Genomic DNA, 57,671 nt, shown 5'->3' with positions numbered 1-57,671 from the left:
TTTAAGTTACCAGAAATATTAATCTGCTCTAACCAAGACCATTGGGTAGATCTCATGTTATATTTAGCCGCTTGTTTATCTCTAAATAAGATTTTATTATCCGGATGATTTTGCCATGCCAACTGCACTAACCTTTCTTCAATGGTAATGTCCTGAGCATCTTCTGGCAAAACGATTCTATCATAATCAATAGTCTGTGCATTTAGCCCGAATAGGCTAATTAAAATAAGAGTTAGAGTAAAGGTCAGTGATTTCATTTATAAAAGTTTTTTTAAGCCTAACTAAAGGTTTGTAATTTATTTGATTATTAATATAATTTATATATGCTCGCCCTTATCGTCTAATTCTTTCAGTCTTAATACCATTGCTATACCAGAAAATATCAACAAGTTAATAGGTTTCTGTTCCACTGCATCCTGAAAAAATTGAGCGACTGTAATTGCGAAAAATGAAGCCATAAAAGCAGCTGTTATTGCCTTATTGCGTTCAAATTTCATATCGTAAAAAGCATTTGTTGCTAGTATCATAAAGACAAAAAACAAGGCTAACTGTACAAGCAGACCGGGTATACCTTTATCCAGAGCCGTTCTTAAATAACCATTATCTGGGTCATATGTTGTACTTAACCTTCCCGCAGTTTCATTAGCAGTACCCAGACCACCACCTATAGGGTGTGACAATACATAAGATTGGAGTTTCTTCCTTTTATACTCACGGAAATTCAGTGACGGATCATCTGAATTAAAAGTAGATCTTATTCTATTAAGTGTAGATCCATAAAAAGGGCCGAATATAAGTGCTCCGAATATGAGTATTACCGCAGCTGAAATAAGTAATGTGCGAGTTTTATCTATAGTGAGCAAAAAGTAAAAGGCTAAGCCCAAAGGCACCATAGCTGTGGCTGTTCTTGTACCTGAGTAACTCATGGTTAACAACATAGCTATTGCCATAACTACCAATATAATTCTATTGGTAGTTTTAAATGGACCAAATGCCATTACAATAGAGAATATACCGGTAAAGGCCATGGTTAATCCACATGCATTTACATCTGAAAAGAAAGACCATTTTCTTACATGTCCCCAGATATAGAATAGCTGAAATCTCCTAGGATCACTGGTTAACCATTGCCACTCTGCATCAGTAAGTCCTACATACTCCTGTCGCAAACCATATAACGCACCAAAAAAAGATAATGCCAATATGAGTACAATAAAATTCTTAATAAACTGCTTAGACTTAAAGCCTTTATAGAAGCAATAATATCCCATTACCAAAGAGAAGGTGGACCTAATTGAAGGTATAAAGCTTTCCAATGGAGAATTTACAATTAAGATAAGGTCTAAACCTAAAAAAAGTAATAGAGTCACTCCATAAGCATTGGCAAAAGGGTTGCTATCTTCTTCATGAATTTCAGAATATTTATTTTTAACAAGGATAGCAATGAAAATTATCCCGATCAAAATTTCGAAAGGCACACCCATTGGCAAGTTTAGCCGTAGGGTATCCCCTATCAAAAATAGCAAAAATCCGTAGGCACCAAATATCATTAGTGCTAATCTATAGCTTGTAAAAGCAATTACTACCACGGATAGCCCCACCACTGCACCTAATACTACCCCAAAAAGTTTCCATCCAAATAGAGGGATAAGGGATGTTATCATGGCACAGAATATTAACAGTGCGAAAAATAGCACTGGCACTCCGAATAACTTCCTCTCAGAAACTTCAAGAATTTTACTCATCAATTAAATAGTGTTGTATAAAAAATATACAGGTATGTTATCAAAGCGAAGCTGATGACAATAATTTTTAACCCTGCCTTTTTGGATGAATTATCCTGCATTACTACTGCTTTAAATCTTTAATATCCAGCTTATTGAGTACTCCTCCACTCAACTTGTCCTTAATTCCATTTAAAAATTCTAAAGATTCTCTATCAATTTGCTTAATAACTGAATCAGCAGAAAATACGGTAACTACCTTATCTGAATACTCAATAAGCTCTCGGGTATCAGAAAACTCATTAAGTGATGGACCTTCTAAAAAGATGTAATCATAATTAAGCTTCAATTGTTTAATCATGTTCTGGAAATCTCTCCCTGCAAAAATTTCGGAAGGAGAAGCCTGCTCACCTGTGTTACCTATGATATGAATCTGCCTATGAGCTGTTGGAGAAACAATACCACTCACAAACTCTTCATCTGTATCTGCTTTATTTTCAGACTTTTGGTATTTGGCATCTTTACCTTCTTCCCTATTAAAGTCAGGAGAGTTTAATAAAAACTGTCCGGCCTTAATGCGCTTCCTATCAGCCTGATCTGGCAATAATATTCGGGTAAGAGCATTATTTCTAAAGTTGGTATCTATAATAAGTATTTTCTTCTTAATAAGACTTAGAGAAAAGGCAAGAGAAAGGATAATAAAGGTCTTTCCTTCTCCCTGCTTATTGCTGGAAATAAGATAAACTGAATCATCTTTTCTTTCCATTTCATACCTCAACTTTCTCAGAAAATGCTTGAAAGTTTCTCTTTCTGGCTTTTCTACTTTATTGTTTTTAAACAGAAGAGGCAATTCAGGATCTTTTATTGGTATAAAAGGAATGGTTCCTATCAAGTTCATATTTACCAATTTCTTAAACTGAACAGGTGTTTTGAGTCTGGCATCCATAAACTCCATGATAACAATCACAAATGCACAGATAAAGAAACTAGCTACTCCGGCCATAAGTACTATAATCCATCTTTTGCTCGATTCTGGGTTTCCATTTGGCTGACCCGCAATAATAAGTTTAACAGAAGTTTCTGAAACCATAGCTTTACTTAACTCAGTGTTATATCTGCTCTGAGCTTCATTATACTCATCTTTAGCATTTTCAAGTTCACTTCTGAGCCTTTCCATACGAGCTTCATTACTTGCAAAGCCAGACATATTAGATCCTAATTGTCTTAACTTACTATTAATTTGAGCTACTTTATTTCTTTCTACTTGTAGAGCCAGCTGATACTCATCCCTTTGTTGCTCTAACTGCTCCTTAGTATAGCCAGAACCAGCCCCCTCTAATGCCTCTTGATCTGCCAGCTGCGTCATTTGAACCTGAAGTTGAAATTTCAGATCTTTTATTGAATTAGCCAATTCTGTATCAGTAGAACCTGACTGCCTATACTGCTCGTTAAGCTGATCTATCTTATTTCTTATTTCTACTATTTTACCATTAATCTCAGCTCTATTATCACCGCTATTTAGCTGGCTTAATCTTCTGTTTACATCTGCTATAGATAGTCTTAATCTAGATATTTCACTCTCAGCATTTTCCTTCATAAGCTCGTATTCAGAAACCTGAGTGATACGAGCATCACTCTGCCCTTCATAACTAAGCACACCAGTAGCGGTCTTAAAATCATTATAGGCCTTAGTAGCTTGTTGCAATGCTTGTTCCTTAGCTGCAAACTGTTTCCTGAAGAAATCAACTGACTGACCAGAGAAATTTTTATTCAAAGAGTTTTCATACCTGATGTACTCTTTACTCAAATTGTTAACTACAAACGCCGACATTATCGGGTTAGAAGATAAGTATTGAACCTTTACGTAATCAGTATCTCTTACCCTGAAAACAGATAAGTTCTCTATAAGCTGCCAGCTTAAGTAACCATAGCCAGCCAAAACTTCAATAAGCATCTGATCTTCAGCACTGTAGCTAGAGAGAAGCTCCATTTTTTCGTACTTCTCTTCTATTATTTTAATAAATTTCTCCTTGCTCTGAGGGGTGAGAAGAGCTGCAGCTTCATCATCAGGATCTAAAGTCTTAAACGGAACGTCTGACTCTTTCCAATCATGCAAAGCAAGTTTATAAGTACATAATGTTAGAATCAACTCAGAAGTCATGGTTTCAACAAGGTTACTAAACTTCACTCCTGCATCTCTTAAATTCATCCTTTCATCAGTAACCTGTATTTGTCCTTCTTGGGTAAACCCGGTAGCTAACTGAGCTGTAGACTGATACTTTAAAGGCATGTTAATTGTGAGAACAACTGCTAAGACGATTATCACTGCCGGTATTATAACCAGCCACCAGATTTTCCTGAATAATAATCTGAAAATTATAAGTATATCCATGATTGACTATTAGTCGCTTTTTTATTTAAGATGAATTATATAAAGTGTGTTTTTATTCTTATTTGTTTGACTTTGAATCTCAGAGCCATCTTTTTCAATAACTACATTATTGATATCATATCCTTTAGATATTAAAAAGTTCATAACCGCTGACTGACGCTTATTGTTAAGTAATTTTAAAGAATTATTTCTTATCACCTGCTTCGCGTCGAAAGTTAATATAAATTTTTGCTGTTCACCATAGGTTGCTATAAACTCTTCTATTTTGGCCTGATCTTCATTTTTAAGCTGAGCTTCGTTTTCGCCAAAGTCAATACTATGAACTTCATTATCAGCCTTTAACTGATTGAGAAGTCCCTGGGTTTCCTTCAACAAATTTTTCATATCAGTATATCCTTCATTGTCTTTAGAAACGATTTTAGACTCATAAATATCAGCATACCCTCCTGCTCTATTACTTGTAAAAAAAACAGTTGAATCTTCAGTAATTGAGAAATAGGCGTCAAATTTTTCGCTATTTATACTACTCCCCAAGTTTTGAGGAATAGTCCATACAGTCCAGCTATTATAGAGACGCTCAGACATAAAAATATCAGCATCGCCATAACCTTGATGGCCATTACTCGCAAAATAAATGCGTTTCTTATCATGAGAAAGGAATGGCGATATTTCATATCCGCTGGTATTAACAGTAGCTCCCAGATTAACCGGTTTAGTCCACTCGCCATCTTTTTTTAGAGACACATATAAATCTTCTTTACCATGTGTATCTGGTCCTACAAAAGAAATTAGTATCACTTCATAATCCGGAGAGACATAAAAGCCTACAAAGCCCTCTTTAGTCAGTCCCGGAATTTCTATAAACTCAGGTTTTATCCATTTGTTATTTACCAATTTGGTAAAAGATATTCCTGATTTTCTATTGTAGGAATTTAATAAGTAAAGAACAATCCCTTGATCTTTGATACCAATAACGGCATTATTATCCTTATTATTTAAATTTCCTAAATTATTTGTTGCTTCTGTCCACTCTCCACTTTCAGACTTCTGGCTCATCCAGATATCAGTACCTGCATATTTTCCTCCCACATTATCATCATCAAAAGCACGACTGAAATATAGCGTTTTCCCATCAAATGATAGCATAGGACTCATTTCTTCTGCCTCAGAATTAACATTTTCACCAAGCTTTTTAGGTTCTGAAAAATGGACAGCCTGAGCTATTAAGGAATGGCAGAAACCAAATAACATATATACGATTAAGTAAACTCTCATTCAATACACAACTTTACCAAAATTTAGAATTCTTAGAGTATTTGTTAAATAAAAATATTCCAATAGCAAATTCGTGATTCCCTTTATTAAAGTCGTTTAGGTCATGAGTAAAGTAATCGTAAGAATAATGAAAACTATATTTTTTTTCAAAGGATAATCCAAATAATAACGATGCTCTTACATCATTCTCATAGGAAAAACCTAAATATACCATTTCTTTAAATCTAAGCCTCGCAGTTCCTTGCCAGGTAAGCCCATAAAGATCACTATAAGTAAAATCAGCTGAGGGTAATAAATCAAAGTTAGGATTAAGTGGCCATGCATAGCCGATATTAGCCTTATAGCTTTTCTCTTCTTCAATATCTCCTACTTGGTCACTACCAGCATCTTCATTAACTAAATTAACCGTAGAGACACCAATATAGAAATTATCTGAATACATGGTAATTCCGAAGTCTATCAGCATATTTTGAAACTTCCCCGCTCCCACTGCCAGCAAACTTTGATACAACTGATCGTTTACCTGATCTCTTACTTCCATACCAGAGTAATCTATTTCATGAGAGCTGTATGCTATGCGAGTACCTAACGCAAGGTTCAGGTTATCAGATACGGGCAAGTGATAAGCATAATTTATATTTAAGCGTAAGTATTTGAAAGCTCCTATAGTCTGAGATAGGGCCATTCCGCCTAGGCCATGATGCCTTCTAGCGCTCTGACTTGGCGTAAAAGACTCATCACTCACTCTTAAAGCATTATTCTTAAGCACATATCCTGATTTCTCGCCTACAGAGCCATTGGCTGTAACATAATATGCATTGTTTTTATTTGCAAAGTCATTCCATGACTGCCTAAAACCTGCTTTTACATCTAAAAACGGATCGATACCCGTAAAAGCCGGATTTTGAGATGGCATATTTAGGTAATATTGAGAAAATATTCCTGTTTGCTGGGCTTTTGCCATTTTAACTGATACCATTAATATTATTAATAGTAAGGTAGATGCTCTTAACTTTCTCATCTTAAAATAGTAACAGTGCCCTGAAATTTTCTCACCCCTTTATTAAGGTCAATGGTATAAAAATACATACCTGAAGGCAGGTCTTTTCCTTGGTAGGTTCCATCCCAGGCACAGTCTGCTCCTTGACAGTGATATACCTCCCTACCGTTTCTTTCGAAAATTTTAATTTGCACAGAGCTATATTGATCTAAGTTTTCGAGGTACCAGGTATCATTAACACTATCTCCATTTCCCGGAGTAAAGGCATTTACAATACCTAGATCTTTCAAAACCGTAATACTCACTTGTCGCGAAGCTACATTACTGTCATTAAAACCATCATTCACAGTAATGGATATTGTCTTCTCTGTTATGTTAGATTCTCCAAAAAAGGAATTAGAATAACGTATATTTCTCAATAGCTCTTCGTAATTAGAGCGTGTCTCTTCACCCGTAATGGTTAATATACCACTGCTCTTATCGAAGTTTATCACCAGATTTTCATTCTTAATATCATAGCCCAGCTCATCATAAAGCGGTTCAAAACCTGTGGTTATACTTACTTTGGCAGAAACAAGATAAGCATTGTCAAAATCATTAATGATTACACCTTCTGTAATTCTTACAGCGCCGTCACCCTGTTGATAAATAATGGGGCTTTGCTCCATGTTAGTCAGTACAGGAGGAGAATTAGAACCCTCTGGCTCTTTAATTGTAAAAGCAGCATTGGCTTCTCCTAAGTAATTATCTTCTACCACCTGCGCTGCCAAAGTATATGTACCTATTTCTCTGGGTTCCCTATCTTGCCCATCATAAGTAATAAGTACGTTTAGACCTTCCGGAACAGTGGTAACATTAGCACCCTGAGGCTCTCCATTATAATCAACTATTAACCTACCAAATTTAATTTCAGCCGTAGCCTTATCTATTACCAGGTTAGCCTTACCGCTTCCGGTATAATTGCTATTACTTACTTTTGCCTCCACCTGATATGTACCTGACTCTAAAGGGGCAGCAGATTCTCCATTATACGTTACTGCTACTCCAATGCCTGCAGGGTTGGTAGTAATCGTTAATGGCTTTGGTGTACCATCATAAGTGGTTTTATAATCAGAAATATTTACCGTGGCTCTTGCTCTATTAATAGTAAAAACTCCTGTTTCTTCTCCTTTATAATTATTAGAAGTGATGCTGGCTACTACATTATAAGTTCCCGCATTTGTAGGAGCTCTTGCGGCCCCATTATAAGTTACCTGATAAGAGAGCCCTGCTGGAGATGTGCGAACGCCTACTTGCTGTGCCGATCCATTATAAGTTTTGGTTAAATTACTTAAAGAAACAGCCGCATCGGCTTTAAGAATATTCAATTTTCCTGTAAATGAGCCCTCATAATTAATGTTGTTAATAGTTACGTCTACATCATAACTCCCCGCATCAGTAGGAGCTTGTGTTGCTCCGTTATAAGTAGCTCTATAATTTAAACCCGCAGGTATGGTACTTACTGATATTTGCCGGGGCTGACCATTATAAGTTTGGTTAAGTCCATTAACTCGCGCAGTGGCTTCGGCTTTGGCCACCACTAAATTAGCCGACTCAGAACCTTGGTAATTACCATGAGTAATTCGTGCGTCTACTACATAGGTGCCTGCATTTACAGGTACAGTGCTTAAACCATTGTATTTTACTTCTACAGGTAAACCTTCAGGTATGGTAGTATAGCTTACGGGTTGTGGCCTCCCATCATACACAGGCTGCAAATTGGTAAGTTGAATAGTAGCTACGCCTTTTGATATTATAAAGGTACCCGAAGCTGACCCTGAGTAATTAGGATCATCTATCTGAGCCTGTACAGCATATTGACCTACATTTACAGGTTGATCAGTACTACCATTATAGGTTAAGTTTACATCCAGACCTTCCGGGCTTGTTATATAACCAGCGCCCTGCGGATCCCCATTGTAGGTAGCATTAAGAGAGGTTAATGCAACTGTTGCCTCAGCCTTATTTACGGTAAGCGTAAATTCCTGATTATTCCCACCCCAAACATTTCTTGCTCTAAGTACAATATCAAACTCACCAGATTCTTCTGGGATCCCGGTTAAGGCTCCAGTGCCATTTTCATTGTCAATAAGTTCAACTCCGCGCGGTAACTCTCCAGACTCTAGCTCAATAAAAATACGGAACCAGTCATTACCTCCTGTAGTTATTTCATATAAATAAGACTCTCCATAAGTAGCAGTTTCTACCGGAGTACTATTAATATATGGATTTTGAGCTTTCGCTAAAAATGGCACCCATAAGCACCATGATAGTAGAAAAACTTTATTTTTAAATAGTAAAATTTGCTTCATTATAAACCAACCATAAATAAAACAGGCAATATCAAAAGCTATAACATTACAAATGATTAAAAGTTATAGAGATTAAAATAACTTACTGATAATTTGGCAAACTCAAAAAGACACTATCTTATTTTTTTAACTCCAATATTGATGAAGTTTCTCTTAATGTGTAAATAACTGCAATTATAGAATATTATTAATGATTTATTGAATTAGTAACACTAGCCATTTTATTCTTAATACTTAGTTTGCATAAAAAATTTTGATAAATGATAACAACTCGCTTTTTTGCGTGTTCATAATGACTAAAAATATTTAATGGAAATTGCTATAGAAATTTGCTTCTGGCTAGGAATATTTATCATATTTTACTCCTACCTAGGCTACGGTATATTATTATTCGTATTGGTTAAATTAAAGAGGGCCTTCTCTTCAGCTCATAAAGAAGTAGACGCGGATTTTCTACCCAACATCACTCATGTTATAGCGGCCTATAATGAAGAAGATTTTATAAGAGAAAAGATAGCTAACTCGCTCAACCTTGATTACCCGAAAGATAAGCTAAAAGTAATTATAGTTACTGACGGCTCTTCAGATCGCACCATGGATATTATTAAAGAATATCCTGAGGTAGAACACCACCATGAAGATAAAAGAAGTGGTAAAATAGCGGCCGTAAACCGAATGATACCTTATCTAAAAACGGATATTACGGTATTTTCTGATGCCAATACACTTTTAAATCAGGATGCCTTGAGAAACCTGGGCCGACATTTCGCTAACTCAAAAGTAGGCCTGGTAGCAGGTGAAAAAAGAGTACTGTCTAAAGACAAGGATGGAGCTGCCGCCTCTGGCGAAGGCTTCTACTGGAAGTATGAATCAAAGTTAAAGAAATGGGATTCTGAATTACACTCAGTAGTTGGAGCTGCAGGTGAACTGTTCGCTATACGGACAGAATTATTCCACCCGGTGGACACAAATATCGTAATTGAGGATTTTTACATTTCCCTTTCTCTGGCTATGGAAGGTTACAAAGTAGTATATGAGCCTGATGCTTATGCTATGGAATCAGGCTCAGCTTCGGTGAAGGAAGAATTAAAAAGAAAAATAAGAATTGCTGCAGGAGGTATACAAGCTGTAGTAAAGTTAAAGGGGCTGCTTAATATTTTTAAATATGGCGTCTTAAGCTTTCAGTACATCTCTCACCGCGTTCTTCGCTGGACTTTAGCTCCACTATGTCTCATTCTAGTATTATTGGCTAATATATATCTGGCTTACCTTCAAATCCCGCTATATCAACTGATATTGGTGTGTCAAATAGCTTTTTATGCCTTTTCTATTATAGGCTGGCTTCTGCAAAACAATAATTTAAAGCTGAAAATATTCTTTATTCCTTATTATTTCAGCATGATGAACTACGCGGTCTTCAGAGGATTTTTCAGGTACATGAAAGGCTCTCAGTCTGCTGTATGGGAAAAAGCTAAAAGAGCAGCATAATAGTATTAACCAATCTCAGTCTTCAGCTTCTATGGAAGAGGCCACCTTTTCCATAGAAGCACTTTTGGAGGTCACATCTCTTTTAATAACCATCAAAAGAAAAATGGCTAAAACCACACCTATACACAAAATGAACGCCTGTTTATTCTTTTTCATAGTGTTAGTTATTTGAGAATGGAACTAAAGCTGTTATCGCCTATTAATCTTTTACATTTACAATTTTTATACCATTGTTATCATAAAGGTTCCGTTTTGAATTTATATCGGCTAAAACACTAAATAACATCCAGCCTTTTCTCAAGAGAAGCACATTTTAATTGATATACGTCTAATTTATGTAGGCAAAATAAGCAGTGACCCACCGAACTGATAGCAAATTTATAGCTCCTATAGTAGGTAAGAACACTTAAGGAAAGGGAAAATGTCCAACATATGGAAAGAGCTGCAACTCACATCAAAACATAAAGTTTTTGCAGAAGATGAAATTCCATTTCGAAGCTCAAAAGTGGTGATATTAAGATTCTAAAGAGTATTCTGCTCAATTGAATCTAATTAATGAGTAGGTTAAAACACTTCATTTATAAAAAGAGGTGCAGAAGCCTAAATACAACTGCACCACTCTTTATATTCATTTAATCAAATCCATTGAATTTCATTGACAATTAGTCCGAAATAATAGAAAGCTGCTATTTCTCTATGTAATACATCTGTGTAGGACCTTGATTGCTAACAGAGACAAAGCCCTCTTTTCCCCCAACCGTGATTTTCGACATCTGCTTCACATCATAAGGCATGAAAATACCGCTCTCTTCATAACTAAGAGGTGTAAAGCCTCCTTTGCCATCTCCCAATAAGCATAAACCAATACCAGCATCAGCTCTAGGGGTTTCCACCTCTGAAGAGAAAAGATTACCTGCCACAACTATATCCAGCTGACCATCATTATTCCAGTCCTTCACCAAAATATCATTTATTGGAGCCAATTGAGCCTCATTAGGCAAATAATGAACCTTATAGCCATCTTCGGTATTTTCCAAATAGATACTACCAAAGTTTTCTACACTATAATGCAATGAGTTTTCTAATTCTTCATCACCATAAATATCCACAACGTTTGCTTGGGAAAATGACTTGTAATCTTTGTATTTAGCTTTAATAGCTGGTATTTGCTGAGAAGAACAGCCTCTACCTCTTACAGGGTACTCGTCTCCACTATTCTGATAACTCAAAACAATATCACTTTCATTATTATCGTCAAAATCGTTAGCATAAACCTTAAATGGCTTGCCTTCTGCCGCTTGATATTTATAGTTTCTACCCAGATTACCAACTATATAATCCGTATCACCATCATTATCAAAATCTCCGCTGTCAATACTAAACCACCAGCCAGTCATATTTTGATCGAAGAATTCAGCAGTTTGATCTTCAAACTTATTTCCCTTGTTGATATACACCTTTATAGGCATCCACTCCCCTACCACTACTAAATCAGCTTTATTATCATTATTGAAGTCAGTCCAAATAGCATCTGTAACCATACCGACCTCTGCAATGCCTGGAATGACATCTTCAGTTACCACACTGAAATTAGCATCATCTTTCTTAGAGTCGTTCCTCAGTAAATAACTGGTTCCAGGGTAAGGATAATTAGCAGGAGATAATCGTCCTCCAATAAAAAGATCAAGATCTCCATCACCGTCATAATCATAAGGTCTTATACAAGATCCACTTCCAGTAATTTGAGGTAAGGTAGCTTTAGTAAATTCACCATCAATATTTACATATACTCTATCCTGATAATTTTTATCATCTCTAAATTCATAGCCTCCACTAACAATATAAAGGTCCAGATCTCCATCATTGTCAATATCTACAAATGTAGCGCCCAGGTCTTCATACATCTTATCTTCTTCCGGTTGGAAATCTATTTTCTCAAAAGAGCCATCAGGCTGCTGCAAGTAAATAGCACCGTTACTTCCTGTAGCAGTACCCACAAAATAGTCATCTAACCCATCTTTGTTAACGTCAGCAACACAAAGCGCTGGTCCAAAGTTAGACATCTTATGAGGCAGTAAAACTTGCACATCAAAATCGTTAAATGTATTCTCTTTATGCTTTGGTAAGAGGGCTTCATCCGTTTTTGTAAAAAGAGGTTTATCCAGAGCAGGTTTTTCATACACGTGATTAGCTTCATTGTAATTGAAAGTTAAACTTTGATCCACAGCTACCTGCTTTTTAAGTTCATATTTACCATTGGGCCACACCACTAACAAAGAATCTATTTTAGTATTTTCGCCTAGACCAAAATATAGTATTGGCTCTACTGATGACTGATAGCCCCTACTCAAAGTAAGTTCAGATACTTGCATCTGGGCCCCTGACCATACTGTTGCCTTAGTTCCTATACCCATTTTGTTCTGATCCGGCCCCTCGAAATTCACTTTAATATAGTGTTTACCTACATCATTAGATCTATTCTCATAAATATCTGCTACGTGATCAATGTTATTGATAATCAACTCTAAATCACCATCGTTATCCAGATCGGCATAAGTAGCTCCATTAGAAAATCCTTTTTCCTCCAGCCCCCAAGCTTCTATTTTCTTCTCAAAAGTAAGATCTCCATTGTTCTTAAAAATGTAATTAGCAATAGGCTCTGAAGGCATTTTGTGAACGTTGTCCAGTTCATTGCTCTTTGACTTCTCTGTGGTGGCCTTAAAGTATACCTGACGTTCTGCATCTAGTTTATTAAAGAAGTCATTGTTATTAATATCTCTTCGAGTACCGTTAGAGATAAAAATATCCTTCCAACCATCATTATCAAAATCAGCAAATAAAGGAGACCAACTCCAATCAGTGGAAGAGACCCCAGCTATCTTAGCAATATTGCTAAACTGAGGATTTCCCGCATCGTCTAAGCCCCGGTTTAGCTGCAAGGTATTGTACATGTACTGATGATGAAGTCCCAAGTCTACCAGTTCATAAAAGCCAGCTGTGTTCATCCCTGCCATGTTTTCTTTATTACGTCTGTGATCTTCAGGAGTCATGTCCACTTGTAGAATATCCATATACCCGTCATTATTAAAATCAGCTATATCGGTACCCATTCCATAGTAAGAGGTTTGTCTCAAAGACTGGGCAGTAACATCCTTAAAAGTTCCATCTCCATTATTGATATAGCAGAAATCAGGACTAGCAAAATCACTGGAGATATAAATGTCTTTATAACCATCGTTATTGAGATCAGTGACAGTGGCACTAAGGGATAAACTAAAAGACAGCAACCCTGCTTCCTCCGTAACATTGACAAATGTACCATCACCATTATTTCTATAAAGGTGATCAGAAGAATGCATCTGCGGGTGTTTAATCATCTGACTATAGAAAAAAGAAGGTGTTTTGAAATCCGTAATAGGATAATTTGCTACATATAAATCGAGATCTCCATCATTATCATAGTCAAAGAAAGTACTTTGGGTACTGTGTCCGGGGTCATCAATACCGTATTTCTTGGCAAGCTCTTTAAAAACAGGAATGCCATTTTCATTTACACCCTGATTTACGAAGAGCTGATTCCTACATACTTTATTTCTACCACTTATACTGATGTAGATATCCTTCAATCCATCGTTATTAATATCGCAAATAGTAGCACCGTGCATCCAGCTGCCATCCCCGGCAGTACCAGACGCTACTGTAACGTCGTCAAATTTTAAGTCCCCCTTATTCAAATACAGCTTGTTTTCCACCATGTTTCCTGTAAAATAAATATCAGGAAGACCGTCATTATTAAAATCGGCTACGGACACTCCACCTCCCATATATATATAAGGGTAGTTGAAATAATTGAAGGTATCAGTCTCTGTTAGTTGGTTGTTGAAATTTATTTGAGAATGGTCAATTGATACTTTTTTAAATAAAGTGCCCTTTAGGGAATAATTTTGATGCTCCTTTTCTGATGCTTGTTCATTACAGGAACAAATAACAATTAAAGATAAAATTGCTAAAGCAAGATGATTAGTAGAGCGCATTTTGTTAGGTTATAATAGGTTTGAAAACAAAATGACCGACTTAAAGCATAAGGTAGGAAGTTTATAATGTGCTTTAAGCCGGTCACTTTCAATATATTGTCTTAATTGTAGCCAGGGTTTTGGTCTGCGTTAGTCACTTTATCATTTGAATTAATTTCCCTTTGAGGAAGAGGAAATATTTCATTTTTCCCGGCTTCGAATCCAAATTGAGATAATACATCAGCAGCTAATCCCCAGCGCACCAAATCAGGAAATCTGGCTTGTTCTCCAGCTAATTCCACCATTCTTTCATGGACAATGGCATCAAACCTTTCTTGCTTAGTACTAACAGGATAAATAGGATTCATTTCCGTTGATCCATATTGAGGCATGCCCACACGGTCACGAACTTGATTTAAATAGCCAATAGCATCAACACCATCACCAGATAATTCATTTTCAATCTCTGCCAACATTAGAAGAACATCCGCATATCTAATCACTCTGAAATTAATACCTGAGGCCTGATCTTCATTGGCATCTTTATAATAGTTCTGATATTTTCTCCACCCTGCTCTTCTGCCGCTTGGAATATATATCTGATCATCAGGCACTGTTTCTGGTACAGCTCCTGTCATTATAGTCTGCCCCGTTGACTCCAGTACATCTCCCTCCGTATAAAAATTAGCCTCAAAACGTGGGTCATTAGTTTCATACTCATCTAATAACATGTCTGAAGGATAAACATTGAACCAATCTTTCCATCCATACTCTTGACCTCTAAAAGTTACTTCATTGAACCCAGCACCAGTTACATCAGAATTCCATTTATCAGCATCTGGCAAATCATCATTATACTGAATTTCAAAAATTGATTCGTCATTATGCTCAGTCTCTTCAAAAAAATTATCTTCATAATCATCGACCAACTTATAATTACCTACCACCTTTAATAGAGCTTCTCTAGCCTTTTCATAATTTTTTCTATACAAGTAGACTTTTCCTAGTAAAGCACTAGCGGCACCTGAAGTAGCTCTGCCTGGTTGCATCTCTGACTTACCTAAAAGATTCTCTTCGGCATATTCTAAATCTGGGATGATAATTTTAGTATAAATTTCCTCTTTAGAAGTGATAGGTCTACCTTCCCCTGAGGTAGGCACCTCCGTAACCAAAGGAACATCACCGAACCTAGTAACCAAGAGGAAGTAATAAAATGCTCTTAAAAATCGCGCTTCCCCAAGAAACTTAACACGAAGTTCATCAGAAACAAGATCCGAAATTTCAATAATTTTATCCTCATTAGTTATGACATAATTGGCCTTATTTATTCCTCGAAAACAACTTTCGTAAAATGCTCCAATTCCGCCATGAGAGGCATCGAATTTAAACTCCAGATACTGTCTCTTATCAGCCTCCAATTGAGAATTACCCTCATTTTCATGAGCCATATTATCCATGGCAAAGAACATATGGCGAGAATAAAGGCCATTAGTTTGCAAGTTCGCATAAATGGCGTTTACAGCCGCTTGAACTTGTGGCAAATTCTGCCAGTAACTTGATGCAGTTTGTTTGTTAGGGTTTTCTAGTGAGAGCTTATCTTCACAGCCCATACCTACCCCTATAAGAATAAATATTGTAAGTATTAATTTATATTTTTTCATGATGGATTCGATTAAAATGTGATTTCTATTCCCCCTATAATTGATTTGGCTACAGGGTAGTTACCAAAATCAATTCCTGTTGTAAAATTAGCTGTAGGTTGTCCGTTACCATTTGTAGCCACCGATCCGATAGCTCCGGGAGGTGTATTGGGGGCAGACGCTGAATAAGCTCCAATTTCAGGATCTAGTCCGCTATAATCTGTTATCGTAACCAAATTTTGAGCACTTACATAAATGCGGAATTTTGAAATCTTCCCATTGAAAATATTAGTTGGCAAATTATACCCTAAAGTAATATTTCTTAATCGGGCAAAAGAGCCATCTTCAACAAAACGACTGCTCACCTGAGTATTGGTACCTGCGCCTCTCACTCTAGGTATAGTGTTGGATGTGCCTTCTCCTTGCCAGCTATCTAGAACTTCCACTCCTGAATTAAACAGACGAGTCATCCCTTGTAAATCATAGATATTAGTATTATAAATATCATTTCCACTAACACCATTGATAAAAACACTTAAATCAAAATTCTTGTAAGAACCAGATAGATTAAGACCATAAGTTAACGTTGGGAATGGGTTTCCTATAAATGTTCTATCCTCATCGTTGATAACACCATCATTATTAACATCAACTATTCTAAAATCACCTGGTTGAACCCCAGACTGATCTGCATGAGCCTCTATTTCTGCTTGATTTTGGAATATCCCGTCAAACTTCCAGCCATAGAACCCAAAAGCAGGATGCCCCACTTGAGCTCTCGTAATCGCTTGCCCTTCAAAATCAGCTCCTTGAATAAAATCATTGCTACCAAGATCTAATACCTCATTTTTACTTGTTCCTAGATTAAGTGATGCCGACCATTGAAAATCTCCTGAATAGTCGTTATAACCAAGCACAACCTCTGCTCCTTTGGTTTCCATAGAACCAATGTTTTCGATAAATGTACCTTGGTGAAAACCAGAAGAGGTAGGTAATAATCTAGGCAGAAGCAACTCATCACTTTTATTAATATAATATTCAAATGTAAAAGTTAATTTATCATCCAGAATTCCTGCATCTAAACCAATGTTAGTCATGGTAGTTTGCTCCCATTTCAAATCAGGATTTGGCAGGCCTCCATAGGTTGCGCCCAGCACAGCATTACCTTCAATAGGATAATAGAAAACATCTTCAATTACATCTAAATAACGGTAGTTCCCGATATTATCATTACCAGTTCTTCCCCAGCTTCCTCTCAACTTCAAATTGCTAATTAAACTGACATCAGACATGAAGGCTTCATCGCTAATCCTCCATCCTAATGATAATGAAGGGAAAGAACCCCATCGTTCATTTTCTCCAAAGCGAGAAGATGCATCTCTTCTAAATGAGGCAGAAAATAAGTACTTACCATCATAGTTGTAATTTATCCGACCAAGCAAACCAAATCTTTTGTATTCTTCCGTGAAGGATTGCAAGGTTTGGTTGACGTTATTTATCTGATTAATTTCATTGGTTAAGAAATTCTCACTTCGTCCGTTATGATTTTTGGTAGTGGTGGTAATCCACTCGGTAAGTAAGAGCACTTCAAAATTATGCTTCTCTGCTAAAGTCTTTGAGTAATTTAAGCTGTTAGTGAAATTTGTTGTTAATAATTGGCCATCACTAACTGAAATAATTGCTCTGTTGGACGTATGAGTTCCTCCATCAGAATCATCGTCATAAGCTGGTGTGAAACTATTGTAATGAAAGGTTGAATATTCTCCCCCTAATTGTGTTTTAAATTTCAACCCTTCTATAATTTCGTATTGTGCGAAAACATTACCTAACACTGTGCTTCTTTCATTAGTAGTTTGGAATAACTTTAAAATTCTCACTGGATTCTCGGCATCTTGTCCGTCAATACTGGTATTTGGGCCTTGAAAGCCTCCTGGATTATCCACGTTGGTCACAGGAAGATAAGGAGCGCTCTTAATAGCGTGCTCAAGAATAGAACGACCTCCGTTGTTTGTTTCAGGGCTTTGCTCACTAATGGCTAATGATAGTGTCTGTCCAAATTCAAATTTACCAAGAGTGTAATTACTATTACCTCTTAAATTAAATCTCTCATAATCAGTTTCAATAAGCACACCCTCCTGATTGATATAGCCAGCAGATATTCTATAATTACTATTCTCTCCACCACCGGAAACACCAATATTATAATTTTGCATCAAACCGGCTCTGAATATCTCATCTTGCCAATCAGTGTTGTTATTCAATAGCTCAGCATATTGAGGTGCAGTAAACCTAGACGGAGGTGTATTATCATCATAAGTCATTATATTCGTAGCATAATCGATATATTGATCCGTACTCAAAAGGTCAAAACGATTTGAAGTCCATTGACTACCAACGTAGCTACCGAAAGTTACTTTAACAGCTCCTGATTTACCCTGTTTTGTAGTTACAATGACTACGCCGTTTGAACCTTTAGATCCATATACCGCGGTAGTAGATGCATCTTTCAACACCTGAATAGATTCTATATCAGAAGGGTTAATATCACCAATACCTGAAACTATAATTCCATCTACTACAAATAATGGAGTATTGTTGTTAACGGTACTAAGTCCTCTAATTCTTATAGTAGGATTTGTTCCAGGAGATCCATTATTAACTACAGTCACACCAGGTGCACGTCCCTGCAACGCCTGATCTGCGGTAGCTACCGGTACAGAGGTTATTTCCTCTGCGTCTACGGAAGCAATAGCTCCAGTTACATCAGCTCTCTTCTGGGTACCATACCCCACAACCACCACCTCACTAAGCTGCTGTGTATCATCAGCGAGTGTCACGTTAAGTGTTGTTTGAGATCCCACGGTTACCTCCTTAGCTTGGTAGCCGATAAAAGAAATTATAAGAACATCTGAAGGAGAAGCCGAAAGTGTGTAATCACCATTAATGTCGGTGACCGTACCTTTGCTAGTACCCTTCACTAATACTGAAGCCCCAGGTAATGGAGAACCTGCATCGTCGGTGATTCTCCCCTTTATCTGTGTCTGTGAGTAAGAAAATGTGGTTATAAAGATAAGGAGCATGATCAGTCCAGGCACGATCCTACCCCGTAATCGGAGTGTATATGATTGCATCATGTAGTAGGGTTTAGTTTAATTAATCGTTTTATAGTAGTTTTTGTATTCTAATTAATTTCAAGCATGAAAAAGAATATCACCACAATCGATTGCTAAACAAACAATCGATTGAAATGTACAATTAAGTGTATTTTCAACGCTGAATTTATAAACAATAAAAATATTACGCAATCGATTGTCAGGAAATTTATAAATAAAATATAAAAATATATCAATACATGGAGTTAAACCGATTTAATGAATGGCAATATCTATATCTAATCTTACGCGCTGACCATTCTCTCTTTCAGCTCCATAAGAAACCAGTTGCTTCACATTAAAATACCTCATTTTCAATGTGAAATTATCCCCTACCTGATAGCCGGCCATAAATTCAATACCTTGAAAATTAGTTAGCCGACCCGCCGGAGAGTCATAATTAGAATAATCCCATCTCACCCAGTCATTCTGTGCCATGTAATCTACAGCTGAAAATCGCCCAAGGTAGGTATAGTATAGGCCAAGCGAGTAATCACCCGCTTTAGATAAGGCTCCGTATAATAACCCCAATACTACACCTTCTTTATCTTTTTTAACTTTTGAAGTTATCGATTCAACATGATGATAATTCTGCATATTATTATAGTAATCTATTCCTATAGTAATAGCCGGGGTCTTACTTATTTTATAATTAGCTCCTAAATGTAGTATGGAATATTTCATAAGTTCACTAGGGTTGCCATCTGGCACCAGAGGTAAATTATGAAAGTAATAATAGGCTGGGAAAATTTTTAATCGATTAGATAAGCAATTACTCACCAGCTGAATTGCTTCCATGTACCCATCATCAGCAAATGATCTTCCTGATGAGCCTATTATAAAATGTCCGCCTTTCAGATCAAAAGAAGGCAGCCATGATGTCTTTTTGAAATGAGCCTGTAAAAATACACCTTCAGGATAGACATTATCACTCCAAAACAATTCATTTTGCTTTTCAAAAGGATAAGTATTCTTACCAATCCACCCAGAAAACCATTTATACTTTGCTCTAAAATATAATTTTTCAAAGCCAAGAGGTAATATTTCGAACTCCCCTCCGCCACTACCGAGAGTAATATGTGGATCTTGCTGATTGCTGTAGGTCCCGGTCCTTATTCTAGTGCCAAAAGAAGCCCATTCATTATACTGGTAACTGGCTCCAAGCCTAAGTCTATACCTTAACCGAGATCGATCATCTCGATAGGAACCATCTGACTTACGAGAATCCCAGTCCTGCTCTATTCTAAATCGAAAATCCGCTGTAAAAGATAGCTTGGAATTTTTCAAACTGTCGGTCTGTGAGTAAGATGTTTGGAGTGTAATGAACACCAGTAGGAAAATTATGGCTAATTTCATTAAATCAGTTTAGTTTATAGTGAACCCCCTTCTCCTCGTTGAAGTTAACAGTTCTGCTCACTCCTACCAACAACTTCACAATAATAATTGATGTTAGATAAGTTATAATTCTTACCTCTTGTTAATAATTCCTTATATTTATTAAAAACTCTACTGCTATGAAACTTCTCCTCCTACTAATCGCATTTATGGGGCTCACAGAGCTATTTGCGCAACCTTCTCTGGAGCTTAATGATCAAAATTATTTTGACATGCCGGGCCTCAACGTCACTGTTTTTAGTGATATATACCCTGATGGCCACCAGACAGGAGTGACTATCATACAGCACGGAATTAGGGTTGCCGCTAATGGAGATGTGCGACTAGAGATCTCTCCGGGGCAATGGTCTCCTATGCCCAAGGGCGGTAAGCTTAATGTTGACAGAGAAAATCAGATTTTATCACAAAAATTATGGTACCCAGACTCCTCTAAAAACGGAACTGGCTTCAATCCTATAAATTATCCAGATCTACATTTTGAATATGATGTAGAAGTAGAGCCGTTAAAAAATAGTTCTTTCAGGGTTTCAGTAAATCTGAAAGAGCCTATTCCTGCTGATTGGGCAGGAAAAATGGGGTTCAACCTGGAGTTATTTCCTGGTGACCTGTTTGGTAAAAGCTTTATTATGGATGATCAATACGGTATATTTCCCGTCCAACCCTATGGGCCTATTAAAAAGATAAATAATGAAAACTTAAACTTACCTCTTGCCACGGGTCATGAACTTACTATAGCTCCCGAAACTGACAAGCAAAGAATGGTGATCTCATCAGATCAAGAGATTGAATTATGGGATGGTCGCTCTAATCATAACAATGGTTGGTATATAGTAAGAACTGAAATACCCGCTAATAAAACAACAAAAGCCATTGAATGGGTAATAACCCCTCATGTTATTCCTAATTGGCAATATACACCTGTTATTCAAGTCTCTCAGGTCGGGTACACTCCTAATCAGGAAAAAATTGCGGTGATAGAAATGGATGTTGATGACCTTCAAACTTCTCCTATAAAACTGCTGAAACTAGGCAGAAATGGGCAGCAAGAAGTAAAATCAGTCTTACCACAGAAGTGGGGTGAATTTTTAAGGTATCAATATAAAACCTTTGATTTTACCGATGTAAAAACACCAGGCATGTACGTTCTTGAATATAGAGGCAAACAATCTCATGCTTTTAAAATTGGTGAGGATGTTTATGATCGCCAGGTTTGGCAACCCACTTTAGAATACTTCCTACCTGTGCAGATGTGCCACATGAGAGTAAATGAAAAGTACCGGGTATGGCATGGTCGCTGTCACCTTGATGATGCCCTCATGGCTCCGATAGACTCAAATCACTTTGATGGATATGTGCAAGGGCCTTCTACCCTAACCAAATTTAAACCGCTAGAGCATGTACCACAGCTTAACCACGGTGGCTGGCATGATGCTGGTGATTATGATCTAAGAGTAGAGTCTCAAATAGGCACAGTGTGGATGCTGGCTCTAATGATAGAGGAATTTGGGCTGGACTATGATGCTACACTGATAGATGAAGAGAGGCAATTGGTTGAAATACACGTTCCTGATGGAGAATCTGATGCTTTGCAGCAAATAAAGCATGGGCTGGCCAGTATTTTGGGAGGCTACCGCTCTATAGGCCGGCTATACCGAGGAATCATATGCTCTGATCTCAGGCAGTATGTAATGCTTGGAGATGCCGCCAATATGACGGACAACACAGTGTACAATCAACAAGGACAACCAGATGATCGATTAGTGTTTACGGAAGAGAACCCAGACAGAGAGCTCTATGTAGCCGCAGGACTAGCCGCTGCAGTGAGGGTTTTAATAAAATCAGATAAGCAGCTCGCAGATGAATGTCTAAAAACAGCATTAAGCCTATATTCCCTAGCGAAAGAAAAAGCCAAAGGAGTTAATGCTCGTGTATTAGCCCTCTCAGAAATAATACTCACCACAGGGGATCAAAACTTTAAAGATGAACTTATAAAAATGGCTCCTGATGTCGCTTCTAATATGAAAGGTTGCGGTTGGGCCATTGGTCATGTTATCCATGCTATTGACAATAAAAAGTTTAAAAACACAATGGCTAAGGCCGTCTCAGATTTTCAACAGGAATTGAAAAAGCAAAAGACAGAAACACCTTTTGGAGTGCCTTACAAACCCAATATTTGGGGAGCAGGTTGGGGCTTACAAAGATTTGGTGTAGAACAGTACTTTTTCCACACAGGATGGCCCGAATTAGCTCCTGCTGATCTTACCATCAATGCATTGAACTTTGTACTGGGAGTGCATCCGGGAGAAAACACCTCTTCATTTGCCTCTGGGGTTGGCTCGAAATCAGTAACTGTAGCTTATGGTGTAAACCGTGCCGAGTGGAGTTATATCCCTGGCGGGGTAGCTTCCGGAACCGCTCTCATCCGCCCGGACTTGCCAGAACTAAAAGTGTGGCCCTTCTTTTGGCAACAGACAGAATATGTAATGGGTGGTGGAGCTACTAACTATATGTTTTTGGTATTGGCTGCCAACCATCTCTTGAAAAAATAAAATGCCTTTTAATCCTAAAAAAATAATTTCTTTTTTAGCGCCACAAAATTTACACTAGTTACCGAACATCATAATGAGTACATTTGCAGACTATATTTAAATAACATTGTTTTGACCACTTTCAAAGAACTAGGTGTAAACCCTAAGCTCGTTAAAGGCCTTGAAGAGTTAAGGATAATAACGCCATCACAAATACAAAATGAAGTAATTCCGGTGCTTCTTTCCGGAGACACTGATCTGGTAGGGCAAGCTCAAACAGGAACAGGTAAAACTGCTGCCTTTGGCCTTCCTCTACTACAAAAAATCAACCCTTCTAAAAAGGTAGTACAAGCTCTTATATTGTGCCCCACCAGAGAATTAGGCCAGCAAGTAGCTAAGCAGCTATTTAAATTCACCAAATACACCGATAAGATTTTTACAGAGGCTGTATATGGTGGAGCTCAGATAGATAAGCAAATAGCAGCTCTGAAACGACCAACTCACATTATTGTAGCTACACCAGGCCGATTAATTGACTTGGTTAACAAAAAGGCTGTTGATCTTTCGCATGTAAAAACAATAGTGCTAGATGAAGCCGATGAAATGCTCAGCATGGGTTTCAAAAAAGAGCTAGATCAGATTCTTGGCTTTCTGAGTGATGTAAAAAACAAATGGTTATTTTCTGCTACCATGCCTCATGGTATCAAGCAGATTGTGAACCAGCATATGGCCGCCGACGCTCATCGTATTGAGATTAATAAAAAAGAGGTGGTGAATAAGAACATAGCACACCAGTTTGTAATAACTCAAGAGGCGGACAAGCTACAGGTGATGCTGGAATTTCTTAAAACCCAGAAAGGGAATAGAGGAGTAATATTCTGTAAAACAAAAAAGGCCACTAAAACGGTAGCTAAGCAACTGATAGCTAAAAATGTGGCTGCAGATGCCATTCATGGAGACCTCTTGCAAAAAGAAAGAGACAAAGTAATGAGAGCCTTCAAAAATGAGAGCCTTCAACTACTTATTGCTACTGACCTAGCTGCCAGAGGTATTGACATTCCAGATCTTTCATTTGTTATTCATTATGAACTGCCTGACAAAGAAGAGTATTATACCCATCGAAGTGGTAGAACTGCCAGAGCAGGAAACAAAGGAATTTCATTAGCTATTGTAACTACACCTGAAATAAAACAATTGAGGTATCTTGAAAAAGCACTACATCTGAGTTTTATACAAATCAGATAACCTCGAAAACAAAGAGGGCCGCCTTATTGAATATGGAAGCCCTCTTTGTCTATTTATAGTACTTTACTCTGTAAAGAACCAGTGCCTTTAAGAAGATATTACAATCTTACTCCTTAGCATATTAAGTAAATTATACAATCCAAAATAAGTACGGTTAACATAGAGTCCATGCTTATTTCCTCTGGCTGTTTTAGAGTGTCTTATTTCTTTCATTCTTGACATCCTATCTCCCACCTCAAATATCTGAGAGAAGTATTCATCATCTCCAAAATCAAATTCTTTAGACCTAAAAGGCTTCCCTAAAAGATCTATTAGCTCTACAAATATCTTCATGAAAAAAGATCTCTGCTCAGGGGTATCTGTCTTAGCTAAAAATCCCAAATCAAGGAATAGTTTTTCCAAATCAAAATCTCCGTTAAGCACATCACTACGCATCAATTGGAAATACTTTTCATAGAAGTCTTCAGGAATTACTTTCACGCAGCCAAAATCTATAATTCCTACTTGATTAGTAGTAGTAATAATGAAATTACCAGGATGCGGATCTGCATGAACTTGCTTGAGCTGGTGGATCTGAAAATCATAAAAATTCCATAAAGCTTGACCTACTTTGTCTCTTAACTCCTGAGAAGGCCCATGACTTATCCAATCTTTTAAATGGTGCCCATCTAGCCAATCCATCACCAATATTCTTTCACTGGAATACTCAGGGTAATAGTTTGGAAACACCACATTTTCTAAATGTGAAGACTGTTTAGTAATCTCCTGCGAACGCTCCAACTCTAAGCCGTAATCAGTCTCCTCTATTAGTTTAGACTCTACCTCCTCAATATACTGTTCCAGCTCTGCTCGCCCCAGGTTAAACATTCGGGCTGCTATGGGCCTTACCATCTTCAAATCAGAGCTAATAGAATCCGCAACACCAGGGTATTGCACTTTAACCGCTAGCTTTTTTCCTTTTAAAGTAGCCCTGTGCACCTGTCCTATAGAGGCTGCATTAACCGCAGAACGGGTAAAGGAATCGAAAATCTTTTCTGGTGATTCGCCTAAGTATTGTTTAAATGTTTTTACCACCAATGGGTACGATAATGGAGGTGCACTATACTGAGACATGGAAAACTTATCTTGGTATGCCGTTGGAAGCATATTTTTATCCATACTCAGCATTTGAGCCACCTTCAGTGCGCTACCTTTCAATTCACTCAAAGACTCGTAGATATCAGTGGCATTCTCCTGATGCAACTCATCGTTATTTAAGTCCTTATCAAAAAGCTTCTTGCTGTAGTGCTTTATATAATTACCACCTACCTTCGCCCCTGTTTTTATAAACTTACTGGCTCGCTGCACCTTTGAGGTAGGAATGTTTATTTGTTCTTTCATTCAAATGATTATCGTGACTGATACATAAACTTGGCAAAATCCACTATCATATCAAGTGGACCTCTACCCATGAGTTCAAAAGAAAGATTTACTGACTTTTCTATAGCTGCATCTGTATTGGCAAAATTGGCACTTTCATCTTTACTCCAATACCTAAGTACAAACAACAACTGTAGCCAAAGCCCATCTTTATACCGTTCTGAAATCAATGGTCTCTTTACAATCTCTTCGCTATCTATCCCCTCTTGAACCAATTGCTGTATAAATTGTAAATATGCTGTCTTAAACCCTTTAATAAATGCCGGAGCAAGCTCGCGAGATTTCTTTATAGATTTGAGCGTATGCACCACAAAGCTTCTATCCTGCTTAAGAACTTCTATTAATGTATAATAAAAAGCTAGTAACTTCTCTCTTACCGTGTATTCAGGGTAAACTGAGTCCTGCTGCAAGGTGGCCAGTGTATCCTCTATATATTTCTGCCAAATAGAATTTTCTATGGAAGCAAAAGATCCGTAATACAGATAAAATTCGCTTTCTTGCATTTTCAAGTCCATCATAAACTTAAAAACCGAAGGAGGCATTTCTCCATTAAGCAAAACATGTTTCTTATAGGCTTCTTGAATTTTACCTGCAGTATCAGCTTTTGGGGCTGCTTTCTTAGTCTTTTTTGCTTTTGTTTCCATATCTTAAATAAACGCTTTATATGTTGATTAAGTTTTGCCTTTGTAAAAACAAAATTACAAAGACAGACGTTCAGCTTCACAACAACTAAATCACCTAAAACCTATGAAAAAAACATCAAAAAACCGCAGAAATTTTATTATTCAGAGTTCTATGGCTGCCGGAGCACTGTCTCTCGGGTCTTCTTTTATTCTCGCTTGCAATGGAAAGAACAAACCATCTGAAAGTAATGAAGGTAAAGCTCCTGCCGCTAAAAAAGACAGCCTGGGTATAGCGCTAGTTGGCCTGGGCAACTATGCCACTTACCAACTGGCTCCCGCATTGCAAAAAACAGAAAATTGCCATCTGGCAGGTATTGTAACTGGCACCCCTAGTAAGGAACAAGTATGGATGAGTAAGTATGACATACCAAAAGAAAATGTCTATAACTATGAAAACTATGATGAGATAGCCAATAATGATGATATTGACATTATATACGTAGTACTCCCTAACTTTATGCATGCCGAATATACCATAAGAGCTGCCAAAGCTGGGAAACACGTCATTTGTGAAAAACCTATGGCCATTTCTGTAGAAGAGTGTGAACAAATGATTGCAGCGTGCAAAGAAAATAATGTGCATCTTTCTATAGGGTACAGGCTACATTTTGATCCTTATAACTTAAAAGTTAGCGAACTGGGACAAAATGAGGTCTATGGAAAAGTTAAAAAGATAACTGGAGCTCATAGCTTTAAGCTAAACGATCCTCATGCGTGGAGGGCCAAGCAAGATCTTGCCGGAGGTGGGCCTCTGATGGATATTGGTATTTATGTATTACAAGGGGCAATTTATACCATGGGTGAAAATCCGATTGAAGTATCTGCCAAATATGGTGAGGTCACCCGGCCAGATATTTTCAAAGATGTAGAGCAGTCTATTGACTTTACTTTAAAATTTCCTGGCGGAGCCACTGCTGAAGCCACTACCAGCTACTATGATACGGCTAACTTCCTTCGCGGGGAAGCAGAAAAAGGCTGGTGGGAATTAAAACCTGCCTATGCGTATTCTGGCATAGAAGGAGAAACCAGTGAAGAAAAACTCACTTACCCTCCTGTTAACCAACAGACATTACAAATGGATGACTTTGCCAAGTGTGTAATGAACAATAAAAAATCAAAAGTACCTGGAGAGATGGGGTTAAGAGATATGAAGATAATCACATCTATCTATGAATCAGCAGATAAGAAAGAAACCGTAAAAATAAATTGGTAATTGTTTAAACGGTTTTATGGAATATGGTGTCCTATTACATTATACTATTAAACAACGAATAATAACTTATGAAAAGAACAACATTAATCTCATTTATGCTACTTATAGGACTATCTGCTTTTGCACAGCAAATGGTAAACAATAACGGTATGCTTGTAAAAAAAATAGAAGTAAGAGGAAATGCTAAAATGGAGATCATTCCTGATGAAATTTATGTAAGAATTGACCTAAAAGAATATAAGGATGGGTCTAAAAAAGTGGAAATGAACAAACTAGAAGCAGAGCTGGTGAAAGCTGTGAAAAACATAGGCTTATCTCAGGAAAACCTGCAAGTAGAAAATATCTATGGTTATAACTGGGACCCTAGAAAAAAGCGCAGTGATGATTTTATGGCCACTAAAAGCTTTAGACTAAAGGTTAGTAACGTAAAAATGATGAATGACCTGATAGACAAATTAGATCCTGAGGGTATACACAGCATGGGTATTGATGAGGTATCTCACTCAAAAATTGAGGAATACCGAAAGGACCTTAAATTAAAAGCATTAAAAGAGGCTAAACAAAAAGCTGAATATTTATTAGCTGGAATAGATGAAGAAATAGGTTCTGCCCTTGAGATAGAAGAAATTGATTATAACGCACCAACTCCTATTATGGGAAGATCTATGGCAATGATGAAATCTGAATCTGCTGAAATGGACTATCAAAGCAATCTTGATTTCAAAAACATCACTATTAATTCCGAAATAAGAGCGGTATTTGAAATAAAATAGGATTATTTAATAAACTATCTGTTCAAAAACTTGATTTTGTCAGTTTTTTTTGTTATCTATTAAGCAGTGTGCAACAAAAAAACAGACTTTATGCTAAAACAAAACAGAGAAAAAACAGGATATCAGGAAAAATTAGAAATGGCAGTTGAAAAAGTAGAAAATCTGGGCTTTGAAAATATCAGAGCAGATTTACCAGAATTTGATACGCCAGCAAAACTTGTTAATCAAAACAACAACGACGTATTTATTCCTGATATCACTGCGAAAAGTAAATCTGGGAAAAAAGCATACTTTGAACTGTCAAACAAAGTGAAAGACACACAGAAACTAGTGAATAAGTGGAAATTATTATCCACTATGGCCACAATTAAAGACGGTGCCTTTCAAATATTCGTGCCGCATGGAGCTATGAAGTTTACCAAGGATTTGGTGACTAAATACAGCATTTCGGCAGAACTTATAAAAATATAAGTCCACTTAATTATTAATGCATAAAAAGAGGCTGATGCTATCAGCCTCTTTTTTTATTTTCCTCACACCCATTTGGCACAAATCTCCCCCAACTGTAGAATCCTTTCCCTAGGATAACTCCTTAAATCGGCCTTTAAAGAGACTTAGAACATTAGGTACAAGACTTGCCATGGCATCCATGTGTATACATTACACTTTTAAAAATGAACTAAGAAAACCTGAAATATTATGAATACCGAATTATTAAAAAAATTATCTGAATGTGCTATCGCTTGTGATAACTGTGCTGACGCTTGCCTGGGAGAAGAAAATGTTAAAGCCATGATTAAATGCATCAGAACTGACAGAGACTGTGCAGCTATCTGCTCTCTTACTGCGGCTTATATTTCGGGCAATTCTGAATACACAGAAGCCGCTTTACAGCTCTGTAAAGAAGTATGCACTGACTGTGCTAAAGAATGTGCTAAGCATGACCACGACCACTGCCAAATATGCGCCTCTGCCTGCAGAGCTTGTGCTGAATTATGTGAGGAGCATTTGAATGCCGTGGCTGCCTAAAAAAGCTAAGTTATGAGTAATTCATCCAAAGGAGGCAATCTAGGATTTGCCTCTGTCTGGTCTCTTACTGTAGGAGGAATGGTGGGTGGTGGTATATACACTGCCTTAGGAGTAGTAGTAGCAGTAGCTATGCAGTGGTCTTGGCTAAGTTTTGCAATAGCTGGAGTAATAGCAATAACCTCTGCTTACAGCTATGTAAAATTGGCTAATAAGTTTGAAGAAAGCGGTGGCGCTTTTGAGTATTTACGTGACATTAACCTTAATGGCGTTGCAGGAAGCCTCTCTTGGCTTTTGGTTATAGGCTATGTTTTAACTATAGCTCTTTATGCATTTGCCTTCGGTCATTACGTTACTTTTGCTTTTAATGCTGGCCCATGGCTTACTCGTGTATTAGCTATTGGCATAGTTGCTTTAATGATTTTCCTTAACCTTATGGGGGCTGGCAAGTTAGCCATTGTAGAAATCATTATCGTTTGGGCTAATCTCATTGCCCTTCTTATTCTTGCCATATATGGCCTTACTCAGTGGGATTCTTTACAATTAATGGCAGGCGCAGAACCCAAAAGTGCGTGGAGTGCTCCCATTGGAGCAGCAGCTATTTTTGTTTCTTACGAGGGCTTTCAACTACTTACTTATGAGTATGATGAGATCAAAGATCCCAAGAAAAAGCTATTCCCAGCAGTAATATCAGGAGTAGCTTTTGTTATATTGATTTACATTATTGTGGCACTAGGTGCTGTAATACTAGCCGGAGCTCTTACCACTATAGATGAAAAACAAGTGGCTCTGGCAGTAGCAGCAAAAGAAGGATTGGGAAAACCTGGTTTTATAATGATAATAATAGCTGCAGGTCTCGCTACATCGGCTGCTATTAACTCTACTCTATTTTCAACTGCTAAGTTAACTGCCAGAGTAGCTGAAGATGGAGAGATGCCTTCTTTCTTTGACCATAAAAACAGTAATGACGTGCCTGATCGCTCAGTAATAGTTATCGGAATACTGGCTGCTCTACTGGCCATTTTAGGTTCACTATCTACTTTGGTAGAAGCTGCGTCATTAATTTTCCTATTTACTTTCCTCTCAGTCAACTATATCGCAGTAAAAAAGCTTAACAAAAACAGATGGATTCCCATAACAGGGATGATCGTAGGAGGAATTGTGCTGATTATACTTACCGCCCGGCTAGCCATTATTAACCCTTTAAGCCTTGCCCTACTAGCTGGCTTGGGAGCCATTATCATATTCGGAAGACCAGCCATATTAGCTAAAATCAATAATTCGAAAAATAATGAGAAGAAATAACCTTATTATCCTACTTATAGCCCTAGTTACTTCTTTTCCGTTTATGAATGCTCAAGCCCAAGATCACTATGCTCATTTCAGGCTTGTAAATTTCCTGGAAGCTCCCACAGCTGAACTTTCCGTAACTAACCTGGAAAACGGACAACAGAAAGTCATTAAAATGGACTATGGTGAGTCAATAAATTACATTAAACTCACCCCTCAACATTATAGATTTTCTCTCATCATAAAAAACAAGAAAGTACTTGAAAAAGAATTTGTTATGGGAGCAAAAGGCTTTTACACGCTGGTGATTGCAGGTATGCTTTCTGACAAAATAGAGACGAATCAGCAGACCACATTATTTAAATTGAAGAAATTATTAGGTGGAGAAACTAAGGATGACAATAACTTTTTGCCCCAATGGTATATGTTAAGAGATAACTATGATGGAAGCACTAGTGCTGCATACGTACGTTTTGTCAATATTAACCCATCTTCCACTTTATTAAGTTTGAAGAAAGAGGAATCTAAATTGTTTGAAGAAATACCTTACCCACATGTTACAGATATAAAAAAAATAAAGGAAGGAAATCACACCTACCGAGTCTCAAAAGGGGATATTACGGTATCAGAATTTAAATTAACTACCACCGCAGGTCATATATACACCTTAGTCACAGGAGCAAACCTGAATAATGCCAAACAGTTGGAAACGATAATTCTTGAAAATAAAGCTAAATATCTGCTTACACCTTGACAGTAAGTACTTAAAATATAAATAAACCATAACCATTTTGCTGTTTTAGCAATTTATATAGTAGGGTTTATGCATTGACAACTCATGATTTTCACTTCTTTAATAGTCAATAAAGATTAAGATATGTCAGAATTTTTAGATAAATGGGGAGAATCAGCTTATACTACACTAGGATTTTTCTGGTCTGCACTATGGGCTTTCGCTCTGGGCTACATAGTTAGTAGTATGATACAGGTTTTCGTTACTCAAGATCGTATGAAAAAATCTATGGGTGGCGCCAGTGCAAAAGAAGTAGGTTTAGCCACTTTCTTTGGGTTCATATCCAGCTCATGCAGCTTTGCCGCTCTTGCTACTACTAAATCATTATTTAAAAAAGGTGCTGGCTTTATACCTTCTATTGCTTTTTTACTGGCATCGACTAACCTGGTTATAGAATTAGGAATAGTGATAGGCATATTCCTGACCTGGCAGTTTGTAGCAGGTGAATATTTAGGAGGTCTTTTATTAATACTTGTCTCCTGGGTTTTCATAAAAATCACTAAACCCCAAAAACTGATCAAAAAGGTAAGAGATAAGTTCAATAATGAAGAGAAAGATCACACCATGGACTCCTCTGATTGGCGTAAAGAGATAAAAAGCTTTAAAGGCTGGCATAAAGTAGGTATGCAGTATGTTATGGAATGGAAGATGGTATGGAAAGACGTCACCATAGGTTTCACCATAGCAGGCATAATAGCTGCGTTTGTTCCCAAAAGCTTTTTTCAAACACTATTTATAGGCACCGGAGGTAGCGGGCAAGACAACCTTTCATTTCTGCAAGTGCTAGAGCATGTACTGGTAGGCCCGGTAGCTGCATTCACCACTTTTATTGGCTCTATGGGCAATATACCTCTGGCCTCTCTCCTATACTCAAATGGTGTTAGCTTTGCGGGAGTAATGGCTTTTATCTTCAGTGACCTGGTGGTATTCCCTGTATTAAGAATTAACGCCAAATATTACGGTTGGAAAATGGCCCTTTATATATTGCTAACTCTTTTTATTGCTCTTGTAGGCACTTCCTTGTTATTACATTATGGCTTTACTTTTTTTGACATACTACCAGAAACACAGAAAAGTGGAGGCATGCAAGATCAGGAGCACTTTAAGATTAATTATACATTTTTTCTAAACCTTGCCTTTGTAGCGATTTCAGGTATACTGTTATGGTTTAAAAGCAAAAAGCCTAAAAACCAAGATCATCATCACGGACATGCCATGGCTGACAAGGGAAAACTAGAAGGTATTTTGAAAGTATTAGCCATCATAGCCTACATATGGCTCCTTGGAGGAATAATAATTAGATACGCTTTCCTGCCATAGAAGAACTAAAAGCCTGACATGAAATGTCATAAAATAACACAGCCGATGTATGTGAAATAACCTCTATCTGAATAAGTTCATACTTATCATTAAAACAAGCTTCAACTAAAAAATCACCTAACTCATAGAGCTGCAAACATTTCTCAAAACGATGACATTCTTTTTGAAAAACGCCTCCATGTTGAATTGCAGCATGCCTCTTCCTTAAAGAAAGGCCATCAAAGATCTCTCTGGTAACCATAATATCAATATAGTAATTAATCATATTGATATCAATATTCTTATATTATAATCTTATTAACATTTCTTTACCTGGAAAATAATTTATTAATTTTCCTCCTCATATATTTAGCTAAATTCGGTGTATTTTTGATAGTCCATGAGATACCCTCTATTTTTTTTAATACTATACTGCCTATCCATTGAGGTTTATAGTCAAAATGAACCCAAAAAACGGTTAATAATGGTACCTACTTTTAGTACCGGTGCCGGCTGGTGGGTTTTCGATAAAAGTGATATCAATCAATGGGATCGGTCTCACTATATTGCCAATTTTGATTTAGGATTCAATGCTCTTTATAGCATCAACGCTTATTGGAACGTGGGAGCTGGCATCAACTATAGCAGGTTAAATGAACATGAGCTAATAGCTTACAATGATAATGCTGTAAAAAACCAATATGCTGTTACGGGCAAAAATATTACGTTCAGGTCGGCTTTTATCACCACTGAGTTTTTTCTCATACAAAGCCCTAACTATAAACTAGGTCCATCGCTATCTTATGGCTGGTTTAATACTTCTGCCAACTACATTGGGCATGAAAATGATGACAAGAAAAGTTACTTTAAAATAGGTGCCTCTAATCAATTTGGGTTAGGAAAAAACAAGTCTTTACACCTACAGCTTCAATACGTGGCTATGACCATAAAGCCAGAAGATGAATCCTCTAAACATATAATCAGAAACCTTTCACTGCTATTAGGCCTGCGATTCCATGTTTTATAATCTTAATAAGTCCTTATTTCTATTGTTAAGCTTAAGCCTGGCGACCTGTATAGCATATGGTCAGGAGAATGACAAAAAGGAGATAGATGTCAATTTCTTATTTAACTACTACACCCAAGATGGTGATCATGCTGCCGTAACTGGAGGAAAAGGCACTCAAGACCTACAAGATAGAGCCACAGAAATAAACATTAATATACCGCTGGATTCTGTTAGTGCTATTTTCTTTTATTCTCACCTCAATGTATATACTTCCGCCTCCACTGACAACATTGATAGTAGGGTTTCATCAGCCTCCAGAGAAGATGTTCGAGCCTCTATGGAAATCGGATATAATAAAGAGTACAATGTAAATCATCAGTACTCAGTGAGTGCAGGAGGATCTACGGAAACAGATTACCTATCTACCTTTATTAAAGGAGGCTGGTCAGTATCATCTATGGATCATAACCGCGAAGTGGGCATTAATGCAAGTGCTTACTTCGATACTTGGTTGCCCATTTTCCCAGAAGAAATCAGAGGTACCAACAACGCCGTGATTACTACTAATAAGAGAAATTCGTATTCCCTATCTACGGCCTACTCTCAAGTGATTAATAAGAAATTGCAAGCTTCTCTCCTTTTCGATCTGGTTTATCAAAAAGGTTTATTATCTACTCCTTTTCACCGTGTTTACTTTGCTGAGGAAGATCTTCCTAAAATAGAAAAACTGCCAGACAGTCGTTGGAAATATCCACTAGGTCTGAGACTCAACTATTATATTAATGATTACCTTATCGGCAGATTTTTCTACCGCTATTATTCCGATGATTTTGGTATTGAGGCCCATACGGCTGATATAGAAATACCTATTTCCATAACTCAATTTTTCACCATTAGCCCCTTTTATAGATTCCATAGCCAGACTAAGGCAAATTTCTTTGCTGCCTATCAGCAACATTCGTCAGAGCAAGCGTATTACACTTCTGACTATGATCTTTCTGGTTTCAGTAGTCATAAAGTTGGCCTTGGTATTTACTATTCACCACTCTATGGAATTGGACGAATGAAACTCAGCAAAAATAAGTTATCCATATTGAAAGGAATGGAAATAAGAGCGGCCAATTATAAACGCAGTGACGGAATGGAAGCTTTTCTGATAAGCCTAAACTGCGATATTAGAATATTAGCCAATAAGCGTCAATAAACATCTCTCAATCAGTTATTTAATATCTTCAAAAAATCCATATTTATAAACATATTGATCAACATTTTTTACTTCTGGTTTGTTACAAATCTGTGAGTTTAGTAACAAAAAAGGAGGAAACATGAAGAAATGGAATATATTAGGCATAGGATTAATCTCATTATGGCTTACAGGTTGCACAGCAGTATCTACCACCGTCAATACGGATTATGATAGAGATGCTGACTTCAGTAGTTATCACACCTTTTATTGGTCGGATAACTTTCAAAACGAAAACGGAGACAAGAACAGTGAGCCTTTGTTCTATAATACACTGATAAAGAAAAGGCTAAAAAAATCCATAGAAGAAGAAATGATGGGTAGAGGCTATACCCTTTCCCGCGAGAATCCAGATTTACTAATTAACCCTCAGGTAATAGTAGAACAAAAGATCACTAGTAAAAACTACAACCCTTACCCATATTACGGCTATTACTCTTGGGGAAACAATGTCGAAACTTCTAATACCAAACAAGGAAGTATAGTGATAGACATCATTGATCGCAGCAAAAGACAGCTAGTATGGCAAGGGTATGCCTCTGGAACTCTAAATCCTCAAACTGAAAATAAGCAAACTGAAATAAGAGAGGGTGTATCTATGATATTTTCTAAATATCCTTACCGAGCCGGACAAGGCCAAATAACAAGTAGGGCTAATTGAATATCAATAATTTATTAAAAAGAAAGGCCGATCTAATTCAATCAGATCGGCCTTCATTTTTAATAAATATATAAACTGTAGCACAGTTTCTAGATCTTATTCATTAGTGCAGTTTGCTACTTCCACTCTGCCACTTTGAAGTATTTTAGTTGTTTTATTGGCTCCTATATTACCAGCTGCTAATATTACTTTCTCTCCATCTCCAGTAGCGGACAAGTGTATTTTTATAGAACCATCAAAGTTCTCAATATCATCAAAAGTAAACTCACTGTTATCCGTCAGGGTATTCACTACTGTAGTACTACCTCCGCTCTCAGCTGATACATCATTAAAATTAGCCGCTACAGCCGCATTTTCAGTTTCTATATTGCCAAAATGCAGATGAGCAGGATGCATAGACTCTCCCTCAGTGCCATCTAAATGTACGATTGCTTCTACCCTGCCATTTGATAACTCTTTAAAAACAACTGATCCGTGGGTAGGATATTCAGAGGCTTGATACAAATTGTAGGTAAGCTCTCTGCCAGTATACATATCATCATCGCCTGAATCTGATTCGCTACCACATGCGGCAAATAACAGGCTAGCTAAAACGATTAATAAGATGTTATTTTTCATTGTGTAAATACTTAGGCGATAAATCTAGTTCATATTACAGCCAATCGCTATTAATAACAGTTTTTTAACCAAAAAAATTGATGTACGGTCAATTATTAATTACAAAAGATTGACGGCAACAGGTAAAACAAAAGGCATTTGATTGATGCTTTCTGCCCCATTTAAACTTCTAGCTTCAAGGATTTCGAACATAACAGTATCTCTACGTTTTTGTTATATTAGAAAAACCAAAACTATGCATTTAACCAAGTTACTACTTCCATTAGTAGTATTAGCTATAATTTCATGTACTGGAGCCACCACAGAGACCTCAGACTCCGAACCAGACAACATCTTAGAAGGAATGAAACTTAAGACCATTGAAGGAGATAAAATTGATCTCTCACAGTACAAAAGCAAAACGCTGGTAATCAATTTTTGGGCCACTTGGTGCGTGCCATGCATTAAAGAAATGCCCTCTTTAGAAAAGGCTAAAAAAGCGCTAAAAGAAGATGATGTGATATTTTTGATGGTTTCTAATGAGCCATTAGGACAAATAAGAAAATTCTTAAAGACCCATGATTATGCGCTCACCTTTGCGAAACTGGATATGCCGTTGGAACAGCTAGACATTAAGGGCTTACCAACTACCTTTATTATTTCTAAGGATGGCCAACTATCCTTTAGTGAAACCGGAGCTCGCGAGTGGGACACAAAAGAAAATCTGCAACTAATCATATCCTCAGGACAAACGGAAAGATCGCCAATATAAGGCTACTCCTTAGCCGAAAACACCACAGGAATAGACAAATTCCTATCATTTTCAGGCTTACCTGAAGCATTAGCCTTCTTGAGTACCAAAAACCCTTGATTACGATTAGGCTTATCATAGTCTATAGTAATTTCAAAAGGCACCCACTTTTTGGTCATCCATTTAGCCTTGGCCTTAGCTGGCTTTTCACTAAGCACTTTCTGATCTTCATTTTTTAAGACTACAGGAAAGTTTCCTTCAAAATACCAATCCCCCCTGGCCTTTCCTTTAATAGTAATTGGTGACGAGATGGTATCATTTGGCTGAGGCCAATCTACCTGTATAAGCTGCGCTATATCCTGACGTGTACCTCTACCATTAAAAAAATATAATGAACTGACGGCATGCTGCACAATCTTCTTATCAGCCTCCTTTACATCTCCGTAGTAGGTCATTTTATCTCCTGTAGACATATCAAAATCATGCGTTGATTTAGGCTTACCATTTACATCAAAACAACGAGCTAAAAAATCAGAAACGCCCATATGAACAAAGATATATCCGTTCTCGCTCCAACCTTTAGGAGGATTAGAAGGCTTCAATAAATAAGCCCATGGCTCTCCGGTATTTAGTATATACACCATTGAAGAATCCTTATTCAGCTGAAAATCTACAGGAAGATCCTTATTCCATCCTTGCAGGTTAATTTTACTACCCAAAAGCTTTGGCAAACTACTACCTTGAGGATGCACAGTGATATAGGTGATTTTTGGGTATTCTATAAAGTCAAAAGGTGGATTGGCCACCAGATCATAACCAGAACTATACATGGTAAGCACAGTGGCGTCTTTACTGTTTTTTGTTTCGTCTACCTTCCATGTATTAGGCATTTCAAGAGTGAAGTGAAATGCAGAGGCGGTATAATCAACCCAGTCTATCTCCCCCTTATCACTTGCTACTTTCTTGTCTTTTACTTTCTCTGATTCATGGTAAGCAATGCTTTCCATTATATTACTTTTAGTATTTTCCTGCTCTCTTTGAGGATTATTACACCCAACAAGGATCTGTAACGTCACTATGCTTAAAATACCTATTTGCTTTATCATCTAAATTATATGTGTATTAATTTTCACATACCTGCGAGATATTGCTATATCCTCATCTTAATACTACCCTTTCTGCACAGCTATTTATCTTTTCCTTGCCTATTACAAGGCATACCACTCAGGCATTTAAAGTACTCTACTGTTTATTGCATATATAATACCATAATTAGTTGATACCAAGTTGATATAAAATAGTATTAGCCTATTTTAAAACTATGACCTCTCTTTGATCCTTAAATTTTTCATGGATAAAATACCATCTCCTAAATGAAGAGCTTGCAGACAGGCTAGTTTTCACATAGAAGCCCTTCTTATTTAGAAAGCTTCCGAGACAGCAAAAAGACTATGATTCCCATCAAAGAAAGTAAGGCAAAAGCTAACTTTAAACTCACCGCCCCAGATATAAGCCCTATAATAGGAGGCCCTGCCAGAAAGCCCAAAAACCCAAACGTGGATACAGAAGCCAGTGCCGCACTAGATGACATCTGCTTAGATTTCCCTGCCATGCTATACACCAGAGGCACCACTGACGAAACACCTACACCCACTATTAAAAGGCCTATTACACAAATGATGAACTTAGGAAATATCACAATAATCAGCAGACCTATTCCCGTAAGCAAGCCGCTCACCTGAAGCATTTTAGTCACTCCCAGATGATGGGTGAGCTTATCAGCTACCAGCCTGGAGCCAGCCATGGCTACCATAAAAGCTGCATAGCCAATACCTACCCAATCTTGCTTTACTTGCACTACTTTTTTTAAATACACTCCGCTCCAGTCAAACATAGCCCCTTCGCTAATCATAGAACAAAAAGCGATTATACCCAGCAGCAGAAGTGATTTTTCTGGCCACGCAAATATGGGTTTAGGCTCATTATCAGCAGTATCTTCTGACAGTAAAAACCGAAAACTAAAAAGCAAAATAGACAAGGCCAGCACCCACACTATCATAAAGTGATATTGGGTAAGTATACTTTCAGCAATCATATAAGCGCCTATTCCCGCTCCCGCAAATCCTGCAAGACTCCACATACCATGAAATGTAGCCAGAATATTTCTTCCATATTTACCCTCCAGACTCACCGCTTGGGTATTTATAGCTATATTGAGCGTATTACCTACCAGCCCAAATGCAAAAAGTGCTGGAATTAATGTAAAAAGATTGAAAGCCCAGCCAATACCCGTAAGTGCAAATGTATATATACTAGCAGAGATGATCACCACAATTTTACTACCATACCTAGCCACCAGATAACCAGAAAGCGGCAAGGAAATTAACGAACCAACAGGCAACGCAAATAACACCAGACCTAGTGCAGAATCTGAAAGCTCCATAGCTTGCTGTATGCTGGGTATACGTGATGCCCAACTGGCGAAACATAAGCCATAAGCAAAAAATACGGCTCCAATGCCTATCCGAGATTTTCTTAAATTATCCAATCAATTTAACGGTTTTGATACAAGTAATCGCAAGCTTCTTTCCAGTTGTTTACTCGCACATCATACTCAATATTAGCATTATGACTTGCCGTAAAAAGCATACCTCTTCCTTTGCAATAATTTAAATTCTTCATGTGGTCATCAATCATAAAATCAGTATCAATAATACTTTTATCACCACAGAAAACAATGTTCTTCCAACTAATAAATGGAAAATGTTCAGTAAGCCATTCCTTCTTCTCACCTAATGACTGTGGAAATTCCATGGCGGCTGAAACGATGTAAACCTCAAAATCTTCAATCAACTTTTTCACAGCATCTATTGCTCCTTCAATCACCTCCGTATCTCTAAAAAAGCCTGGCATAAATAATAGCTTCCTCAACTTTTCCTTATCTGGAAATGCCTCTTGCTCCGCCTTTCCTTTTAAAGTTTCTTTCGCTACCAGCACTCCATATTGATCAGCATACCACTTGATCATCTGCTGTTCTATATCAGCCAAAACGTGATCCATATCTATAGCTACAGACTTTTTCATTCTTTCATTTTACTTTATTTTTCAATATTTTGCATCAAAGTTAAATATAAAAAGCATATTATTGCATGTGTAAATTATTTTTTTGCCATAACTTGCAATAAATGTTGAAAGAAGAGAGATTCCAGCAAATTATCAATCAGCTAAACCTTAACCACAAAGTATATCTAGATCAGCTCAGTAACCTATTAAAGGTATCCGTAGATACTATAAGAAGAGATATTAAAGAACTAGACTTACAAGGAAAATTAAAAGCTGTAAGAGGTGGGGCGATAGCTCATTCGTCTAACCCTCACAACTTTATCGATAGACTTGATTATGATTCAGAAGCCAAGAAAAGTATGGCAAAAAAGGCTATTCCTCTGTTTCATAACGGACAAACGGTAATATTTGACGGGGGCACCTCCACTTTGGCAATTGCAAATATGCTACCTGACGATTTACACCTGACGGTAGCTACCAATAGCTTCCCAGTAGTGACTATTTTAAAAGAGCGTAAAAACATTAATGTTCTCTTCGCTGGCGGTCAGCTCTTTAGCGAAGCTTTTGTAACCGTGGGCTATGATACCATTACCTTTTTTAAAGACCTTAGAGCTGACTTGTGCTTTCTTGGCATATGCAGTCTACATGCTCAGCATGGAGTTACTGCACCCAACTATGAAGAAAGTAAAGTAAAAAAAGTGATGACAGAGTCATCTTTACAAACTGTAGCCTTGGCCACTCCACAAAAACTAGATACAGCAGAACCTTATTTGGTATGTACTGCTGATAAAATCAGCACGATTATTACCAGTAATCATGACGATAAAAAACTCACCCCTTTTCACAAGTTAGGGATAGAGGTTTTATAATTTCTTGGATTTACTTATCATTAAAGTGTTTTTCCGAAAAACAGAGCTATTATATTCCCCAATAATTCCGTAATTCGCAATACATGCAGTTTCATAAAGATATATCCCTAAAATCACACAATACCTTTGGCCTTGAAGCTAAAACCAAGCTCTTTACTGAGGTAAATTCCATAGTGGAATTACAAGAAACGTTAAAGACAGAGGAAGCCCAAGCCAACCCACTCTTAATTTTGGGTGGAGGTAGTAATATATTATTAACCCAAGACTTTGACGGCCTTACTATTAAAAATACCATTACCGGTAAATCCATTATTAAGGAAACGGATGACTATGTTTTAGTAAAGGTAGGTGCCGGAGAAGCGTGGCATGATTTCGTTACCTATGCTATAGAGCAAAACTGGGGCGGAACGGAAAACCTATCACTAATACCAGGTACCGTGGGTGCTGCTCCTATGCAAAACATTGGGGCCTATGGCATTGAACTCAAAGAAATATTTGAGTCTCTGGAGGCGGTAAACATAGAAACCGGAGAAATTGAAACCTTCAACCAGGATCAATGCCAATTTGGATATAGAGAGAGTATTTTCAAAAAAAACCTTAAAGGCAAATACATAATAGCTCATGTTACTTTCCGGCTTACCAGAAAAGACCATCAGTTGCATATAGAATATGGGGCCATTAAAAGCACGCTGGAAGAGCTAAAAATCAAATCTCCTACTATTGAAGATATTAGCAATGCCGTTATTTCTATAAGGAAGAGTAAGCTCCCAGATCCTAAAGAGATTGGCAACAGTGGCAGCTTCTTTAAAAACCCTACTATTACTAAAATTTCTTTTGAAAGCCTCAAAGTGGACCACCCGGAAATACCAGGATATGAACTACCCAATAATGAAGTAAAAGTACCGGCCGGATGGCTTATAGAAAAAGCTGGCTGGAAAGGATACACCAATGGAAACATAGGAGTACACAAAAAGCAGGCTTTGGTACTAGTGAATTATGGCGGAGGAAAAGGCAAAGACATCTGGGCTCTGGCTGAGGAAATTCAGGCTTCTGTAATGAAAAAATTTGGGATAGAACTACACCCTGAGGTAAATATAATCTAAGACTAAGTCAAGGTTACTGAGCTTAAATCATCTCAGTAACCGCTGCAATGCTACCTTGGTAGCGCTCCACTTTCACTCCAAATTTAACAAGAAAGTCTACCCCCTCATCGCTTTTTATTCCTTTGTATTCAGCATAAGAATTTAAGAAAATCACCCTCTCTACCCCCATAGTATAAATGATACGAGCACACGCCAGGCATGGGGCCAGGGTTACATACATAGTAGCTCCTTTCACTTCCGTTTTGTTTTTTACAGCATACAAAAGAGCATTCTGCTCAGCGTGAATAGCCAGAGAACAGCCTCCCTTTGAATCTCTGGGGCACCCATGCTCAGGCCACTCCAAATCACAATTATGAGTACCGGCAGGAGGGCCGTTATAACCTATCGAAATTATTCTCGTATCCTTGGTTAGAACTGCGCCTACATGACGCTTGATACAATGCGATCTTTTGGCCAGATTCACTGCCAACTCCATGAAAATATCGTCAAACTCTGGTTTATTCATTGTCTAAAATCCTAAATTTAGGCGGTATAGTATTTGATGGAAAGTTGACTATATTTAACCATTTAAAAAAGAAACCGCTGAGAAAATTATGAAATCAACACCCTTAATAACATTTATCCTGTTACTAATTTCTTGCAGTGTATTTGCTCAAGAGGCCATTACCCCTCGCCCCAGCCCCACGGCTATTATCACCATGAAGTACGAAGAAACCTACGTAAAAGTAACATACTCTCAGCCTCATAAAAGGAATAGAAAAATATTTGGAACGCTGGTACCCTATGGTCAGGTGTGGAGAACAGGCGCTAACGAAGCTACAGAAATTACCCTTACCGGAGATGTACTCTTAAATGAGACAGACACATTAAAAGCAGGCACTTATTCGATTTTTAGTATTCCGAATGCTGATAAATGGACTATCATCATCAACAAGGAACTGGGCCAATGGGGTGCTTATAATTACAATCAGGAAGCCGATGCACTTAGGTTTGAAGTACCCACTTCAAGTGTGAAGCCTGGTGTAGTATGGGAGCCTTTTACCATGGCCTTTGAGCAAAGTAATGAAAAAGCTAAGCTGGTCATGATGTGGGACCAAACTAAAGTAGAGATTCCCATGGCTTTTATTGAAAAGGATTAAATTCTTTAGCCAACATTAATGTCCTTAGCATTAAAATACAGTGAAAAGAGGATTTCGAATTACAATCTCCGTAAATGCATTTCGAAATCCTCCTTAAAAACACCCTTCTATTAAACTTGCTTTCGCAAACAACATGGTCTACCATTAAATCCACCCCCTGCCGACTCCTAATCGACCATATTTTCTTCTGCTTAGGACATAAAACAACTCATAATATTTTAATATAACATCTATTTTAAGCATAGAGGCTAAATCACACCCTATTATAATTTCATATCAATTAACTTAGACTCATAACTTACTAACCAATAGATTAGAATAATGAGATATTTAATTGTAGGTGCAGGAGGCACCGGTGGACTGATTGGAGGGTATTTAGCAAAAGCCAACCATGATGTAACGCTAATAGCCAGAGGAACTCATCTTGAAAAGATTAAAAAAAATGGGCTCATCATTCATAGTTATACTGGCAGCACCAATACCGTAAAAGACATCAAAGTTGTTAAAGCTGACGAACTGGATAATAAACAGTATGATGCTATTTTTATCTGTGTAAAAGCATATAGCCTCAAAGAAATAGCCCCCGTAGTAGAAAAGGCCAGCGATGAAAACACCATCATCATACCTATACTTAATGCCATGGAGGCTGGCAATATTCTGAGAAAAGAAATTCCTAACAGAAAAATAAGTGATGGCTGTATTTATGTAACAGGTTATATCTCTGCCCCTGGAGAAATCACACAAAATAATAAGATTTTTAGAATTGTGTATGGATTTAATGGTAAAAAAAAAGCTGAGTTCCCTGCTCTTATTCAGCTAGAAAATGACCTGACTAGCAGCGACATCGATGTTACTTACGCGCCTGATATCTATAGCGCCATCTTCAGAAAACTATGTTTCACCTCAGCTTTTGCTGCAGTAGGCTCTTTTCATAAGGCTAACGCTAAAGATATGAGGGAAAATGAGGAGTATAACCAACAGTTTAAAGCACTCTTAAATGAGCTTGATGAGATTAAAAAGGCTGCCTTTTTCACCAATGACTACAATCTAATAGAAGAGAACTTAAAAATTCTGAATCATTTGGCTGATGAATTTACAGCATCTCTGCAAAAAGACCTGGCTGCAGGCAAACCCGATGAGCGTGAACAATTGATTTTTGATATTGTAAAAATCGCTGATCGCTTGGGAGTAGAGGCACCTAATTATCATAAAATAGCTGAATTTTTCGGTTATAAGAAAAAGGATGTAGCTCACCAAGAACATTAAGAACTTAAGAAAATGAGGCCGGTCTGCTTCGAGGGCCTCAGCATGACCTCTGGTTGTGGACTACTAACCAAAACAAAGTCAAACTGTGGCTCTCGAAGGGCTGACTTTCTGCTGACCAAAGTTTATATTAACTCCCCGCCCGTGATATCTCCCTCCATGTGCCATCACCCAAAGAAACCAAAGTAATAGATCCATTATTAGCTGCGGTATAGGAAGATACCAGCTTAATGTAGGCACTATTAGTTACTGTAGCGCCAGAGTCTAAAAGCAAAGTGATCATAGTGCCAGCCGGCATTCTATCTGAAGTTAAATGATTAATACGAGTAATGGATACTGCCCCGGTTATGGTAAAAACATTTCCTTCTGCTGGTAACACTAAAAAACCTCCCGAAAGCTGGTAATTCTGCCCTACACCATAAGTGATGGTACCATTCACAACTCCTCCATTAGAAGTGAGGTAATGATCTGTCTGAGGCTGCGTATAACCAAAGCTCAACACAGGAGCTGTAATCAAAAAGGTCTGTTTACTACCCGTAGTATTGTTAAAATAAAACTTAGGGTTATATGACTGTACGGTATCTACCAGGCTAGTCATACCAATAGAATGCCACTGATCATCTCCCGGATGATAACTACCCGTAACCAAACCAGAAGGAGAACGACTGGTGGTAGTGACCAAATTTTTAGCGTTGGTTTTTATAAATGCCCCAAAATTTACTTGTCCGTAAACTGGAGAAGACTTGGGGTCAGGCAAATAAATCGGGGCAGGCCTTAAGTAGCCTGAAGTGCCAGCAGGCACCTCTACCTGTATTACATTCATATCCTTTAAATAAACCTGACTCACTTCCATTAAAGTATCTATCCCTGAAACTTCCCAAAAAGGCACCTGCCCATTTTTAACACCATAAAATACGGCATTTTGAAAGAGATTATTACCTCCCACCTGCTGAGACAAGGATTTGGCAGACCTAAAACCGATAAAATTATTCCCATCATCTATAGTCAGGCCTCCCGAGTATATTCCACTAACATAACTATTTCTGGTATCTGCCTTAAACTCCACTAGAGGTATACTATCCGGCTGGCTACTCCCCTCTATCCTGATGCGGATGCCTGTAAATTCACCTTTTTCAACCACAAGATGACCATACAGAGAAGATTTCGGTTCTATTACTGTACCGTTAAAAACATTGTTATTCCCTCCCGAAACATGAATGCCATAATCAAAGCCATCACCTGAAATAGCTCCATGGTAGAATGAATTAGAATTAACAAAAGAACCTGCCTGTTCTTCTATCTTTACACCAGTGGCACCATAACGTATGCGCACATCATAAAACGAGCAGTACGTGATGCCCCCAGCATTAATAGCCTTCAGCTTAAGCGCCACACCATCAGTAAAACCTGAAATGAGTATCTCTCTGAGCACCACGCTTTCTACTATTTTACCATCAGCCAATATTTCTATACCTCCACCAGCACCCGCATTATTATCATCATAAATGACCATATTTAAGATCATAACGTTGGTTCCTCTTACACTCATAGTAACTGATGTACCAGCATTAGTAATGATAGAACCTAAAGCGGGAGTACCTGTAGCAGTAATGCCCCTTCCTGACCCCAGCAGTGAAACTCCTGCAGGAATAACCAGTGTTTGATCAATTTTATAATTACCTACAGGAAAGAAAACCGTAGCTCCAATAGAAGCTGCACTGTCCACGGCCTGCTGTAACACAGCATAGTCATTATTAATACCGTTGCCATAAGCGCCAAGCGTTTTAACATTAATAAAATTAGTTTGAGCCACTACTGATGAAGACAAGGATGCCAGCACCATAATTATTAAATATCTCATAACTTATATTTATTATTTTATTTACATGAAATGAAACTTAAATTATAATATAGCAATAAAGAATCACATATATGCCAATTGTTTCAGTACGTTGGGCTCATACCAGGAAAAGCATACTGAAAAATAAATCATAGAATCTTATATTTAATATGTAGCTTCGCACTTCCATTTAAAAAAGGTCATAATGAAGCGCATTAAAGAGTACAAAAAGTTGTTTAACATCGATTCAGCGATAGATCTGAAAGACCTAAAAAAAACCTACCGAAACCTGGTAAAAGAGTGGCATCCGGATAAATTTCAGGAGGGCGATGAAAAAGCAGAAGAAGCGAAAGTGATGAGCCTTAAAATTATCGATGCCTACCACTTTCTCATTAGCATTGCCCCCGAGACCAAAGAGGCCAACCTGGATGCCTATACCAAAACCACCACGGAATCAGGAATAGACGGATATAAGCATAAAGGGCTGCTGCTGGAAATCAACTTTACAGATGGCTCTACTTATGAGTACTTTGGAGTAAACAGCAATGTTTTCAACAAATTTCTCAATGCGAGCAATCCTTATCGTTTCGCTAAGCGTAATATATTTCATTCTTTCCTTTACAGAAAATCTAAAAAAGACGCCAAGCAAGAGGAGTCTGCTGTTTAGTAAAGAAAGCTTATAAAAGGACCATGTGAGGCTACATATAGAGAGAATAGCTGAGTTAATGTAGATTACCAGCCTGAAAACCACACTAGGAAGAAGATAATTATAGATGCTTTAAAGTACGGGCCAGAGGCTCGTGCTTAATAGAGCAATATTCCTATTGTTTGCCTCATTAGGTAAAATCATCGAAGCTCTGAAAGAATTAACTTCTTTTGTTTCATAGTATTCTTCACCGCCCTTTCTCTGACCGTGGGATCATCACTGTTGATAAGATCAAAATATTCAACAGGAACCACCTGCCAGGACAAACCATATTTATCTTTACACCAACCACACGAATCTTCATCCCCTCCGTTAGCTGTTAGTACAGACCAATAATAATCTGTTTCCGTTTGGTCTTTGGTGTTAATAACAAATGAAACGGATTCATTAAACTTAAAATATGGACCTGCTGCAAGAATACTCAATTCCATACCTGCCATTTCTATTTTAGCGGCTTCAAATTTTCAGCCATCTGCTTCTGCCGGATTTTCATATTGATGGTGTTCTTTAATTTTCCCATCTTTAAAGGTAGAAAGGTAGTAATCTGCCACCGCTTTTGCTTCTGTAGTTTCCACCCAAAGGCAAGGGGTTATTTTTGGATTAGTCATATGCACCCTACCCGTTAGAGTCTCATTAGATACTGTATCGATTATAACACTATTGGAAGCATTCTGGTCAGCTCTTTTGCAATTTATTATAATAGCAAAAACGTAGAGGAAATGCTTATTTAGAATGTATAGCTTTCTTACAAACTCAGCAAACTTCCTTAAATATCTTATTGCCATAGTAGCCCTATACACACTTTATTCAATGCTTAAATCCTCTCAACCGCCCCTCCACTTCTATAAGGTGCAACTACCTCATGATATTAATCTCTAGTTTTTTTATTCCTTTTATTGTTAACTATATCATAAATAATTCCAAAGCCTATTAGCACCAAACTTACTTTAGGAGAACTGGCCATAATAGCCATAATTGTTTGCCCATCAGACTTACAATTATAGTATGAACCTACCTCGAAAATAAAAAAGGGAGTTTGTAGCAAATAAAACTCAATGCCTAAAAGTACAATTAAAGTTAAAAGTCCTATTTTCCGTTGGCTTAAAATCAGAAAATAACCTGTAGCTATACCCAAACTTATAAATAAATATATTGCGCATACCCAAATCCGTTCTGCTATGCAATAATCAGAAGATTCAATATTGATCAAATACTTTCCTACAAAATCACTTACTAAACTCGAAGAAAACACAGCATCAATTTGTATTCCTGGCATTACAAAAGCTGTTGCGATGGTTAGCATACAAGCGCCCAAAGCCATCAAACTGCCATACATTCTATTATTCATAACTTAGTACACAAGAAGTCCTTTCTGGCAGCTTCGGAATATTACAACATAAAGAATCACTATAAGTATAAGATTAGGATTTATATACATTAGGGTTATGCTTTTCCATATAAAATTCCGGGTGGGGCAACTCTTTAAAGCCAAACTTTTTATAGAGCCATTCGGCAGTATTAGTCAATAAAATCCACCTCCTTAATCCTTGAAGGTTAGGATGATTCATAATTTCATTCATCAACCACTTACTTAAACCCTGCCCCCGATATTCATTAAGTACGAAAACATCTCCTAAATAAGCAATTGTTGAATAATCTGAGATTACTCTAGCAAACCCGATCTGTCGAGCTTCATGATACAGCCCAAAGTTCAGTGAGTTCTCGATAGATGTTTTCAAAGTGCTCATGGGTATACCATTACTCCAATCGGCCTCATTGGCCAGGAAGTTATGAATACTTATAATATCCAATTTGCTCTTATCTGTGGAAATGGTATATCCATTTCGATGTTTTTCTATATTTTCCAAATCAATTCTTTAATTTAAACATAACTTACATACCAAGGAAATGCATTTGATACTTAGTATCCTACATTAAGAGGCTGAAGCTTGCTCTCTTGGAAAGATTCTTAAGTTGGTCTGACGCTCAAAAATGAGCACCACAAGACGCGAAAATAAGATTTAATATTATGACAATTACTTTCTTCATTATTTCAATCCTTTAATTCCTTCTATTATTCCCTTAGTTACTATTGAAATCATTTCCTTAGTTTTATTATTTGAGAAGTCTTCTTTAATATTTTCATTCTGTAATTTAGAAATATGGAAGTGACCTGTTGGAAGAACTGGCTTTTATCTTTCCTTAATTTGGCTACACGATAAAAAATTTCATTTGATAAATAATCACACCATTCCCGCCATGCTCTGCATGGTGATACCACTCCATATCATCAGACTTAAGGCCAATATTCCGTTACCACCGGCATAGCTGATCTATAAAAATAATCATTAGGCTCTTCACTCCTTTTTTGAGCATTTTTAAAGACTTGGTTTTGAGTTTGATGATCAGGTCATTACAAATGCCCGTGAAAGTAGCAATATATAATTGCGATAGTGCTGGCGGCATACTGCTTTTTGAGAATGCATGGACTTTTCTTAAGCAGACAGAAGAACAAAAACGATATTCACTGAACAGGCCAAGGTAAGAGAACCGCACCCCAAGTGGTGAAAGGCGCTCTCTGACTGAATCTGAGTCAAAGCCGTCTATTCTAATTAGGGCATGCCATTTTTGGCTTTCTCTGTAACTTGCTCAAGTGTTCCTTTTAAGGAAATATTACCATTGGTATCAATTAAGTAGTAGACTGGGATAAAAGTGACATCATATGACTTGGCGATTACACTATTCAGACCTTGCATGTCGCAGACGTTAATCATGTGCCCAATTCCTGCTTTTTCAATTCCCGTTATCCATCTCTCATTATCTGTATCCAGAGAGATATTTATAACAACTAGATTATTAGCATAGTCTCTACTGAGTTTCAACAAATCAGGAGCTTCTTTGATACAGGGAGCACATGATGATGACCAAAAATGAAGTAACACATTTTTCCCAGTAAGACTTTGCTGATTGTAGTTTTTACCCTCACTATCGGTTAGTTCAAATAATGGTGCTGGCTGACCTGGCTGCAATCTCCCAGCGTTACCAGCCTTTTCTCCAATTTTAAATCCCATATAGGATCCTTTAACGGATAGGCTCAATTCATCATAATATTCTTGAAGCGTTTCAATCTGAAGCAAGTTATTGCGAAGAAGAAAATCAATAATAATGGCAGAGATATATTGATCACTATTGCTTTTAATGATTTGTTTATTCTGTGATAAAAAGGAATCGTATGCGTTTTTTCTTTTTTCTAATTGTTCAGGAGAGTCATTCTCTGACAACTTTTCAATCAGGTTATAGAAGTGCTTCCAGTTAGACAGAAACTCATAAAATGCAGCATTATTGTTAGGATCTAAAACAAAAAAGGGTCTGTTTGGATAAGCTTCATTAACACTGTTTTCATTAATTTCTTTAAAGTTCTTGAACTCGATTTCAGTCAATTGGTCTGAAAGCACCAATGGTAATGGCCGTTTTGTGTTATACCCATCAACAATCAGATAAAATAGAGTTGGGGTCGGTATGATTGCGTCATAAGTAACATTGCCACTATTTATGAGTAAGGTATCAATCAGTTCATTTTGTTTATTGATAAGAAATACTTTTCCAGATGCTATATCATCAAATTTAAGGCTAAGATTTGGCTGAGACTGAACAGACAGTGAAAATAGAATCAATGTTGCAGTAAGAATAAAATTAGTCATTTTTTACTTCCATTATGTTGTGCCCGTCATGGGCATGTTGGTATGAAGATACCGAAATTATTCCAAAGGGTGAAAGCCCTAGTTCCCGCTATGCTCTGCTTGGTGGTACCGCTCCATATCATTAGGCTTACAGCCAACATTCCCTTACCACCAGCATAGCTGATCTATAAAATAATCATTAGGCTCTTTACTCCTTTTTTGGACATTTTTAAAGCCTTGGTTTTGAGTTTGATGATAAGGGCATTACAAATGCCCGTAAAGATAGCAATCGCAGTATAATTACGGTCTAGCTGGAAGGGTTGCTTTTCTTATTGTTTTGTGGTAGCCGCTTTTTGCCATATTGCTTTTCATCAGTTAGGTCTTCGATTTTCAGATTGAATGAATATGATTAGTAGTAAAGAATGTCAGAAACTACCAAATCAGGTATTGATCAAAAAATGCAGCAATCTCACCATAGGCTTCTCGTGTTTCCGGAAGGTCTGGATCAAAGGAAAGTTGAGAATGAGAAATACCCTCATAGATATGTAATTGAGCAGGCACTCTGGCGCGTCTTAATTTACGATGAGATCTTACTGTATTACTTAAAAAGAGGTCTCGTGTGCCTGAAGTCAAGATAGTCGGTGGAAAACCTTCTAAATTCCCGTTTATCGGCGATAAAAGAGGATGACTAAGATCATTGCCATTGGCATAAAGTTTTGCGGCTAATCCTAAATAACCTGAATAGCTCACGAGAATATTGTCTAGCCATTCGTTGGTTTTATAACTGTCACCCGTTTCGGTAAGATCAGCCCATGGGGAAGACGGAGCTATTGCTGCTGGCATGCCAAGTCCTAGCTCTTTAATCTTTAAAATGGTCGCCATAATAAGGCCACCTCCGGCTGAAGTGCCAGTCATTGCAACACTACGGGGATCGTACTCTGTTAGTATTGCCCGCCAAACGTCAATCATATCTTCAATGGCGCCAGGAAAAGGATTCTCGTAAGATAAACTGTAATCAACCGAGATGGTAGTGTAGCCACCAAAAGCGGCAAACATGGCTGCTTCTCTAACCGATCCTATGCCAGGAGCGTATACGTAGGCACCTCCGTGCGCCACAATTACAAGCTGTTTGCGATGATTTTCAGGGATGTTTTCAGGAGTTAATCTATAACACTTTACACCTCCAATCTGAAGTTGTTCAACGGTTAAACCCAGGTCTTCAATCAATTTATTAACCGCTGGTGCTGAACTTTCACTTACCTTCGTGACAATTTTACTCCAATCGTCTTTTGTGGGAGGATTCAAATTCCAATCGATGAAAACATTATATGGAGCGGCAATCATTTCTTGAGCTCTTTCACTGATATCCCTGTGCGGTACTGGAATTTTGCGCTCCGGTACCGTCCGATCCCCCGGTTTTAAATTAGCTTCAGTTTGCTTTTTTTTAAAGTCCATAATTTTTTTTGATGAAGATTCGCTTGAACGGCCCAATAGTAGAATGATCTTCCTGCAGTTGCTTTTCAATCAAGTTTCATTGTATATATACAGATAGTTTATAATGAAGACGGCAAATACAGCCAAGACTGCCTTAATTAAATGATTGTCTGAACTCCAAAGGCGAAACTTTTGTCTTGGTTTTGAAAAGCTTGCTAAAAGATTGTGAATGTTCAAAGCCTAATTCGTAGGCGATTTCGCTAACACTTAATGTTGTTGTTGATAATCTTTCTTTGGCTTTTTCTATGATTGCGTTTTGAATGTATTGTTGTGTAGTTAGCCCTGTCAATGAACTCAACATATCACTCAGATAGCGTTGCGATAGCTTTAATTCTGTGCTGATATATTTCACCGAGGGCAATCCGTTTTTCAGACCGTTTTCTTCTTCAAAATAGCTGTTTAAAAGTCTGTCCAAAGAAGATATGATATCGTGATTGATGGCTTTTCTCGTAATGAATTGCCGGTTGTAAAAACGATTGCTATAATTCAATAACAATTCTATTTGCGACACCAAAACATCTTGACTGAAACTGTCAATATTGTTGTCCAATTCGTTAGTTATTATAGTAAATAAATTGGCTATAATTTCTTTTTCTTTTGCCGATAAAAATAATGCTTCTGAAACATCATAAGAGAAAAATCCGTGTTGATTTATTGTTTTTCCTAATGGGTAATTTCGGACAAAGTCCGGATGAAAATACAAAGCGATACCTTCATAGCTTTCTAGGTCTTCTGGTGAAAAAACAATTTGTTTCGGCTTCAAAAATGCCAATCCACCCTCTTCAAAATCGTAATATCCTTGTCCGTATTTTAGATGTCCTGTGAAGGTAGGTTTAAAGGAAATTTTGTAAAAATCAAGACTTATTTTTTGCCCTCTTGGAAACATGTCAATCGAGACATGATTGTAATCAACCAATGCAACCATTGGGTGCAATGGCGCAGAAAGTCCCAGGATACGCATCAATTGCGATATACTTTTAATATGATTTATGTCAGCTTGTGTTTGCATTTTTTTGGTTGCCATTATAATCACTTTATTTGACAGACATATTCTTTAGCATGCTGTCTAAGGTTATGTGTGCAAGCTCTTTATTTGACTTGCACACACAACTCATCGTTGCTTACAGTTGGTTTTACTTTATGATCTATCTATTTGTTTTTCTAAAAATTCAGGATAGCGGTCACCTACAAGGGTAATTCCATTTACCATCGTATCAATTTTTGCAAGTTCATCGGCTGTCAATACAATATTTGTACTTGCCATGTTTTCCTCTAAACGATGTAATTTTGTGGTTGCTGGGATGGGGACTATCCAAGGCTTCTGCGCTAAGAGCCAAGATAATGCTAATTGTGCAGTCGTAACATTTTTTTGCTGAGCAATTTCAGAAAGTGCGTCCACTAGCACCAGATTGGCCTTTATATTTTCTTCGCTGAAACGAGGGATAATATTTCTGCGGTCCACATCTTCTAGTTTCTTATTGATGATACCTGTGAGAAATCCTTTGCCCAAAGGACTGAACGGAACGAAACCAATTCCTAACTCTTCTAGAGTTGGTATGATTTCATTTTCCGGTTCACGCCAAAACAAAGAGTATTCACTTTGTAATGCTGATACAGGTTGAACTGAATGTGCTCTTCTGATAGTTGTGACACTTGCTTCCGATAAACCAAAATATTTTACTTTGCCTTCCTTTATCAGGTCTTTCACAGTTCCTGCCACATCTTCTATTGGAACATTAGGGTCAACTCTGTGTTGATAAAGCAAATCAATGTAATCTGTTTTTAACCTTTTTAATGATGCTTCGGTTACGGCTCTGATCGTTTCGGGTCTGCTGTCTAAACCTACTGCTGGGCTAGCATCTTTGCAACCAAATTTTGTGGCGATGACAACATCTTTTCTGTAAGGCTGTAATGCCTCACCAACAATTTCTTCATTGGTGTAAGGTCCGTAGGCTTCTGCGGTATCAAAAAACGTAACACCTCTTTCCACTGCGTTGTGTAGTAGTGTTATAGCATCTTTTTTATCAAGACCTTTACCGTCTAAAAAGTTTAAACTCATACAGCCAAAGCCTAATTCGGAAACTTCTAATCCAATGTTTCCTAATTTTCTCTTTTGCATAATTCTTTTTTAAATGTTTATAGAACTGAATTAAATTTCAGTACAAAATTCTTGATTGTCGTTCTATAAAAAGTAGCCCAATTGGTCATTGTTGTAGTCCAATTTTCAAATATTTTTTAAACACTGTAAATTAGACCACTACCTTTATCTAGCAATTTGATAGTTGTCATATCATCGGCAGATAACTCAAAGTCAAATACATTGAAATTTTCATTGATCCTTTCCCTATTTGTCAATTTCAGAATAACCACAAATTTCCTTTGAATTAACCATTGAAGAACCAGTTGGATAGTATTGGCATTTTAATGTGCTGTTGTCAGTAGTTACTAACTTGTGCATCTGCTGAAAAATAAAAAGAAGGAATTTAATTAAATGATTGTCTGAACTCCAAAGGCGAAACTTTTGTCTTGGTTTTGAAAAGCTTGCTAAAAGATTGTGAATGTTCAAAGCCTAATTCATAGGCGATTTCGCTAACAGTTAATGTTGTTGTTGATAATCTTTCTTTGGCTTTTTCAATTAGCTTGTCGTGAATGTGCTGTTGTGTACTTTGTCCGGTTAAGGTTTTAAGCAAACGGCTTAGATAACTTACAGATACATTTAATTCCTCAGAAATATACTGCACTGTTGGCAAGCCTTTTTCAGTTACCGTATCATTCTTGAAGTAATCCAGTAGTAATTTTTCAAACTTATCAAGAATTTGATGATTTACCTTTTTGTGTGTTAGGAATTGACGGTGATAAAAACGGTCAGAATAATTCAATAGTGTTTCCAAATGGGCAATGATGATGTCTTGGCTAAAATTATCGATGTTTGAGTGATACTCTTGTTCAATATTTTCAATAATTCCGACAATCGTTTTTTCTTCTTTTTCTGAAAGCATTAATGCCTCATTTGCTGAATATTTAAAATACTCGTATTGCTTAATTTTGTTTGACAATACAGTATTCCAAAGAAAATCGGGATGAATAAGTAACACCCACCCCGATTGTTTTAATTCTTCATTTTTTTCTTTATAAATACTAAAAATCTGATTGGGCGACATAAATGACATAATGCCTTCATCATAATAGTACTGGTTTTGCCCATAATTAACTTTTCCTTTACTCAAAACTCTTTTAAGGGCAATTACATAAAAATCCAATGCCAAATTCTGTGGTTCATCAGCATGCCAATGTTTGACGTTTTCAATATCAATAACACTAATTAAATGATGTTCAGGTTTGGGTAAACCTCTATATTGATGAAATTCGGCTATGGTTTTTATCTTTATGGTCATTTCAGTTTTCTTTTCTCACTTCTAATATGAATTTTCCACGAACCTGTCCGGTTTCACTTTCCTCGTGGGCTTCGGCAACTTCTTCTAAAGAATACTCTTTGCCTAGCGTTACTTTTACTTTGCCTTCGTTAATCCACTGCGTAAATTGATTGAGCCATGTCAGGTGATTTGTTTGTGCAGCAAGAAATTCTCCTTTGACATTCTTTTTTTCCATTGCTTCTTTAACTGCATCGTCAAAAGGGAAGTCTACATTAGCACTTATAAAAATTCCGCCTTTTTTTAATACAGCTATACTCTTTAAGCGCTCATTATTATCCCTCACTGATGAAGCTTCAAATACAACATCAATATCTTGCAATAACTCTTCAAAGTGCTGTGTCTTATAGTCAATTACTTCATCCGCGCCAAGTTGTTTTACAAATTCGATATTATCCGTGGAACAACTACCAATTACATAAGCACCTTTTACCTTGGCAAATTGAACTGCAAAATTTCCTACACTGCCTGATGCACCTTGTATAAAAACACGTTGTCCTGCTTCAAGTTTTCCAAAGTCAAAAATTGAATTAGCCGCCACAAGCCCCGTTAAAGGAATGGCTGCTGCCTCATTAAAAGTAAGACTTTCAGGTTTCAGTGCAAACTGGCTTGCTTTCGCTGCAATATATTCTGCATAGCTACCGTTGCCAGGAAAGTTAGGAATGCCATATACTTCATCGCCTTTTTTAAAGTTTGTAACGTTGCTCCCGATTTCTTCTACTATGCCTGATGCATCCCAACCTATAATTAAGGGCAAATTTAAATAAGGTCTCAATACATCGTTGCCACCTTCACGGACTACCCTGTCCACAGGGTTTACACCGCTTGCATAAACCTTTACTAAAATTTCATCTGCTGCTGGAACAGGACGTTCTACTTCTTCAATTTTCAATACGTCCGTTCCGCCAAATTCGTTGATTATTACTGCTTTCATTTTTATGTGTTTTATTTATTCAAAGTTCAGCAGAAGAAATAAATCCGATGTAGCCGATATTGACTTTGTTGTATGCGAAAATGAAGTGCGTTTGTAAACATTCAACCTATTTTATGGCGAGCTGGGGCGGACTTGTGCATAAACCCATTTATGAGTCCTATGCCTCCCCTACGGCCCCTACGCCATGCTCTGCATGGTGGTACTGCTTCATACCATTAGGCTCATGGCCAACATTCCCTTACCACCAGGATAGCTGATCTATAAAAATAATGACGTGGCTCTTTTTTCCTTTTTTGGGGTTTTTAAAGCCTTGGTTTTGAGTTTGATGATAAGGGCATTACAAATGCCCGTGAAGATAGCAATGGCAGTATAATTACGATCGAGCTGGGATTGAAAAGTATAATTTGTAGTTTTACTTGACATGATATGTTATATCCAGGTTGCAGTTTTCGCAGATGAATAAATCATTAATATTTATTGATCGAACCGTAATTATTCCACACTCAGTTTTTTTTCTCTCTACTACAGAATGTTCGATGATATATTTTAAGTCCTTTTTATTGTTTTGTAATGTGAATTTGGATGAATAATCGAGATCAATTTGAAAAGTATCCCTATCCATAAATCCTTCATTATATACGCTTAAGCTGTCAGTTGAGAATTCGTAAAACAAGGTAAAATCATCAGACTCAATGTCGCTCTCACTCTCAAGAATAAATCGAAATAAAGGTCTTGAGGGAATTTGATTACAATCATTATCCAACCCTGATTCTTGACAAGAGCCTATTAAAAGTAAGAGTGGTAAAATAAGAGTTTCATAAGTTGTAGATTATGCCATAGTAGAGCCTAATAGCCCTCATTTTCTATAAATATAGTAAAATCGAACTATCAGCACCCCCTTCATCAAACCGTGGATAAAGTTTTCCCTCACACGGCTTACAGATAGAGTTGTTTGTTTGACATTTACAGGAATCTACCATTCGTAAATAATCAGGTTATTTGGCTTGAAAACCCTATTACAAAATCATTTCCTGCTTGATCTAACATATAGCAACATTTAACTACATTTTTTTTATCTGCCAATAGGACTATGCCGGTACTGATAGTATCAAATTTATATTTGCACCTCTAAAGTAGAGCCCCTTTCCTAATCTGAGTTATGTTGTCTCAAAAATCAATGGTAATATGG

General features: G+C 37.4%; 48 protein-coding genes and 1 pseudogene (1 of these 49 running past the window's edge). 19 read left to right on the top strand and 30 right to left on the bottom strand.

What is annotated here, in order from left to right; genetic code table 11:
• The 6 genes from JL102_RS18660 to JL102_RS18635 all read right to left on the bottom strand — a co-directional run.
• Positions 1-257, bottom strand: partial view of a TolC family protein gene (locus JL102_RS18660; RefSeq protein WP_202245975.1) — the start only. Its footprint begins 439 nt before the window's first position; 257 of the gene's 696 nt are visible here — the first part of the coding sequence; its start codon is at positions 255-257; the stop codon falls past the left edge of the window.
• Positions 258-317: 60 nt separating this feature from the next.
• Positions 318-1,745, bottom strand: coding sequence for an O-antigen ligase family protein (locus JL102_RS18655; protein ID WP_202245974.1), 1,428 nt, complete (start codon positions 1,743-1,745; stop codon positions 318-320).
• 103 nt (positions 1,746-1,848) lie between these two features.
• Complete coding sequence (locus tag JL102_RS18650; RefSeq protein WP_202245973.1) at positions 1,849-4,116, bottom strand: exopolysaccharide transport family protein; 2,268 nt, start codon at positions 4,114-4,116, stop codon at positions 1,849-1,851.
• Positions 4,117-4,137: 21 nt separating this feature from the next.
• Positions 4,138-5,391, bottom strand: a complete 1,254-nt coding sequence (locus JL102_RS18645) for a PD40 domain-containing protein (protein ID WP_202245972.1) — start codon at positions 5,389-5,391, stop codon at positions 4,138-4,140.
• A gap of 13 nt (positions 5,392-5,404) precedes the next feature.
• Positions 5,405-6,412: a PorP/SprF family type IX secretion system membrane protein gene (locus JL102_RS18640; RefSeq protein ID WP_202245971.1), complete on the bottom strand. Its 1,008-nt coding sequence runs from the start codon at positions 6,410-6,412 to the stop codon at positions 5,405-5,407.
• Positions 6,409-8,742, bottom strand: coding sequence for an MBG domain-containing protein (locus JL102_RS18635; protein ID WP_202245970.1), 2,334 nt, complete (start codon positions 8,740-8,742; stop codon positions 6,409-6,411). Before JL102_RS18635 ends, JL102_RS18640 begins: the two co-directional genes overlap by 4 nt.
• A 309-nt stretch (positions 8,743-9,051) precedes the next feature.
• Between JL102_RS18635 and JL102_RS18630 the strand changes: the two genes are divergently transcribed.
• Positions 9,052-10,230 carry a glycosyltransferase family 2 protein gene (locus tag JL102_RS18630; RefSeq protein ID WP_202245969.1) on the top strand — a complete coding sequence of 393 codons (1,179 nt, stop codon included), beginning with the start codon at positions 9,052-9,054 and terminating at the stop codon, positions 10,228-10,230.
• Positions 10,231-10,245: 15 nt separating this feature from the next.
• On the opposite strand, the gene JL102_RS18625 is transcribed toward JL102_RS18630, so the two are convergent.
• From JL102_RS18625 to JL102_RS18605, 5 genes are all read right to left on the bottom strand, one after another.
• Positions 10,246-10,386 carry a hypothetical protein gene (locus JL102_RS18625; RefSeq protein ID WP_202245968.1) on the bottom strand — a complete coding sequence of 47 codons (141 nt, stop codon included), beginning with the start codon at positions 10,384-10,386 and terminating at the stop codon, positions 10,246-10,248.
• Between the two features lie 530 nt (positions 10,387-10,916).
• Positions 10,917-14,264, bottom strand: coding sequence for a VCBS repeat-containing protein (locus JL102_RS18620; RefSeq protein ID WP_202245967.1), 3,348 nt, complete (start codon positions 14,262-14,264; stop codon positions 10,917-10,919).
• A gap of 101 nt (positions 14,265-14,365) precedes the next feature.
• Entirely contained in the window at positions 14,366-15,904 is a 1,539-nt protein-coding gene (locus JL102_RS18615; protein ID WP_202245966.1) for a RagB/SusD family nutrient uptake outer membrane protein, read from the bottom strand.
• Positions 15,905-15,915: 11 nt separating this feature from the next.
• Positions 15,916-19,017 (bottom strand): SusC/RagA family TonB-linked outer membrane protein, encoded by a 3,102-nt coding sequence (locus tag JL102_RS18610; protein ID WP_202245965.1) that lies wholly within the window; start codon positions 19,015-19,017, stop codon positions 15,916-15,918.
• Positions 19,018-19,251: 234 nt separating this feature from the next.
• On the bottom strand, positions 19,252-20,391 hold the full coding sequence (locus tag JL102_RS18605; protein WP_202245964.1) for a putative porin: 1,140 nt from the start codon (positions 20,389-20,391) through the stop codon (positions 19,252-19,254).
• 158 nt (positions 20,392-20,549) lie between these two features.
• On the opposite strand from JL102_RS18605, the gene JL102_RS18600 reads away from it, so the two are divergent.
• A complete protein-coding gene (locus JL102_RS18600) occupies positions 20,550-22,979 on the top strand; it encodes a glycoside hydrolase family 9 protein (RefSeq protein ID WP_202245963.1) in 2,430 nt (809 codons plus the stop codon).
• 111 nt (positions 22,980-23,090) lie between these two features.
• A complete protein-coding gene (locus tag JL102_RS18595; protein ID WP_202245962.1) occupies positions 23,091-24,203 on the top strand; it encodes a DEAD/DEAH box helicase in 1,113 nt (370 codons plus the stop codon).
• Positions 24,204-24,290: 87 nt separating this feature from the next.
• Here JL102_RS18595 and JL102_RS18590 read toward each other — a convergent pair whose 3' ends face one another.
• A complete protein-coding gene (locus JL102_RS18590) occupies positions 24,291-25,583 on the bottom strand; it encodes an ABC1 kinase family protein (protein WP_202245961.1) in 1,293 nt (430 codons plus the stop codon).
• Between the two features lie 8 nt (positions 25,584-25,591).
• Positions 25,592-26,266 (bottom strand): TetR family transcriptional regulator C-terminal domain-containing protein, encoded by a 675-nt coding sequence (locus tag JL102_RS18585; protein ID WP_202245960.1) that lies wholly within the window; start codon positions 26,264-26,266, stop codon positions 25,592-25,594.
• Between the two features lie 103 nt (positions 26,267-26,369).
• Between JL102_RS18585 and JL102_RS18580 the strand changes: the two genes are divergently transcribed.
• The 7 genes from JL102_RS18580 (at position 26,370) to JL102_RS18550 (ending at position 32,720) form a co-directional block, all read left to right on the top strand.
• Complete coding sequence (locus JL102_RS18580) at positions 26,370-27,518, top strand: Gfo/Idh/MocA family protein (RefSeq protein WP_202245959.1); 1,149 nt, start codon at positions 26,370-26,372, stop codon at positions 27,516-27,518.
• 68 nt (positions 27,519-27,586) lie between these two features.
• The gene (locus JL102_RS18575; protein WP_202245958.1) at positions 27,587-28,291 is read left to right on the top strand and encodes an SIMPL domain-containing protein; all 705 of its coding nucleotides are present in this window, start codon (positions 27,587-27,589) and stop codon (positions 28,289-28,291) included.
• 90 nt (positions 28,292-28,381) lie between these two features.
• The gene (locus JL102_RS18570; protein ID WP_202245957.1) at positions 28,382-28,762 is read left to right on the top strand and encodes a hypothetical protein; all 381 of its coding nucleotides are present in this window, start codon (positions 28,382-28,384) and stop codon (positions 28,760-28,762) included.
• A gap of 228 nt (positions 28,763-28,990) precedes the next feature.
• On the top strand, positions 28,991-29,320 hold the full coding sequence (locus JL102_RS18565) for a four-helix bundle copper-binding protein (protein ID WP_202245956.1): 330 nt from the start codon (positions 28,991-28,993) through the stop codon (positions 29,318-29,320).
• A gap of 12 nt (positions 29,321-29,332) precedes the next feature.
• Positions 29,333-30,622 (top strand): APC family permease, encoded by a 1,290-nt coding sequence (locus tag JL102_RS18560; protein WP_202245955.1) that lies wholly within the window; start codon positions 29,333-29,335, stop codon positions 30,620-30,622.
• Positions 30,609-31,361 carry a DUF4397 domain-containing protein gene (locus JL102_RS18555; protein WP_202245954.1) on the top strand — a complete coding sequence of 251 codons (753 nt, stop codon included), beginning with the start codon at positions 30,609-30,611 and terminating at the stop codon, positions 31,359-31,361. Before JL102_RS18560 ends, JL102_RS18555 begins: the two co-directional genes overlap by 14 nt.
• Before the next feature lie 123 nt (positions 31,362-31,484).
• Positions 31,485-32,720, top strand: coding sequence for a permease (locus JL102_RS18550; RefSeq protein WP_202245953.1), 1,236 nt, complete (start codon positions 31,485-31,487; stop codon positions 32,718-32,720).
• Here JL102_RS18550 and JL102_RS18545 read toward each other — a convergent pair.
• On the bottom strand, positions 32,698-32,985 hold the full coding sequence (locus JL102_RS18545; protein ID WP_202245952.1) for a hypothetical protein: 288 nt from the start codon (positions 32,983-32,985) through the stop codon (positions 32,698-32,700). The two genes, JL102_RS18550 and JL102_RS18545, sit on opposite strands and share 23 nt — an antisense overlap.
• 198 nt (positions 32,986-33,183) lie before the next feature.
• Between JL102_RS18545 and JL102_RS18540 the strand changes: the two genes are divergently transcribed.
• From JL102_RS18540 to JL102_RS18530, 3 genes are all read left to right on the top strand, one after another.
• Positions 33,184-33,726 carry a hypothetical protein gene (locus tag JL102_RS18540; RefSeq protein ID WP_202245951.1) on the top strand — a complete coding sequence of 181 codons (543 nt, stop codon included), beginning with the start codon at positions 33,184-33,186 and terminating at the stop codon, positions 33,724-33,726.
• The gene (locus tag JL102_RS18535; RefSeq protein WP_202245950.1) at positions 33,716-34,912 is read left to right on the top strand and encodes a DUF3570 domain-containing protein; all 1,197 of its coding nucleotides are present in this window, start codon (positions 33,716-33,718) and stop codon (positions 34,910-34,912) included. Before JL102_RS18540 ends, JL102_RS18535 begins: the two co-directional genes overlap by 11 nt.
• 121 nt (positions 34,913-35,033) lie before the next feature.
• A complete protein-coding gene (locus JL102_RS18530; RefSeq protein WP_202245949.1) occupies positions 35,034-35,612 on the top strand; it encodes a DUF4136 domain-containing protein in 579 nt (192 codons plus the stop codon).
• Positions 35,613-35,708: 96 nt separating this feature from the next.
• Here the strand turns inward: JL102_RS18530 and JL102_RS18525 are convergent, their stop codons facing one another.
• Positions 35,709-36,230 (bottom strand): hypothetical protein, encoded by a 522-nt coding sequence (locus JL102_RS18525; RefSeq protein WP_202245948.1) that lies wholly within the window; start codon positions 36,228-36,230, stop codon positions 35,709-35,711.
• A 235-nt stretch (positions 36,231-36,465) separates the two neighbouring features.
• Here JL102_RS18525 and JL102_RS18520 point away from each other — a divergent pair, with 235 nt between their 5' ends.
• Positions 36,466-36,981, top strand: coding sequence for a TlpA disulfide reductase family protein (locus tag JL102_RS18520; RefSeq protein WP_202245947.1), 516 nt, complete (start codon positions 36,466-36,468; stop codon positions 36,979-36,981).
• Between the two features lie 2 nt (positions 36,982-36,983).
• On the opposite strand, the gene JL102_RS18515 is transcribed toward JL102_RS18520, so the two are convergent.
• The 3 genes from JL102_RS18515 to JL102_RS18505 all read right to left on the bottom strand — a co-directional run bounded on the left by JL102_RS18515 (position 36,984) and on the right by JL102_RS18505 (position 40,044).
• The gene (locus JL102_RS18515; protein WP_202245946.1) at positions 36,984-38,066 is read right to left on the bottom strand and encodes a Gmad2 immunoglobulin-like domain-containing protein; all 1,083 of its coding nucleotides are present in this window, start codon (positions 38,064-38,066) and stop codon (positions 36,984-36,986) included.
• Positions 38,067-38,377: 311 nt separating this feature from the next.
• Positions 38,378-39,508: an MFS transporter gene (locus JL102_RS18510; protein WP_202245945.1), complete on the bottom strand. Its 1,131-nt coding sequence runs from the start codon at positions 39,506-39,508 to the stop codon at positions 38,378-38,380.
• Positions 39,509-39,513: 5 nt separating this feature from the next.
• Positions 39,514-40,044 carry a 5' nucleotidase, NT5C type gene (locus JL102_RS18505; protein ID WP_202245944.1) on the bottom strand — a complete coding sequence of 177 codons (531 nt, stop codon included), beginning with the start codon at positions 40,042-40,044 and terminating at the stop codon, positions 39,514-39,516.
• A gap of 101 nt (positions 40,045-40,145) precedes the next feature.
• On the opposite strand from JL102_RS18505, the gene JL102_RS18500 reads away from it, so the two are divergent.
• Positions 40,146-40,892, top strand: coding sequence for a DeoR/GlpR family DNA-binding transcription regulator (locus JL102_RS18500; protein ID WP_202245943.1), 747 nt, complete (start codon positions 40,146-40,148; stop codon positions 40,890-40,892).
• 83 nt (positions 40,893-40,975) lie between these two features.
• On the top strand, positions 40,976-41,995 hold the full coding sequence (gene murB / locus JL102_RS18495; RefSeq protein ID WP_202245942.1) for a UDP-N-acetylmuramate dehydrogenase: 1,020 nt from the start codon (positions 40,976-40,978) through the stop codon (positions 41,993-41,995).
• 22 nt (positions 41,996-42,017) lie between these two features.
• Here murB and JL102_RS18490 read toward each other — a convergent pair whose 3' ends face one another.
• Positions 42,018-42,500 carry a deoxycytidylate deaminase gene (locus JL102_RS18490; RefSeq protein ID WP_202245941.1) on the bottom strand — a complete coding sequence of 161 codons (483 nt, stop codon included), beginning with the start codon at positions 42,498-42,500 and terminating at the stop codon, positions 42,018-42,020.
• A gap of 88 nt (positions 42,501-42,588) precedes the next feature.
• On the opposite strand from JL102_RS18490, the gene JL102_RS18485 reads away from it, so the two are divergent.
• Together JL102_RS18485 and JL102_RS18480 are read left to right on the top strand one after the other, a co-directional pair.
• Positions 42,589-43,134 carry a DUF2911 domain-containing protein gene (locus tag JL102_RS18485; protein ID WP_202245940.1) on the top strand — a complete coding sequence of 182 codons (546 nt, stop codon included), beginning with the start codon at positions 42,589-42,591 and terminating at the stop codon, positions 43,132-43,134.
• Positions 43,135-43,455: 321 nt separating this feature from the next.
• Positions 43,456-44,400 carry a ketopantoate reductase family protein gene (locus JL102_RS18480; RefSeq protein ID WP_202245939.1) on the top strand — a complete coding sequence of 315 codons (945 nt, stop codon included), beginning with the start codon at positions 43,456-43,458 and terminating at the stop codon, positions 44,398-44,400.
• Between the two features lie 127 nt (positions 44,401-44,527).
• On the opposite strand, the gene JL102_RS18475 is transcribed toward JL102_RS18480, so the two are convergent.
• Positions 44,528-46,258 (bottom strand): glycosyl hydrolase family 28-related protein, encoded by a 1,731-nt coding sequence (locus JL102_RS18475; RefSeq protein WP_202245938.1) that lies wholly within the window; start codon positions 46,256-46,258, stop codon positions 44,528-44,530.
• A gap of 184 nt (positions 46,259-46,442) precedes the next feature.
• Here JL102_RS18475 and JL102_RS18470 point away from each other — a divergent pair, with 184 nt between their 5' ends.
• Positions 46,443-46,904: a KTSC domain-containing protein gene (locus JL102_RS18470; RefSeq protein WP_202245937.1), complete on the top strand. Its 462-nt coding sequence runs from the start codon at positions 46,443-46,445 to the stop codon at positions 46,902-46,904.
• 179 nt (positions 46,905-47,083) lie between these two features.
• Here the strand turns inward: JL102_RS18470 and JL102_RS23635 are convergent.
• The 10 genes and pseudogenes from JL102_RS23635 to JL102_RS18415 form a co-directional block, all read right to left on the bottom strand.
• Positions 47,084-47,728: pseudogene (locus JL102_RS23635) on the bottom strand (VOC family protein).
• An 83-nt stretch (positions 47,729-47,811) separates the two neighbouring features.
• Complete coding sequence (locus tag JL102_RS18455) at positions 47,812-48,291, bottom strand: hypothetical protein (protein ID WP_202245934.1); 480 nt, start codon at positions 48,289-48,291, stop codon at positions 47,812-47,814.
• Between the two features lie 73 nt (positions 48,292-48,364).
• Positions 48,365-48,811, bottom strand: a complete 447-nt coding sequence (locus JL102_RS18450; protein WP_202245933.1) for a GNAT family N-acetyltransferase — start codon at positions 48,809-48,811, stop codon at positions 48,365-48,367.
• 744 nt (positions 48,812-49,555) lie between these two features.
• Positions 49,556-50,644: a TlpA family protein disulfide reductase gene (locus tag JL102_RS18445; RefSeq protein ID WP_202245932.1), complete on the bottom strand. Its 1,089-nt coding sequence runs from the start codon at positions 50,642-50,644 to the stop codon at positions 49,556-49,558.
• 411 nt (positions 50,645-51,055) lie between these two features.
• Positions 51,056-52,078 (bottom strand): alpha/beta hydrolase, encoded by a 1,023-nt coding sequence (locus JL102_RS18440; protein ID WP_202245931.1) that lies wholly within the window; start codon positions 52,076-52,078, stop codon positions 51,056-51,058.
• A gap of 133 nt (positions 52,079-52,211) precedes the next feature.
• Complete coding sequence (locus JL102_RS18435; RefSeq protein ID WP_237390668.1) at positions 52,212-53,141, bottom strand: helix-turn-helix domain-containing protein; 930 nt, start codon at positions 53,139-53,141, stop codon at positions 52,212-52,214.
• A 114-nt stretch (positions 53,142-53,255) separates the two neighbouring features.
• Positions 53,256-54,236: an aldo/keto reductase gene (locus tag JL102_RS18430; RefSeq protein WP_202245930.1), complete on the bottom strand. Its 981-nt coding sequence runs from the start codon at positions 54,234-54,236 to the stop codon at positions 53,256-53,258.
• Positions 54,237-54,352: 116 nt separating this feature from the next.
• Positions 54,353-54,520: an aldo/keto reductase gene (locus JL102_RS18425; protein ID WP_262896882.1), complete on the bottom strand. Its 168-nt coding sequence runs from the start codon at positions 54,518-54,520 to the stop codon at positions 54,353-54,355.
• Between the two features lie 80 nt (positions 54,521-54,600).
• Positions 54,601-55,512 (bottom strand): helix-turn-helix domain-containing protein, encoded by a 912-nt coding sequence (locus JL102_RS18420; RefSeq protein WP_202245929.1) that lies wholly within the window; start codon positions 55,510-55,512, stop codon positions 54,601-54,603.
• Between the two features lies 1 nt (position 55,513).
• Positions 55,514-56,482, bottom strand: a complete 969-nt coding sequence (locus JL102_RS18415; protein WP_202245928.1) for an NADP-dependent oxidoreductase — start codon at positions 56,480-56,482, stop codon at positions 55,514-55,516.
• Positions 56,483-57,671: the final 1,189 nt, after the last annotated feature.

Source organism: Fulvivirga sediminis (assembly GCF_016757215.1).
In the GTDB taxonomy this organism is placed as follows: Bacteria; Bacteroidota; Bacteroidia; order Cytophagales; family Cyclobacteriaceae; genus Fulvivirga; species Fulvivirga sediminis.
This window is presented reverse-complemented; position numbering and strand designations above follow the sequence as displayed.

Bases quoted from the DNA above. Each gene is read 5' to 3' on its own strand.
- JL102_RS18575 (WP_202245958.1), top strand. From the start codon at position 27,587: ATGAAAAGAACAACATTAATCTCATTTATGCTACTTATAGGACTATCT.
- JL102_RS18435 (WP_237390668.1), bottom strand. From the start codon at position 53,141: ATGGCAACCAAAAAAATGCAAACACAAGCTGACATAAATCATATTAAA.
- JL102_RS18490 (WP_202245941.1), bottom strand. From the start codon at position 42,500: ATGAATAAACCAGAGTTTGACGATATTTTCATGGAGTTGGCAGTGAAT.
- JL102_RS18540 (WP_202245951.1), top strand. From the start codon at position 33,184: ATGGTACCTACTTTTAGTACCGGTGCCGGCTGGTGGGTTTTCGATAAA.
- JL102_RS18550 (WP_202245953.1), top strand. From the start codon at position 31,485: ATGTCAGAATTTTTAGATAAATGGGGAGAATCAGCTTATACTACACTA.
- JL102_RS18610 (WP_202245965.1), bottom strand. From the start codon at position 19,017: ATGATGCAATCATATACACTCCGATTACGGGGTAGGATCGTGCCTGGA.
- JL102_RS18605 (WP_202245964.1), bottom strand. From the start codon at position 20,391: ATGAAATTAGCCATAATTTTCCTACTGGTGTTCATTACACTCCAAACA.
- JL102_RS18535 (WP_202245950.1), top strand. From the start codon at position 33,716: ATGTTTTATAATCTTAATAAGTCCTTATTTCTATTGTTAAGCTTAAGC.
- JL102_RS18445 (WP_202245932.1), bottom strand. From the start codon at position 50,644: ATGACTAATTTTATTCTTACTGCAACATTGATTCTATTTTCACTGTCT.
- JL102_RS18620 (WP_202245967.1), bottom strand. From the start codon at position 14,264: ATGCGCTCTACTAATCATCTTGCTTTAGCAATTTTATCTTTAATTGTT.
- JL102_RS18650 (WP_202245973.1), bottom strand. From the start codon at position 4,116: ATGGATATACTTATAATTTTCAGATTATTATTCAGGAAAATCTGGTGG.
- JL102_RS18545 (WP_202245952.1), bottom strand. From the start codon at position 32,985: ATGATTAATTACTATATTGATATTATGGTTACCAGAGAGATCTTTGAT.
- JL102_RS18480 (WP_202245939.1), top strand. From the start codon at position 43,456: ATGAGATATTTAATTGTAGGTGCAGGAGGCACCGGTGGACTGATTGGA.
- JL102_RS18580 (WP_202245959.1), top strand. From the start codon at position 26,370: ATGAAAAAAACATCAAAAAACCGCAGAAATTTTATTATTCAGAGTTCT.
- JL102_RS18615 (WP_202245966.1), bottom strand. From the start codon at position 15,904: ATGAAAAAATATAAATTAATACTTACAATATTTATTCTTATAGGGGTA.
- JL102_RS18635 (WP_202245970.1), bottom strand. From the start codon at position 8,742: ATGAAGCAAATTTTACTATTTAAAAATAAAGTTTTTCTACTATCATGG.
- JL102_RS18570 (WP_202245957.1), top strand. From the start codon at position 28,382: ATGCTAAAACAAAACAGAGAAAAAACAGGATATCAGGAAAAATTAGAA.
- JL102_RS18530 (WP_202245949.1), top strand. From the start codon at position 35,034: ATGAAGAAATGGAATATATTAGGCATAGGATTAATCTCATTATGGCTT.
- JL102_RS18560 (WP_202245955.1), top strand. From the start codon at position 29,333: ATGAGTAATTCATCCAAAGGAGGCAATCTAGGATTTGCCTCTGTCTGG.
- JL102_RS18420 (WP_202245929.1), bottom strand. From the start codon at position 55,512: ATGACCATAAAGATAAAAACCATAGCCGAATTTCATCAATATAGAGGT.
- JL102_RS18630 (WP_202245969.1), top strand. From the start codon at position 9,052: ATGGAAATTGCTATAGAAATTTGCTTCTGGCTAGGAATATTTATCATA.
- JL102_RS18515 (WP_202245946.1), bottom strand. From the start codon at position 38,066: ATGATAAAGCAAATAGGTATTTTAAGCATAGTGACGTTACAGATCCTT.
- JL102_RS18520 (WP_202245947.1), top strand. From the start codon at position 36,466: ATGCATTTAACCAAGTTACTACTTCCATTAGTAGTATTAGCTATAATT.
- murB (WP_202245942.1), top strand. From the start codon at position 40,976: ATGCAGTTTCATAAAGATATATCCCTAAAATCACACAATACCTTTGGC.
- JL102_RS18525 (WP_202245948.1), bottom strand. From the start codon at position 36,230: ATGAAAAATAACATCTTATTAATCGTTTTAGCTAGCCTGTTATTTGCC.
- JL102_RS18440 (WP_202245931.1), bottom strand. From the start codon at position 52,078: ATGGACTTTAAAAAAAAGCAAACTGAAGCTAATTTAAAACCGGGGGAT.
- JL102_RS18415 (WP_202245928.1), bottom strand. From the start codon at position 56,482: ATGAAAGCAGTAATAATCAACGAATTTGGCGGAACGGACGTATTGAAA.
- JL102_RS18455 (WP_202245934.1), bottom strand. From the start codon at position 48,291: ATGAATAATAGAATGTATGGCAGTTTGATGGCTTTGGGCGCTTGTATG.
- JL102_RS18645 (WP_202245972.1), bottom strand. From the start codon at position 5,391: ATGAGAGTTTACTTAATCGTATATATGTTATTTGGTTTCTGCCATTCC.
- JL102_RS18625 (WP_202245968.1), bottom strand. From the start codon at position 10,386: ATGAAAAAGAATAAACAGGCGTTCATTTTGTGTATAGGTGTGGTTTTA.
- JL102_RS18565 (WP_202245956.1), top strand. From the start codon at position 28,991: ATGAATACCGAATTATTAAAAAAATTATCTGAATGTGCTATCGCTTGT.
- JL102_RS18430 (WP_202245930.1), bottom strand. From the start codon at position 54,236: ATGCAAAAGAGAAAATTAGGAAACATTGGATTAGAAGTTTCCGAATTA.
- JL102_RS18555 (WP_202245954.1), top strand. From the start codon at position 30,609: ATGAGAAGAAATAACCTTATTATCCTACTTATAGCCCTAGTTACTTCT.
- JL102_RS18585 (WP_202245960.1), bottom strand. From the start codon at position 26,266: ATGGAAACAAAAGCAAAAAAGACTAAGAAAGCAGCCCCAAAAGCTGAT.
- JL102_RS18600 (WP_202245963.1), top strand. From the start codon at position 20,550: ATGAAACTTCTCCTCCTACTAATCGCATTTATGGGGCTCACAGAGCTA.
- JL102_RS18500 (WP_202245943.1), top strand. From the start codon at position 40,146: ATGTTGAAAGAAGAGAGATTCCAGCAAATTATCAATCAGCTAAACCTT.
- JL102_RS18640 (WP_202245971.1), bottom strand. From the start codon at position 6,412: ATGAGAAAGTTAAGAGCATCTACCTTACTATTAATAATATTAATGGTA.
- JL102_RS18485 (WP_202245940.1), top strand. From the start codon at position 42,589: ATGAAATCAACACCCTTAATAACATTTATCCTGTTACTAATTTCTTGC.
- JL102_RS18475 (WP_202245938.1), bottom strand. From the start codon at position 46,258: ATGAGATATTTAATAATTATGGTGCTGGCATCCTTGTCTTCATCAGTA.
- JL102_RS18470 (WP_202245937.1), top strand. From the start codon at position 46,443: ATGAAGCGCATTAAAGAGTACAAAAAGTTGTTTAACATCGATTCAGCG.
- JL102_RS18655 (WP_202245974.1), bottom strand. From the start codon at position 1,745: ATGAGTAAAATTCTTGAAGTTTCTGAGAGGAAGTTATTCGGAGTGCCA.
- JL102_RS18590 (WP_202245961.1), bottom strand. From the start codon at position 25,583: ATGAAAGAACAAATAAACATTCCTACCTCAAAGGTGCAGCGAGCCAGT.
- JL102_RS18505 (WP_202245944.1), bottom strand. From the start codon at position 40,044: ATGAAAAAGTCTGTAGCTATAGATATGGATCACGTTTTGGCTGATATA.